The organism is Pseudomonas sp. RT6P73 (assembly GCF_054897715.1).
Genome location: NZ_JBUBUV010000002.1, coordinates 6,522,795 through 6,580,465, shown reverse-complemented (window position 1 = coordinate 6,580,465; position 57,671 = coordinate 6,522,795). Strand labels below are relative to the sequence as shown.

General features: G+C 59.5%; 49 protein-coding genes and 1 tRNA gene (2 of these 50 cut by a window edge). 28 read left to right on the top strand and 22 right to left on the bottom strand.

All coding sequences use genetic code 11. The features are described from left to right. The 4 genes from ACYZT6_RS30220 to ACYZT6_RS30205 form a co-directional block, all read right to left on the bottom strand. A protein-coding gene (locus ACYZT6_RS30220; protein ID WP_462029799.1) for a lipoate--protein ligase family protein crosses the window boundary here: on the bottom strand, positions 1–108 show its 5' end (the start). 594 nt of this gene lie to the left of the window's left edge; 108 of the gene's 702 nt are visible here — the first part of the coding sequence; its start codon is at positions 106–108; its stop codon lies off the left edge, out of view. A gap of 145 nt (positions 109–253) precedes the next feature. Beyond that, positions 254–1,090, bottom strand: a complete 837-nt coding sequence (gene trpC / locus ACYZT6_RS30215) for an indole-3-glycerol phosphate synthase TrpC (RefSeq protein ID WP_462029798.1) — start codon at positions 1,088–1,090, stop codon at positions 254–256. Then, complete coding sequence (gene trpD, locus ACYZT6_RS30210; RefSeq protein WP_462029797.1) at positions 1,087–2,136, bottom strand: anthranilate phosphoribosyltransferase; 1,050 nt, start codon at positions 2,134–2,136, stop codon at positions 1,087–1,089. The genes trpC and trpD overlap by 4 nt, the downstream gene beginning before the upstream one ends. A gap of 9 nt (positions 2,137–2,145) precedes the next feature. After that, positions 2,146–2,739, bottom strand: a complete 594-nt coding sequence (locus ACYZT6_RS30205) for an aminodeoxychorismate/anthranilate synthase component II (protein WP_462029796.1) — start codon at positions 2,737–2,739, stop codon at positions 2,146–2,148. Positions 2,740–3,144: 405 nt separating this feature from the next. Between ACYZT6_RS30205 and estP the strand changes: the two genes are divergently transcribed. Further along, complete coding sequence (estP, locus tag ACYZT6_RS30200; RefSeq protein WP_462029795.1) at positions 3,145–5,055, top strand: esterase EstP; 1,911 nt, start codon at positions 3,145–3,147, stop codon at positions 5,053–5,055. 179 nt (positions 5,056–5,234) lie between these two features. On the opposite strand, the gene trpE is transcribed toward estP, so the two are convergent. The 10 genes from trpE to ACYZT6_RS30150 form a co-directional block, all read right to left on the bottom strand. Further along, complete coding sequence (trpE, locus tag ACYZT6_RS30195) at positions 5,235–6,716, bottom strand: anthranilate synthase component I (protein ID WP_462029794.1); 1,482 nt, start codon at positions 6,714–6,716, stop codon at positions 5,235–5,237. Between the two features lie 71 nt (positions 6,717–6,787). Then, a complete protein-coding gene (locus tag ACYZT6_RS30190; RefSeq protein WP_438658473.1) occupies positions 6,788–7,606 on the bottom strand; it encodes a phosphoglycolate phosphatase in 819 nt (272 codons plus the stop codon). Beyond that, on the bottom strand, positions 7,603–8,277 hold the full coding sequence (gene rpe, locus ACYZT6_RS30185) for a ribulose-phosphate 3-epimerase (RefSeq protein ID WP_008035979.1): 675 nt from the start codon (positions 8,275–8,277) through the stop codon (positions 7,603–7,605). Before rpe ends, ACYZT6_RS30190 begins: the two co-directional genes overlap by 4 nt. A gap of 116 nt (positions 8,278–8,393) precedes the next feature. Beyond that, on the bottom strand, positions 8,394–9,542 hold the full coding sequence (locus tag ACYZT6_RS30180; RefSeq protein ID WP_462029793.1) for an iron-containing alcohol dehydrogenase: 1,149 nt from the start codon (positions 9,540–9,542) through the stop codon (positions 8,394–8,396). A 217-nt stretch (positions 9,543–9,759) separates the two neighbouring features. Then, positions 9,760–10,584 (bottom strand): ABC transporter permease, encoded by an 825-nt coding sequence (locus tag ACYZT6_RS30175; protein ID WP_064119279.1) that lies wholly within the window; start codon positions 10,582–10,584, stop codon positions 9,760–9,762. Positions 10,585–10,596: 12 nt separating this feature from the next. Then, a complete protein-coding gene (locus ACYZT6_RS30170) occupies positions 10,597–11,844 on the bottom strand; it encodes an ABC transporter permease (protein WP_462029792.1) in 1,248 nt (415 codons plus the stop codon). 206 nt (positions 11,845–12,050) lie between these two features. Then, positions 12,051–13,094 (bottom strand): ABC transporter substrate-binding protein, encoded by a 1,044-nt coding sequence (locus ACYZT6_RS30165; protein WP_462029791.1) that lies wholly within the window; start codon positions 13,092–13,094, stop codon positions 12,051–12,053. Between the two features lie 50 nt (positions 13,095–13,144). Next, positions 13,145–14,269, bottom strand: a complete 1,125-nt coding sequence (locus ACYZT6_RS30160; RefSeq protein WP_462029790.1) for an ABC transporter ATP-binding protein — start codon at positions 14,267–14,269, stop codon at positions 13,145–13,147. A 358-nt stretch (positions 14,270–14,627) separates the two neighbouring features. Next, positions 14,628–15,269, bottom strand: a complete 642-nt coding sequence (locus tag ACYZT6_RS30155) for a response regulator (protein ID WP_185753083.1) — start codon at positions 15,267–15,269, stop codon at positions 14,628–14,630. Between the two features lie 126 nt (positions 15,270–15,395). Next, positions 15,396–17,792, bottom strand: a complete 2,397-nt coding sequence (locus ACYZT6_RS30150; protein ID WP_462029789.1) for a PAS domain-containing sensor histidine kinase — start codon at positions 17,790–17,792, stop codon at positions 15,396–15,398. Between the two features lie 73 nt (positions 17,793–17,865). Between ACYZT6_RS30150 and ACYZT6_RS30145 the strand changes: the two genes are divergently transcribed. After that, positions 17,866–18,858: an alpha/beta hydrolase family protein gene (locus tag ACYZT6_RS30145; RefSeq protein WP_462029788.1), complete on the top strand. Its 993-nt coding sequence runs from the start codon at positions 17,866–17,868 to the stop codon at positions 18,856–18,858. 138 nt (positions 18,859–18,996) lie between these two features. Here ACYZT6_RS30145 and ACYZT6_RS30140 read toward each other — a convergent pair whose 3' ends face one another. From ACYZT6_RS30140 to ACYZT6_RS30130, 3 genes are read right to left on the bottom strand one after another with little or no spacing between them, the layout of a single operon-like run. Continuing rightward, the gene (locus ACYZT6_RS30140) at positions 18,997–19,764 is read right to left on the bottom strand and encodes a TerB family tellurite resistance protein (RefSeq protein ID WP_462029787.1); all 768 of its coding nucleotides are present in this window, start codon (positions 19,762–19,764) and stop codon (positions 18,997–18,999) included. Between the two features lies 1 nt (position 19,765). Beyond that, positions 19,766–20,437 carry an N-acetylmuramate alpha-1-phosphate uridylyltransferase MurU gene (gene murU, locus ACYZT6_RS30135; protein WP_462029786.1) on the bottom strand — a complete coding sequence of 224 codons (672 nt, stop codon included), beginning with the start codon at positions 20,435–20,437 and terminating at the stop codon, positions 19,766–19,768. Beyond that, complete coding sequence (locus tag ACYZT6_RS30130; protein ID WP_462029785.1) at positions 20,434–21,453, bottom strand: aminoglycoside phosphotransferase family protein; 1,020 nt, start codon at positions 21,451–21,453, stop codon at positions 20,434–20,436. The genes murU and ACYZT6_RS30130 overlap by 4 nt, the downstream gene beginning before the upstream one ends. Positions 21,454–21,583: 130 nt before the next feature. Here ACYZT6_RS30130 and ACYZT6_RS30125 point away from each other — a divergent pair, with 130 nt between their 5' ends. The 11 genes from ACYZT6_RS30125 to ACYZT6_RS30075 all read left to right on the top strand — a co-directional run bounded on the left by ACYZT6_RS30125 (position 21,584) and on the right by ACYZT6_RS30075 (position 35,717). After that, positions 21,584–24,406, top strand: coding sequence for an LPS-assembly protein LptD (locus tag ACYZT6_RS30125; protein WP_462029784.1), 2,823 nt, complete (start codon positions 21,584–21,586; stop codon positions 24,404–24,406). Next, positions 24,387–25,703 (top strand): peptidylprolyl isomerase SurA, encoded by a 1,317-nt coding sequence (gene surA / locus ACYZT6_RS30120; protein WP_462029783.1) that lies wholly within the window; start codon positions 24,387–24,389, stop codon positions 25,701–25,703. Before ACYZT6_RS30125 ends, surA begins: the two co-directional genes overlap by 20 nt. Continuing rightward, positions 25,700–26,689 (top strand): 4-hydroxythreonine-4-phosphate dehydrogenase PdxA, encoded by a 990-nt coding sequence (pdxA, locus tag ACYZT6_RS30115; protein ID WP_462029782.1) that lies wholly within the window; start codon positions 25,700–25,702, stop codon positions 26,687–26,689. Before surA ends, pdxA begins: the two co-directional genes overlap by 4 nt. Continuing rightward, a complete protein-coding gene (gene rsmA, locus ACYZT6_RS30110) occupies positions 26,686–27,504 on the top strand; it encodes a 16S rRNA (adenine(1518)-N(6)/adenine(1519)-N(6))-dimethyltransferase RsmA (RefSeq protein ID WP_462029781.1) in 819 nt (272 codons plus the stop codon). The genes pdxA and rsmA overlap by 4 nt, the downstream gene beginning before the upstream one ends. A gap of 123 nt (positions 27,505–27,627) precedes the next feature. Then, the gene (apaG, locus tag ACYZT6_RS30105; RefSeq protein WP_462029780.1) at positions 27,628–28,008 is read left to right on the top strand and encodes a Co2+/Mg2+ efflux protein ApaG; all 381 of its coding nucleotides are present in this window, start codon (positions 27,628–27,630) and stop codon (positions 28,006–28,008) included. Further along, the gene (locus tag ACYZT6_RS30100; protein ID WP_462029779.1) at positions 28,008–28,889 is read left to right on the top strand and encodes a symmetrical bis(5'-nucleosyl)-tetraphosphatase; all 882 of its coding nucleotides are present in this window, start codon (positions 28,008–28,010) and stop codon (positions 28,887–28,889) included. The genes apaG and ACYZT6_RS30100 overlap by 1 nt, the downstream gene beginning before the upstream one ends. 33 nt (positions 28,890–28,922) lie before the next feature. Further along, positions 28,923–29,252 (top strand): thiosulfate sulfurtransferase GlpE, encoded by a 330-nt coding sequence (gene glpE / locus ACYZT6_RS30095; protein ID WP_010467161.1) that lies wholly within the window; start codon positions 28,923–28,925, stop codon positions 29,250–29,252. Between the two features lie 296 nt (positions 29,253–29,548). Beyond that, positions 29,549–31,471 carry a PrkA family serine protein kinase gene (locus tag ACYZT6_RS30090; RefSeq protein ID WP_461955985.1) on the top strand — a complete coding sequence of 641 codons (1,923 nt, stop codon included), beginning with the start codon at positions 29,549–29,551 and terminating at the stop codon, positions 31,469–31,471. Positions 31,472–31,593: 122 nt separating this feature from the next. Beyond that, positions 31,594–32,865, top strand: a complete 1,272-nt coding sequence (locus ACYZT6_RS30085) for a YeaH/YhbH family protein (protein WP_149416529.1) — start codon at positions 31,594–31,596, stop codon at positions 32,863–32,865. Then, on the top strand, positions 32,862–34,424 hold the full coding sequence (locus tag ACYZT6_RS30080) for a SpoVR family protein (protein WP_462029778.1): 1,563 nt from the start codon (positions 32,862–32,864) through the stop codon (positions 34,422–34,424). The genes ACYZT6_RS30085 and ACYZT6_RS30080 overlap by 4 nt, the downstream gene beginning before the upstream one ends. A 63-nt stretch (positions 34,425–34,487) precedes the next feature. Further along, positions 34,488–35,717 (top strand): multifunctional CCA addition/repair protein, encoded by a 1,230-nt coding sequence (locus ACYZT6_RS30075; RefSeq protein WP_462029777.1) that lies wholly within the window; start codon positions 34,488–34,490, stop codon positions 35,715–35,717. Between the two features lie 85 nt (positions 35,718–35,802). Here ACYZT6_RS30075 and folK read toward each other — a convergent pair whose 3' ends face one another. Further along, a complete protein-coding gene (gene folK, locus ACYZT6_RS30070; protein WP_462029776.1) occupies positions 35,803–36,321 on the bottom strand; it encodes a 2-amino-4-hydroxy-6-hydroxymethyldihydropteridine diphosphokinase in 519 nt (172 codons plus the stop codon). Continuing rightward, the gene (folB, locus tag ACYZT6_RS30065; protein ID WP_008051601.1) at positions 36,312–36,668 is read right to left on the bottom strand and encodes a dihydroneopterin aldolase; all 357 of its coding nucleotides are present in this window, start codon (positions 36,666–36,668) and stop codon (positions 36,312–36,314) included. Before folB ends, folK begins: the two co-directional genes overlap by 10 nt. Positions 36,669–36,742: 74 nt before the next feature. Here folB and plsY point away from each other — a divergent pair, with 74 nt between their 5' ends. Beyond that, a complete protein-coding gene (gene plsY, locus ACYZT6_RS30060; RefSeq protein ID WP_462029775.1) occupies positions 36,743–37,312 on the top strand; it encodes a glycerol-3-phosphate 1-O-acyltransferase PlsY in 570 nt (189 codons plus the stop codon). A gap of 23 nt (positions 37,313–37,335) precedes the next feature. Here plsY and tsaD read toward each other — a convergent pair whose 3' ends face one another. Then, the gene (tsaD, locus tag ACYZT6_RS30055; protein WP_462029774.1) at positions 37,336–38,361 is read right to left on the bottom strand and encodes a tRNA (adenosine(37)-N6)-threonylcarbamoyltransferase complex transferase subunit TsaD; all 1,026 of its coding nucleotides are present in this window, start codon (positions 38,359–38,361) and stop codon (positions 37,336–37,338) included. Positions 38,362–38,560: 199 nt separating this feature from the next. On the opposite strand from tsaD, the gene rpsU reads away from it, so the two are divergent. The 5 genes from rpsU to ACYZT6_RS30030 all read left to right on the top strand — a co-directional run bounded on the left by rpsU (position 38,561) and on the right by ACYZT6_RS30030 (position 47,117). Beyond that, entirely contained in the window at positions 38,561–38,776 is a 216-nt protein-coding gene (gene rpsU, locus ACYZT6_RS30050) for a 30S ribosomal protein S21 (RefSeq protein WP_002551877.1), read from the top strand. 482 nt (positions 38,777–39,258) lie between these two features. Next, the gene (gene dnaG, locus ACYZT6_RS30045; RefSeq protein WP_462029773.1) at positions 39,259–41,238 is read left to right on the top strand and encodes a DNA primase; all 1,980 of its coding nucleotides are present in this window, start codon (positions 39,259–39,261) and stop codon (positions 41,236–41,238) included. Positions 41,239–41,305: 67 nt separating this feature from the next. After that, entirely contained in the window at positions 41,306–43,156 is a 1,851-nt protein-coding gene (gene rpoD / locus ACYZT6_RS30040) for an RNA polymerase sigma factor RpoD (RefSeq protein WP_462029772.1), read from the top strand. Positions 43,157–43,278: 122 nt separating this feature from the next. Then, on the top strand, positions 43,279–47,025 hold the full coding sequence (locus tag ACYZT6_RS30035) for an EAL domain-containing protein (RefSeq protein ID WP_462029771.1): 3,747 nt from the start codon (positions 43,279–43,281) through the stop codon (positions 47,023–47,025). 15 nt (positions 47,026–47,040) lie between these two features. Further along, positions 47,041–47,117, top strand: a tRNA-Ile gene (locus tag ACYZT6_RS30030). A 220-nt stretch (positions 47,118–47,337) separates the two neighbouring features. On the opposite strand, the gene ACYZT6_RS30025 is transcribed toward ACYZT6_RS30030, so the two are convergent. Further along, on the bottom strand, positions 47,338–47,883 hold the full coding sequence (locus ACYZT6_RS30025; RefSeq protein ID WP_462029770.1) for a hypothetical protein: 546 nt from the start codon (positions 47,881–47,883) through the stop codon (positions 47,338–47,340). A gap of 570 nt (positions 47,884–48,453) precedes the next feature. On the opposite strand from ACYZT6_RS30025, the gene ACYZT6_RS30020 reads away from it, so the two are divergent. Beyond that, the gene (locus ACYZT6_RS30020; protein ID WP_462029769.1) at positions 48,454–48,762 is read left to right on the top strand and encodes a DUF3077 domain-containing protein; all 309 of its coding nucleotides are present in this window, start codon (positions 48,454–48,456) and stop codon (positions 48,760–48,762) included. A gap of 85 nt (positions 48,763–48,847) precedes the next feature. Here ACYZT6_RS30020 and ACYZT6_RS30015 read toward each other — a convergent pair whose 3' ends face one another. Then, positions 48,848–49,525, bottom strand: coding sequence for a peptidase M41 (locus ACYZT6_RS30015; protein ID WP_462029768.1), 678 nt, complete (start codon positions 49,523–49,525; stop codon positions 48,848–48,850). 166 nt (positions 49,526–49,691) lie between these two features. Here ACYZT6_RS30015 and ACYZT6_RS30010 point away from each other — a divergent pair, with 166 nt between their 5' ends. From ACYZT6_RS30010 to pqqD, 8 genes are all read left to right on the top strand, one after another. Further along, entirely contained in the window at positions 49,692–50,153 is a 462-nt protein-coding gene (locus tag ACYZT6_RS30010; RefSeq protein WP_007980298.1) for an Lrp/AsnC family transcriptional regulator, read from the top strand. A 221-nt stretch (positions 50,154–50,374) separates the two neighbouring features. Beyond that, positions 50,375–52,057: a flavin monoamine oxidase family protein gene (locus ACYZT6_RS30005; RefSeq protein ID WP_461955998.1), complete on the top strand. Its 1,683-nt coding sequence runs from the start codon at positions 50,375–50,377 to the stop codon at positions 52,055–52,057. 12 nt (positions 52,058–52,069) lie between these two features. Continuing rightward, positions 52,070–52,864: a carbon-nitrogen hydrolase family protein gene (locus ACYZT6_RS30000; RefSeq protein ID WP_462029767.1), complete on the top strand. Its 795-nt coding sequence runs from the start codon at positions 52,070–52,072 to the stop codon at positions 52,862–52,864. 48 nt (positions 52,865–52,912) lie between these two features. Beyond that, positions 52,913–55,339 (top strand): pyrroloquinoline quinone biosynthesis protein PqqF, encoded by a 2,427-nt coding sequence (gene pqqF / locus ACYZT6_RS29995; RefSeq protein WP_462029766.1) that lies wholly within the window; start codon positions 52,913–52,915, stop codon positions 55,337–55,339. Between the two features lie 155 nt (positions 55,340–55,494). Then, positions 55,495–55,569, top strand: coding sequence for a pyrroloquinoline quinone precursor peptide PqqA (gene pqqA, locus ACYZT6_RS29990; RefSeq protein WP_009045898.1), 75 nt, complete (start codon positions 55,495–55,497; stop codon positions 55,567–55,569). 79 nt (positions 55,570–55,648) lie between these two features. Beyond that, the gene (gene pqqB / locus ACYZT6_RS29985) at positions 55,649–56,560 is read left to right on the top strand and encodes a pyrroloquinoline quinone biosynthesis protein PqqB (protein ID WP_462029765.1); all 912 of its coding nucleotides are present in this window, start codon (positions 55,649–55,651) and stop codon (positions 56,558–56,560) included. 139 nt (positions 56,561–56,699) lie between these two features. Further along, positions 56,700–57,452 carry a pyrroloquinoline-quinone synthase PqqC gene (pqqC, locus tag ACYZT6_RS29980; protein ID WP_462029764.1) on the top strand — a complete coding sequence of 251 codons (753 nt, stop codon included), beginning with the start codon at positions 56,700–56,702 and terminating at the stop codon, positions 57,450–57,452. Next, on the top strand, positions 57,449–57,671 hold the 5' portion of the coding sequence (pqqD, locus tag ACYZT6_RS29975; RefSeq protein WP_462029763.1) for a pyrroloquinoline quinone biosynthesis peptide chaperone PqqD. It continues 53 nt past the right edge of the window; 223 of the gene's 276 nt are visible here — the first part of the coding sequence; it begins with the start codon at positions 57,449–57,451; its stop codon lies off the right edge, out of view. Before pqqC ends, pqqD begins: the two co-directional genes overlap by 4 nt.

Genomic DNA, 57,671 nt, shown 5'->3' with positions numbered 1-57,671 from the left:
TTGCCAGAACAGCAGACCAAATTCAGCGTCGCCGGCACAGACCGATGCCAGCAGATTCTGTTCGGCCTGTAGGCCGGCTTCGACAGTCAAAGAGACGATTGAGGTCATAAGGTAATCCATGGGGCATAAAGTCTGTGGTGCTACTTATGCCGCCATCGCGAGCAGGCTCGCTCCCACACTGGATCTGCGGTGCTAGTAGATCTCTTGTGGGAGCGAGCCTGCTCGCGATGGGGTCAACTCGGTCTGCGTTGAATCAGTCGAGCGTAGAACCGCCGACCGGACCGCCGCGTTCAGGGAAGAACAGGCGCTGCAACTCGGTCCCCGGGCTCTCGGCGCGCATGAACGCCTCGCCCACCAGGAACGCGTACACGTCGCTGATTTCCATCAGTTCCACATCGGCCCGGTTGAGAATGCCGCTTTCAGTAATCACCAAACGATCACGCGGGATACGTGGCAACAGGTCAAGCGTGGTTTCCAGGCTGACGTCGAAGGTGTGCAGGTTGCGGTTGTTCACGCCGACCAGCGGCGTGTCGAGGGTTTTCAAGGCCCGCTCCAGCTCGTTGCCATCGTGGACTTCCACCAAAACATCGAGACCGACGCTTTTGGCCACGGCTGCAAGTTCGGCCATTTTCACGTCATCCAGTGCGGAGACGATCAGCAGCACGCAGTCAGCGCCCAAGGCACGGGCTTCGACGATCTGGTAAGGATCGATCATGAAGTCCTTGCGGATCACCGGCAGGTTGCACGCCGCCCGTGCCTGTTGCAGGTACGCGTCGGCGCCCTGGAAGTAATCGATATCGGTCAGCACCGACAAGCACGTCGCGCCGCCCTTCTCGTAGCTTTTAGCGATGTCGGCGGGAACGAAGTGCTCGCGGATCACGCCTTTGCTCGGTGAGGCTTTTTTGATTTCGGCAATGACTGCCGGCTGTTTCAGCTTGGCCTGAGCAATCAGTGCCTCGGCGAAACCACGGGGTGCATCGGCCGCCTTGGCCAGACTTTCCAGCTCCGCCAGACTCACACGGGCGCTACGCTCGGCAACTTCCTGGACTTTGCGCGCCAGAATGTTTTCCAGAACCGTCGGTACACTCATCCCTCATTCTCCACTTTGAATACCGCGGTAAATGCACCCAACTCCTCAAGTTTTTCCCGAGCGAGGCCTGTGTGCAGCGCGTCGTGCGCCAGGGCAACGCCTTCTTTCAAACTGGTTGCCAGATCGGCTGCGTACAGCGCGGCACCGGCATTGAGCACGATCATCTCGGCGGCTTTCTGACCGCTCTCGGTTTTGCGTTTGCCCAGGGCATCGCGAATCAGCTCAAGGGACGCCGCCGGACTTTCCACTGCCAGGCCGTGCAGGCTCTGGCTCTTCATGCCCAAGTCTTCTGGCTCGACCCAATATTCGGTGATCTGGTCATTCTTCATCTCTGCGACAAAGGTTGGCGCCGCCAGACTGAACTCGTCCAGGCCATCCTTCGAGTGCACCACCAACACGTGCTTGCTGCCCAGTCGTTGCAAGACCTCGGCCAATGGCCGGCACAACGCCTGACTGAACACACCAACCACCTGATGTTTCACACCGGCCGGATTCGTAAGCGGGCCGAGCATGTTGAACAGCGTTCGCAGGCCAAGATCCTTGCGCGGGCCGGCGGCGTACTTCATTGCACGGTGATGGGTCTGGGCGAACATGAACCCGATGCCGACGTTGTCGATGCAACGCGCCACCTGGACCGGAGTCAGGTTCAGGTAGATACCGGCCGCCTCCAGCAGATCGGCGCTGCCGCTTTTGCCCGACACCGCACGGTTACCGTGCTTGGCCACGGTGCAACCGGCTGCCGCCACCACGAAGGATGAAGCGGTCGAGACGTTGAAAATGTTCGCACCATCACCGCCGGTGCCGACGACATCGACGACGCCGTCGAGGGTCTTGAGTTCGACCTTGTCCGCCAGCTCGCGCATGACCGACACCGCGCCGACGATCTCGTCGATGCTTTCGCTCTTCATGCGCATGGCCATCATGAACGCGCCGATCTGCGCATCCGAGCATTGCCCGGTCATGATTTCGCGCATCACATCGCGCATCTCATCGGTGCTGAGGTCGAGGTGATCGACGATACGGCTCAGGGCTGTCTTGATATTCATGAAAAGTCCTTAGCGCGTGCCGCCGGTTTGTTTGAGGAAGTTAGCGAACAGCTCGTGGCCCTGCTCGGTGAGGATAGACTCGGGGTGGAACTGCACACCCTCGATGTTCAACGTCTTGTGGCGCAGGCCCATGATCTCGTCGACTGAACCGTCTTCGAGTTGGGTCCAGGCGGTCAGCTCCAGGCAATCGGGCAAGGTTTCGCGCTTGACGATCAGCGAGTGATAACGCGTCACCGTCAGCGGACGATTCAGGCCTGCGAATACGCCCTTGTCCTCGTGGAATACCGGACTAGTCTTACCGTGCATCACTTGCCGGGCGCGGACCACATCACCGCCAAAGGCCTGGCCGATGGACTGGTGGCCGAGGCAGACACCAAGAATCGGCAATTTGCCGGCGAAATGCTTGATCACGTCGATCGAGACACCGGCTTCGGTCGGGGTGCAAGGACCGGGGGACACGACGATTCGCTCTGGGTTGAGCGCTTCGATTTCAGCAACGGTAAGTTCATCGTTGCGCACGACTTTGACCTGGGAGCCGAGCTCACCGAGGTACTGCACAACGTTGTAGGTAAAAGAGTCGTAGTTATCGATCATCAGCAACATGGCGTTTGGAACCTCTTGAATTCACTGACTTTTAATACAGCCTTCGAATGAATACCCGCAGTGTCCTGCGCTTTGTCAGTCGCTGGGTGCGCCAGCAAAGCGGTATGTCATACGGGTGAAGAAGGCAAAGCGGTACAGGTCCGGCGGGGCCGGCAAAAGAATTCAGGCGCGCCAACGCCAGCGGGCGTGTGCCTTGATGACTTGATCCAGAAGTTTGCTGATGATCAACACGGGGAAGGTCTCATTCATACGTCTCGGCACAGTAACTTAGCTGGGCAGAGCGTGCAATATGGCCGGGGCTACTGGCCGCGAAACAATCGAGGGGTTCGCGACCGATGGCAAAAGGCCGGAAGTTTTTGGTACTGTCGTTTCGTTCACTACAACAATAAATAAACGGACTTGCTCATGATCAAACAGACGTTGTTTGTACCGCTCGCAGGATGCTTGCTCGCCATGGCCTGCGCCCAGGCGATCGCCGCGCCCAATCCTTACACCAATTTCGTCGTCTTCGGCGACAGTCTCAACGATGCCGGGACCTTTGCCGACACGGGCGGACCGGCCGGTTCGACCCAACGCTTTACCAACCGGACGGGGCCGGTTTACCTGGATGGCAGCGGCGAAGTCCGCTCGCTCAACTCCACGCAGATTCTCGGTGGAAAACTAGGGTTCTCGGCGGATCAGACAGCCTCGTCCTCTTCTGCGGTACGCGCCAACAATGGCCAGCCCGATGGCAACAATTGGGCAGTCGGCGGTTATCGCACCGACCAGATTCTCGATTCGATCACCAGCACCTCCGCCACGGGCGAGCGCACCCGGGCGGGATACCTGCCGTCGAACAACTTCCGCGCCGACCCTAACGCGCTGTACTACCTGTCGGGCGGTGGTAACGATTTCCTGCAAGGTCGTGTGACCAGCCTGCCCCAGGCCAGCGCCGCCGCCGATCGCCTGGTCAGCAGCGTACAAACCCTGCAACAGGCCGGCGCCCGCTACATCATGGTCTGGTTGCTGCCAGACATCGGCTTCACCCCGGCCTTCAACGGCACACCACTGCAAGCGTTCACCTCCCAACTCAGCACCCAGTTCAACACCGAACTGGTGAGCCAGCTGCAGAGCGTCAATGCCAACGTGATCCCGTTGAACATACCGGTGCTGCTCAAGGAGACGTTTGCCAACCCGGGGCAGTTCGGCCTGGCCACCGACCAGAACCTGAGCGCCACCTGCTTCAGCGGCAGCAGCTGTACCGAAAATGCCCGTTACGGCATCAACAGTGCGACGCCGGACCCGACCAAACTTATCTATAACGACTCGGTGCACCCGACCGAAGCCGGGCAACGACTGATTGCCGATTACGCTTACTCGCTGCTGGCCGCGCCATGGGAAGCAACCCTGTTGCCACAAATGGCCCAGGGTACTTTGCGCTCCCATCAGGATGAGTTGCGCAACCAGTGGCTGGCCGATTGGGAAAACTGGCAAGGCGTGGGTCAATGGCGGGCGATCGTCGCAGGCGGCGGCCAGCATCAGGATTTCGACAGCCAACGCAGCGGCGCCAGTGCTGACGGCAATGGCGCCAACCTGAACATCGGTGGCAGCTACCGGCTCAATGACGCGTGGCGCGTGGGTCTGGCGGCGGGCTTCTACAACCAGAAGCTCGAAGCAGGCGATCACGACTCGGATTACAAGCTCAACACTTACATGGGCACGGCGTTCGCCCAGTATCAGCAAAACCGCTGGTGGGGTGATGCGGCAGTGACCGCCGGGCATCTGGACTACGACAGCCTCAAGCGTAAATTCCAGTTGGGGGTCAACGAACGCGGGGAGAAAGGCGATACCGACGGTTACTTGGTGGCTATCAGTGGCCGCCTGGGTTACGACATTGCGCCAGAAGCGAGCAGCCCGTGGCACCTGTCGCCGTTCGTGAGCGCTGACTTCGCCAAGGTTGAAGTCGACGGTTACTCGGAAGATGGCGCCGACTCCACCGCGCTGACATTCGACGACCAATCGCGCATCTCCCGGCGTCTTGGCCTCGGCATCCAGGGCAAGTACCAGATCACTTCGCAAACTCAAGTGTTTGGCGAACTGGCCCACGAGCGCGAGTACAACGACGATACCCAGGATGTGACCATGCACCTCAACAGCCTGCCGAACAACAATTACTCCCTGGCCGGCTACACCCCGCAATCCCACCTGAACCGCTTGAATCTGGGCGTGAGCCACAACCTCACCAAGGATTTGGCATTGCGCGCCAGTTATGACATTCGCAAGGATGATGACTTTACCCAGCAAGGCATCAACGTTGGGGTTGCGCTGGACTTCTAAATCGCAAGTAAAAAAAACGCGGCGCCCTCACAGGCGCCGCGTTTTTTATGCTGAACACTTATTGTGGCGAGCGAGCTTGCTCGCGCTCGGCTGCGAAGCAGTCGCCGATTGGGCCTGCTTCGCAGGCCAGCGGGAGCAAGCTCCCTCGCCACAAAAACTCGCCCACATGGAGTGTGAACTCAAGCGTCCGGGGTTTGTTCAGCAAGGGCCACGGCGCGGAACATCGCGCGGCGCTTGTTCAGGGTTTCTTCCCATTCCAGTGCCGGCACCGAGTCGGCGACGATGCCGCCACCGGCCTGCACGTGCAGTTCGCCGTTCTTGATCACTGCGGTGCGGATCGCAATCGCGGTGTCCATGTTGCCGTTCCAGGCGAAGTAGCCCACCGCACCACCGTAGACGCCCCGCTTGACCGGCTCCAGTTCGTCGATGATTTCCATCGCACGAATCTTCGGTGCGCCCGACAACGTGCCCGCCGGCAGAATCGCCCGCAGTGCGTCCATTGCCGTCAGCCCGGCCTTCAATTGGCCAGTGACGTTGGAGACGATGTGCATCACGTTGGAATAACGTTCGATGACCATTTTCTCGGTGAGCTTCACCGAACCGATCTCCGACACCCGACCGGTGTCATTACGGCCCAGGTCGATCAGCATCAAGTGCTCGGCAATTTCCTTGTCATCCGACAGCAGATCTTTTTCCAGCGCCAGATCGGCTTCTTCGTTGGCTCCGCGTGGGCGAGTGCCGGCAATCGGGCGCACGGTGATCAGGTTGTCTTCGACCCGCACCAGCACTTCCGGCGAACTGCCGACGACATGGAAGTCGCCGAAGTTGAAGAAGTACATGTAAGGCGTCGGATTGAAGCAGCGCAGCGCCCGGTACAGATCGATCGGCGCCGCCTTGAAGTCGATCGACATGCGCTGGGACGGCACGACCTGCATGCAGTCACCGGCCAGGATGTATTCCTTGATGATGTCGACGGCTTTTTCGTAATCGTCCTGGGTGAAGCTCGAACGGAATACCGGATCAGCCGACTGTTGCTTGCTGAAATCCAGGCCGCGACGCGGGGTGATCGGCTGACGGAGTTTTTCCAGCAGCTCTTCCAGGCGTGCCTGACCTTGTTCGAAAGCATCTGCCTGCGATGGATCGGCCAGCACGATGGCGTGCATCTTGCCGGCCAAGTTGTCGAACACCACTACCGCATCGGACACCATCAGCAGAATGTCCGGCACGCCCAGCGGATCCGGGTTCGGGCACTTGCCCAGCCGTTTTTCCACATAGCGCACGCAGTCGTAACCGAAGTAACCCACCAAACCGCCATTGAAGCGTGGCAGGCCGGGAATGGTCGGCACGTTGTAGCGGGCCTTGAATTCTTCGACGAAGGCCAGCGGATCTTCAGCCTCATGGCTTTCGATCTCGACGCCGTCGTGGGTCACGCTGACGTGATGATCGTGAACCCGCAGCACGGTGCGGCACGGCAGGCCGATGATCGAATAACGGCCCCACTTCTCCCCGCCCTGCACCGATTCCAGCAGGTAGGAGTTCGGCTCATCGGCCAGTTTCAGGTAGATCGACAGCGGCGTGTCGAAGTCGGCCAGGGTTTCGCAGGCCAACGGGATACGGTTGTAGCCGGTAGCGGCCAAACGCAGGAATTCTTCGCGGATCATGGGGTAGCCTCGTGGCTTGAGGTGCTAACAGTCAGGTATGCAAACGCGCCGGAAAGCCGGCCAGAATCGAGTCAGGCGCGCCAACGCCAGCGGGCCAGGGCCTTAATGACTTTCATCCAGAGTTTGCGAGTGACCACCACGATGGCGTTTCCAGAAGGGGATTGAGCAACGTCGGGCAACGTTATCTCAGCGGCTGGATCCAGGCAACCGGGAATTAGCTTGCGCAGATCGTCGATCACCAGCGCCGGCGACTCTTCCGAAATCGGCCGGCCATGGTTATAGCCGTAACTGAGGGCCACGCACTTGACCCCCGCCGCTTTCGCCGCCAGCACATCGCTGCGCGAATCGCCGACAAACAACGATTGCGAAGCCGGGATGTTGGCCATTTTCATCACGAAAAACAACGCGGCCGGATCAGGCTTCTTCTGCGGCAAGGTGTCGCCGCCGATGATCCACTTGAAGTAACGACCGATTTTCATTTGATCCAGCAGCGGCGCGACGAAGCGCTCCGGCTTGTTGGTGATCAGCGCCATCTCGACACCCTGCTTGTGCAGCCATTTCAGGGTGTCACGCACGCCGGGATAGACCACGGTCAGGTCATGGCTCTCGCTGTAAGCCTCCATGAAAATCTCAAGGGCGCCCTCGGCTTCACCGTCGTCGACCGTCGAATGGTCGATGCCACCGGCCAACGCACGGCGAACCAGCACTGGCGCGCCGTTGCCGACCCACTCACGCACCGACTCGAGGCCGGCAGGTTGACGCCCCAGTTTGAGCAGCATGTTATCCACAGCCAGGGCAAGGTCGGGGACCGAATCGATCAGCGTGCCATCCAGATCGAACATCACCAGCCGTGGCAGGCGCCCCGGAAACAGCTGCTCAAAGCCACTCATGGACGGGCCAACGCCAGTTCTGAACGCATCTTTTCAATCACCTCTTGGTAGTTCGGTGCATTGAAGATTGCCGAGCCGGCGACGAAGGTGTCCGCACCCGCCGCAGCGATTTCACGGATGTTGTTCACGTTGACGCCACCGTCGATTTCCAGGCGGATGTCACGACCGGACGCATCGATCAGCGCGCGCGCTTCACGCAGCTTGTCGAGGGTGCCAGGGATGAACTTCTGCCCGCCGAAGCCCGGGTTGACGCTCATCAGCAAGATCATATCGACCTTGTCCATCACGTACTTGAGCACGTCCAGCGGCGTCGCCGGGTTGAACACCAGGCCCGACTTGCAACCGCCCTCGCGGATCAGTTGCAGGGAACGGTCGACGTGCTGGGTGGCTTCCGGGTGGAACGTAATGTAAGTCGCGCCGGCCTCGATGAAGTCACCGACGATGCGATCTACCGGGCTGACCATCAGGTGAGCGTCAATCGGCGCGGTCACGCCGTACTTGCGTAGTGCGGCGCAGACCATCGGGCCGATGGTCAGGTTCGGCACGTAGTGGTTGTCCATGACATCGAAGTGCACGAAGTCGGCGCCGGCGGCCAGGACGTTGTCCACTTCTTCACCCAGGCGGGCGAAGTCGGCGGAGAGAATCGACGGAGCAATGACGAAGGGCTGCATGACGCACCTTTTTTGAGCAGAATCACGATGGCGCGCATTGTATACCTCATGCTTTGACGCGCGCACTGTGACCGCGATGATTGGGCCTGCCTTCGATCAATAAGTGGCCGCAGGCTCTAGAACGCCGCTCGGTAGATCTTCTCGATATCGATGGCGCTCAATTTGCGTGGATTGTTGCGCATCAGGCGCTCGATCCCCGCGGCTTCCACGGCCATGGCCGGGATCGCGTCCTCCGGGACACCGAAGCTGCGCAGGCCCGCCGGGATTTCTACTGCGGCGCACAACTCGGTCATCGCCTCCACGGCTTTGTCCGCCGCTTCGTTGGCGCTCAGGTGAGCGGTTTTCACGCCCATGGCCTCGGCAATATCCTGCATGCGCTCGACGCAGGCCATTTTGTTCCAGGTCATGACATACGGCAGCAGCAGGGCGTTGCTGACGCCGTGGGCGATGTTGAAACGCCCGCCCAGCGGATACGCCAGCGCATGCACCGCGCCGACCCCGGCATTACCGAAGGCCATGCCGGCCATCAGGCTGGCGGTGGCCATGTCTTCCCGGGCTTGCAGGTTGGACGGGTTGGCGTAGGCCTTGGGCAATGCATTGGCGATCAGTTTGATGGCGCCGATGGCCAAGGCGTCGGTAATCGGTGAGGCATTCAGCGACAGGTAGGATTCGATGGCATGCACCAGCGCGTCGACGCCACTGGCGGCGGTGACACTGCGCGGACAGGTCAGGGTCATTTGTGGACTGACCAGCGCCACGTCCGGCAATAGATAGTCGCTGACAATGCCCTTCTTCAGCTGCGCGACCTTGTCGGAGAGGATCGCCACGTTGGTCACCTCCGAACCGGTGCCGGCCGTGGTCGGGATGGCGATCAGCGGCGGGCCTTTGCGTGGGACCTGATCGACGCCGAACAAATCCTCCAGCGCACCGTGGTAACCGGCGTAGGCCGCGACGCTTTTGGCGATGTCGATTGCACTGCCGCCGCCAAGACCAATCAGACCGTCGTGCCCGCCCTCGCGGTAAACCCGCATGCAGTCTTCGACGATGGCGATTTCCGGGTCTGGCAGCACACGGTCGAAAATCTCGTAGGTCCGATCACCCAACTGCGCCAGCGCCAGCTCGACCGTGCCGGACTTGACCAGGGCAGCGTCGGTGACGATCAGCGGGTTGTCGACATCCAGGCGGGTGAGTTCGGCGGCCAGTTGCTCGATGGCACCTGCGCCGGTGATCAGTTTGTGAGCGATTTTGAAAGAGGAAAGACTCATCGTGCGCAGCCTCTTATAAGTAGGGGAGCTGGGCACAATAGTAGCTGGGGATTGGGGTTTGTCTGCTATTCAGGCTGTGAATGACCAAACATGGGAATATCACAAATCTGATGTAGGAGCGAAGCTTGCTCGCGAAGGGGCCATGTCAGTCAACATTGATGCTGAATGTTATGGCCTCTTCGCGAGCAAGCTTCGCTCCTACAAAATCAAAAGCTAATCAGACCTGGGCGGTGCGCAGTTTTTCGCTGCGGCCACGCAACCATTCCAGGGTCAGCAACAGGATCACCGAGAAAGCGATCAGCAGCGTCGCGGCGGCAGCAATGGTCGGGCTGAGGTTTTCGCGGATACCGCTGAACATCTGCCGAGGCAAGGTCGCTTGCTCGGGACCGGCAAGGAACAGCGTCACCACCACTTCATCGAACGACGTCGCGAAGGCAAACAGCGCACCGGAGATCACACCCGGCGCAATCAGTGGCAACGTCACCCGGCGGAACGCAGTCAGCGGCGAAGCCCCCAGACTGGCAGCGGCGCGCACCAGGTTGTGGTTAAACCCCTGCAAGGTGGCCGACACGGTAATGATCACAAACGGCACACCCAATACCGCATGCACCACGATCAGCGAGAAGAAGCTGTTGCCCAGCCCTAGCGGCGCAAAAAACAGATAACTCGCCACACCGATGATCACCACCGGCACCACCATCGGCGAAATCACCAGGGCCATCACCAGTGCCTTGCCCGGGAAATCGCCCCGCGTCAGGCCGATCGCCGCCAGCGTCCCGAAGATCATTGCCAGCACCGTCGCCGCCGGGGCAACGATGATGCTGTTCTTCAGGGCGCGCATCCATTCCGCCGAGGCGAAGAAGTCCTGATACCAGTGCAGCGAGAAGCCTTGCAGCGGATACACCAGGAAGCTGCCCGAGTTGAACGACAGCGGAATGATCACCAGCACCGGCAGAATCAGGAACAACAGAATCAGGCCGCAGAGAATCCGCAAGCTGTAGAACCACACCCGTTCGATGGGCGACATATAAGGACTCAGCATTTCATTCTCCCCTTAGCTCAGGCGCAGGCGACTGGCGCCCACCAGCCAGCTGTAAATCAGATAAAGCACCACGGTCGCCAACAGCAGCAGCCCACCGAGTGCGGTCGCCATGCCCCAGTTGATACTGGTGTTGGTGTAGAAGGCGACGAAGTAGCTGACCATCTGATCGTTCGGGCTGCCCAGCAATGCCGGGGTGATGTAGTAGCCGATGGCGAGGATGAACACCAACAGGCAACCGGCGCCGACACCGGCATAGGTCTGCGGGAAGTACACCCGCCAGAAACTGGCGAACGGGTGGCAGCCGAGGGAAATCGCGGCGCGCATGTAGGTGGGCGAGATGCCTTTCATCACGCTGTAGATCGGCAGAATCATGAACGGCAGCAGGATGTGCACCATCGAGATGTAAACCCCAGTGCGGTTGAACACCAGCTCCAGCGGTTTATCGATGATGCCCATGGCCATCAGGCCACTGTTTATAAGCCCGCCGGATTGCAGCAACACGATCCACGCGGCAACCCGCACCAGGATCGAGGTCCAGAACGGCAGCAGCACCAGAATCATCAGCAAGTTGCTTTGGCGTGACGGCAGGTTCGCCAGCAAGTAAGCCAACGGATACGCCAGCAACAGGCAGATCACGGTGATGATCAGGCCCATCCAGAACGTGCGGGCGAAGATGTCGAGATAGATCGCCTGGTCAGGGGTGGCCGGGGCGACTTCGCCAAGGTCGTCGATGCGGTGATCGACCGCCGCCAGCAGGTAGTACGGCGTGATGCTGCTGGTGTTGCGGCGCACCGCTTGCCAATAGGCCGGGTCGCCCCAGCGTTCGTCGAGGCCTTCCAGTGCTTCTTTATAGGAGGTCGGTTCGGTGGCGAACGGCAAGGCGCGGGCGGTTTTGGTCAGCAGGCTGCGGTAGCCGGCCAACTCCATGTTCAAGCGCTTGGACAGATCGCCCAGGGTCTGATTCTTGCGGGCTTCAGCGAGGTCTTCGCTGGCTGCCTTGTAAACCGGTTCAGCGGGCAGGCCTCGGCCGTCCCAACTGGCGATGGCCGCCACGGTGCGCGGCATGCCGCCGACCACTTCCGGGTTACCAACGCTTTTGTAGAGCAGCGCCACGATCGGCACCAGGAACACCAGCAACAGAAACAGCACCAGGGGCGCGATCAAGGCCTGAGCCTTCCAGCGGTTGATCCGCTCGGCGTGCTTGAGCCGCTGCTTCAAGGTGGGGTCAGTGCCCGCGTTCAGGGGAATGGCGGTGGCCATGGCGTACTCCGGAAATCTTTGATCGTTACAGAGGCGGCATTCCGTGACCGCAAGGCCACCTCTGTTCTTGATAACTACACATCACCCCCGTAGGAGCGAAGCTTGCTCGCGAAGGCGGCGCGTCAGTCAACATTGATGTTGAATGTGCTGACGTCTTCGCGGGCAAGCCTCGCTCCTACAAGAGTGGATAAGCCCACGGGGTGGTCTTATTTGGCAGCCCAGGAATTGAAGCGCTGCTCCAGTTGCTCGCCGTTGTCAGCCCAGAAGCTGACGTCGATCTGCACCTGGTTGGCGATGTTTTCCGGGGTGGTCGGCATGTCTTTCAGGACGTCCTTGGACAGCAACGGTACGGCCTGGATGTTGGCCGGGCCGTAAGCGATGTTTTCCGAGTAGGTTTTCTGCTGCTGCGGAGCCACCGAGAACGCGATGAATTTCTTCGCTGCTTCGGCGCGCTTGGCGTCCAGACCTTTCGGAATAGCCCATGCGTCGAAGTCGTAGATGCCGCCGTTCCACACGACTTTCAGGTTGCTTTCTTTCTGCACGGCGGCGATTCGGCCGTTGTAGGCCGAGCTCATGACCACGTCACCGGACGCGAGGTATTGCGGCGGTTGTGCGCCGGCTTCCCACCACTGAATGCTTGGTTTGAGTTCATCAAGCTTCTTGAACGCACGGTCCTGACCGTCCTTGCCGGCCAGCACTTTGTAGACGTCTTTCGGCGCAACGCCGTCGGCCATCAGTGCGAACTCCAGGGTGTACTTGGCGCCTTTACGCAGGCCGCGCTTGCCCGGGAATTTCTTGGTGTCCCAGAAATCCACCCAACTGGTCGGTGCGGAGGCCAGCTTGTCGGCGTTGTAGGCCAACACGGTCGACCACACGAAGAAACCTACGCCGCAGGGCTGGATCGCGCCTTTGACGTAATCTTCGGATTTGCCGAACAGCGCAGGATCGAGTTGCTCGAACATGTCTTCGTCGCAACCGCGAGACAGTTCCGGGGATTCAACTTCCACCAGGTCCCAAGACACGCTCTTGGTGTCGACCATGGCTTTGACCTTGGCCATCTCACCGTTGTATTCGCCCGCCACGATCTTGCCGTTGCCTGCCGCTTCCCACGGTGCGTAGAAGGCTTTGACCTGCGCCGCCTTGTTCGCCCCGCCAAAGGACACCACGGTCAAATCCGGGCCCGCCGCCATCGCGTGTGCCGCACCGATCATGCCGATGACCAGGGCGCTGAATTTCAGGGATCTCAACATTTATTGTTCTCTCCACGTGCAGGGTTGGTGTTGTTGAAGCAGGGGGGCGATCAATGCGCCTCTAGAAGTGGATCGAGCGCGCGAACGTGTTCGACCTGCCAGCCAAGCGGTACCACGTCGCCAACCGCCAGCTCAGGATCGAGCTCGGCAATCGGTTGTTTCACAAAGAAATCGGTCTTGCCGCAGACTTCCAGGCGAACCCGGACGTGGTCGCCCAGGTAGATGAATTCCGCTACCCGCCCTGAGAAGCGGTTGACGCAGGACTCGCTTGAACCATTGAGGCTCACGCGTTCCGGGCGAATCGACAGCGTGACGGGCTCGCCGGTCTTGCCGACATTGACCGCCAGGGCTTCAACCTTTTCACCGCGACCGAGTTCGACGATGCAGCGGTCGCCGGTCTGGCTGTGCAAGCGGCCATTGAGGCGGTTGTTCTCGCCGATGAAATTGGCGACGAAGGTGTTTTTCGGCTCTTCATAGAGGGTGCGCGGCGCAGCGATCTGCTGGATCTCGCCCTGGTGGAACACCGCCACACGGTCGGACATGGTCAGGGCTTCACCCTGGTCGTGGGTCACGTAGACCACAGTCACGCCAAGGCGTTGGTGCAGGTGTTTGATTTCCATCTGCATGTGTTCGCGCAGTTGTTTGTCCAGTGCACCGAGGGGTTCGTCCATCAGCACCAGTTGCGGTTCGAACACCAACGCCCGGGCCAGGGCCACACGCTGTTGCTGACCGCCGGACAGTTGCGCCGGGTAGCGCTGGGCGAAGGCGTCGAGCTGAACCATGCTCAGGACTTTTTTGACCTTGTCGCTGACGTCGCTCTTGTTCAAGCCGCGCACGGTCAGCGGGAACGCCAAGTTCTCTGCGACGGTCATGTGCGGGAACAGTGCGTAGTTCTGGAACACCATGCCGATGTCACGCTTGTGCGGCGGCACGTTGTTGATGGAGCGTCCGTTCAGCTGGATTTCGCCAGCGGTGGGCGTTTCGAAACCGGCGAGCATCATCAGACTGGTGGTCTTGCCGGAACCCGACGGCCCGAGCAAGGTGAGGAATTCGCCTTTGCGAATCTCCAGGTTGAGGTCTTTGACGATCAGGTTCTCGCCGTCGTAGCTTTTTTGCACTCCACGAAAGCTGACCAGAATATCGCTGGCCCCTGCGTTTGAATCGACCTGGCTCATACCCACACCTTTTTTGTTGATGACTGCTGTGGAGTAAGCCTAGTGGACGCTGCCGACCACGCAAATCGGGGCGCAGGAGAGAATCGCCTCAGTCGGATGGAAGGTTGGGGGTAGGGATTGCCCTACACGGATGGCGCGTTTTGGCAAACGCAGCGACAAGCTGTCAGCTACAAGCCACAAGAACAGACAAAAGCAGCTTGTCGGGCATGTCGCAAATGGACATGGCGACACGGTCCCTGCAGGAGCGAGCGGTGCGGCGATCCGACTTGCCCGCGAAGGCGATCTCACTGGCGCTAAAAGCTTCGCGGGCAAGTCGGATCGCCGCACCGCTCGCTCCTACAGGGGATCGCGTTCAGATTCAGAGAAGTTTGTGTTCCATGGCGTACTTCACCAGTTCAGCCAGGGAGGTGATGTTGAGTTTCTGCATCAGCCGCGCCTTGTGGGTGCTGATGGTTTTGCTGCTCAAGGCGAGTTGCTGGGCGATGTCGTTGACGTTGGCGCCCTGGGCCAGGCGTTCGAACACCGAGAACTCGCGCTCCGAGAGCAATGAATGCAAAGGCCGCGAATCGGTCAGGCCGACTTCGAAGACCATACGGTCGGCCAGGTCCGGATCGATGTAACGACCGCCCGCCGCGACCTTGCGGATCGCCGTCAGCAGCAGTGCCGGATCGCTGTCCTTGGTCGCGTAACCCGCAGCGCCGACCTTCAGCGCCCGGGCGGCCATTTGCGCTTCGTCGTGCATCGACAGCACCAGGATGGCCGGCGGATTGTTCAGCGCGCGAATCCGCGGGATCGCTTCCAGGCCATTGACGCCCGGCATGGAGATATCCAGCAACACCACTTCGCAGGGTACATGCCGCAGGGTTTCGAGCAACTGCTCGCCATTGCTCGCCTCCCCTACTACCAGCAAGTCCTTGGCTAGGCCAATCAATTGCTTGATGCCTTCACGGACGATGGTGTGGTCTTCAGCTACCAGTACACGGATCACAGACTTCTCCATTCTTTTTATGTAAGAGCCAAGATCTATCGCGGGCAAGCCCGCTCCCACAGGTTTTTGTGTTGTTCACACTATCCCTGTGGGAGCGAGCCTGCTCGCGATGGCGTCAGTACAGACAACACACATGTTTCAGGCTTCACTCACCGGCACTCGCACACTCAACGTCGTGCCCTCCCCCGGCTCACTCTCAAGCGACAACCGCCCACCCATGATCAACACCCGCTCACGCATGCCCACCACGCCAAACGACGTCGGCCGACCCGTGGCGGGGACAAATCCTACGCCATCATCGCTGACCGTCAGACACAACTCGTCGCCTTCCAGCGCCAATGTCAGTTCGACAGTATGCGCCTGGGCATGCCGCATGACATTGGTCAGGGCTTCTTGAAGGATTCGGAACAGCCCAATGGCCTTGGCATCACTGAGCACCGGCAGATTCTCCGGCACCTGCACCAGACACGGAATCTGCGTGCGCGCCTCGAAGCGCCGGGCCTGCCACTCGATGGCCGAGGCGATCCCGGCATCGAGAATCGGTGGCCGCAACGCGGTCGCCACATCGCGCACCAACTGGAACAGCTGCGCAATCAGGCGTTTCATGCTGTTCAAGCGCTCATTCAGACCGGGGTCGAGGTGCGCGTAGGCCAATTCGCACATGGAGGTTTCCAGCTTGAGCACGGTCAACATCTGACCCAACTCGTCGTGAACTTCCCGGGCGATGCGCGCTTTTTCCTCTTCCCGCACGCTCTCCAGGTGAGCGGACAACTCTCGCAGTTGCTCGCGAGAACTGGCCAGTTCCAGTTCGATGCGCTTGCTCTCGCTGATGTCCCAGACAATCCCGTCCCAGACATAGGCGCCGTCTTCGAGCCGTCGGGTGATGGCCTTGATCTCGGCCCAGCGCTGTTCGCCCGAACGGGTGAGAATCCGTCCCTGCCACGACCAGTCACTGTCGGTATCCAGCGCATGGTCCTGGGTTTGGTGATAACTGGCCTTGTCGTCCGGATGCACCAGGCTGCGCAGGCCTTTGTCACGATGGGCCAGGGTCGCCGGCGAGTAACCCACCAGACTCTCGCTGCCTTCACTGATGTAGGCAAAGTCGATCTGCCCTGTCACCGGCGCCCGTTCCAGGCGAAAGACCAATCCCGGAACGTTGGCGGCAATTCCCTGCAACCGCGCTTCACTTTCCTGCAACGCCGCCAGGGCGCGACGACGTTCAGTGACGTCGTTGAGGTAGACCACCAGGTATTCGCCACCGCGAAAGCGCATAAAGCTCAACGAAACATCGGTCGGCAGGATGCTGTCATCCGCTCGTACACAGTTGGTTTCGAAACTTTGCGGTCCCTCTTCGCTGGCCCGGGCGCGCTTCCACAGGTTCAGCCAGCGGTCCATGTGCAGGCCCGGCTCGAAGTCGATCAACGGCCGATCCATGATTCCACCGGCCGGATAACCAAGCATGGTTTCAGCCGCGCGGTTGGCGTAGCGCACGTGGCTGTCCCAGTTGACCCAGAGGATGCCGACAGTGCTCTGATCGATGGAAAACTGCGTCAGACGCAACGCCTCTTCACTGGCCTCGCGCAGGGCAATGTCCTCGCGCGCCGCCAATAGACGCTGCTCCAGACTGTGCTGCTGGCGGCGTTGCCAGAACACGATGGCCATGCTGCTCAGCATCAACACCGCCATCAGCAGGCAGAGGTTTTGCCAGAAGCCCGGGGACTCGGTCAGGCGCGGGTACTTGGGTTGCAGCCATTGGTTGTGCAGTTGCTCCAGGTCCTTGGCCGGGATCGCCCGCAGCGCGCTTTCGACGATGCGAGCCAGTTCCGGCTGGTCCCGCCGCGTGGCCACACGCAGCAATTGCGGCAGGCCGATGTCGCCGACCACGACCAGCCCGGCGAACTCCGGCTCCACGGATAAACGTCCCAACTGCGCTTCATCGACCACGGCGTAACCGGCCTGCTGACTCAGCAACAGCTGCAATGCCTGACGCTCGATCGGCACGCCTTGGAGGTTCAGATGGGGATAGTTGCCGCGCAGATAGTCGGCCGTCGCACTGGGCATGCGCACAGCGACGCGGGTTTGGCTGTCGAGTTTTTCCAGCTCCACGACACCGGTGCTTTTCTGGTCGCTGACCACCAGTTGCGGCACCCGCATGTAGGGGTCGGAGAATTGCCAAAGCCGCAGGCCGGCGGGGGTTTGGGTCAGCCCGGGGGCGATGTCGATTTCACCCTCGCGCGCGGCGGCTTCCAGTTGCGCAAGGTCAGGGAAATTACGCCAGTTCAGCTCGACCTTGAGGGCCTTGGCCAGCCATTTCATCAACTCGACATTAACCCCCGACAGGCGCTGCAAGCGGCGATCGTATTGTGCGTACGGCGCCTGCAACACCAGCCCCACGCGCAATTCGCCGTGCGCTGCCAGCCACTGTTGTTGCTTGGGCGACAATTGCGCGACGTGCGCCGTTGGCGCGGACGCCGCCCAACTCATCAAGGGAAACCACAAACAGCCGATAACCCACAGGCAGCGAAAACGCATCATCGAAGTCTCACACACTGACAAACACTGACCAACCCATTAGGCTGCCGGAATAACTTCTGGCCTGGAATATCCGATGCCCCCTGTCTACCGCCTGGCACTGCCAGCATTGTGCCTGTCGCTGATCCTGCCTTGCGCCTTTTCCGTCGAGGCGGCCGACCCGGCACCTGCCGCTGCGGAAAAACCCGCAGAAGAGAAACCGGTCGAACGCCAGCCACTGCTTGAGCGTAGTCAGGAAGAAGCGACAGCACTTGAGCGACAAATCCCTGCGCAGGAACAGCAACAACTGCAAGCCGGTGCCGACACCTTTCTGGCTTTGTGGAAACCTGCCAATACCGCCGAGCCCAAAGGCGCGGTGATTATCATCCCGGGCGCCGGCGAAACCGTTGACTGGCCGCAAGCAATCGGCCCGTTGCGCAATAAATTGCCCGACGCGAAGTGGAGCAGCCTGAGTATCACCTTGCCGGACGTGCAAAGCGATGCCATCGCGCCACGCGTCATGGAAATGCCGCCAACGCTCAAGGCGCCGGAAACCGGCAGCAAGGACTCGACCACGGCAGCCCCCATCGAGCAAGCGGCCGGTGGTGAAGCGGAAGTTGCCGACAAGGCCATCGCCGAAACTACCGAGGAGCAAGCCAAGGCCAACGCCGAGCGCATCTTTGCTCGCATTGATGCGGCCATTGCCTATGCCGAACAGCAAAGCGCTCGCAGCATTGTGGTATTGGGGCATGGCACCGGTGCTTATTGGGCCGCGCGTTATCTGAGCGAGAAGCAGCCGTCGCAAGTGGAGAAGTTTGTGATGGTGGCGGTGCAGACGCCCGTCGCGGCGAAACCCGAGCTGGCGCAATTGACGCCAACGTTGAAGCTGCCGACCGTCGATATTTTCTATAAAGATAAGCCGCTGGATCGCAACGCAGCACTTGAGCGGATGCAGGCCAGCAAGCGGTTGAAGACTTCGGCGTTCAGCCAGGTTTCGCTCAAGGCGTTGCTCGGTAATGCCAAGGCTGAGCAAGAGCAGTTGGTGCGCAGGGTGCGCGGGTGGTTGAACCCGCAGAGTGCGGCGGACTGATAGACCGCGTCGCGCCATTCGCGGGCAAGCCACGCTCCCACAGGATTCGAGTCGTACGCAATTTTTGCTACCGACACGAAATCTGTGGGAGCGGGCTTGCCCGCGATAAGGGACTTACAGGCAACACATCACTGCTTGCTACCGAAAATCCCGCCGCTCACGAATCAACGTGTAGGCCGTATGCAGTTCGCGAGTCTTGTCAGTCGCCTCACGCACCTGCAACGCCGTCGCCCCGCTGCCGGCAATCTTGTCCGGGTGATGGCGACTCAGCAGGCGTCGATAGGCACGCTTGATCTGCGCCGGCTCGCTGGTCGCCGACACCCCCAAAAGCCGCAAGGCCTCCTGATAAGTCAACGCACTGCTGACGGGCGGCCGCAGATGCGGCTCATAGTCCGCCGCCAGCGCTTGAACCTGATGTCGCGTCCAGCCCAGCCACTTGCCCCATTGCGCAATCAGTTCACGCTCGGCATTGCCCGCGCGGCCATCGGCCCAGACCATCCGCCAACAGGCGCGCAGCACACCTTCCGCTGCATGTGGCTGAGCGCTCAGGCGTCGCAGATAGCCGCGCAGCCGGTCGTTGCCTGACTTGCCGCGATTGAATGCAGAAATCGCCCGACGCTTTGCCGGCTCGGTCATTTCCAGCGCGTGCATTTCCTGACGCGCCTGCTGGATATGACCCTCCCCCACTCGCCCATCGCTCTTGGCCAGCCGTCCCAGCAACACAAACAAAAGCTCATCGTTGCGCAGCATCGGACGACCGCCGAGCCTTTCACGCAAATGCCCCCAGCTTTGCAGGTGCAAGCGCCGATCCAGCGCCTGGCCCAACAAAGCGCCGAGCATGGCCCCCGGAATGCTGGCTATGGCAAAGCCCGCTCCGGCTCCAATCAGAGTCCCTGGCCACAACATGTCAGCGTCTCGCTTCTATCAGAGTTTCAACTTCAGCCAGGCGTTCGTGCGTGCCGACATCCACCCAGTGCCCGTTCAGACGTTCGCCGGTGACCTGTCCATCGGCCATGGCTTTACGCAGCAACGGTGCCAGTTTGAAGGCGCCGGCCGAGCAACCGTCGAACAATTGCGGATGCAACACGGCAATGCCGCTGTAGGTCAGGGTGACGGTGTCCGGCTGACCGTCGCGCACTTGCCCGTCGACCAGCGTGAAATCGCCGGTCGGGTGATGGGCCGGGTTATCCGCCAGCACCAGATGCGCCAACCCGGCAATGGGTTGATGCAGCACGCTGAAGTCGTAGTCAGTCCAGATGTCACCATTGACCACCAGGAAAGCCTCATCGCCCAGCAACGGCAACGCACGGAAGATCCCGCCACCGGTTTCCAGTGGCTCACCTTCTGGCGAGTACTGAATACGCACGCCGTATTGCGAACCGTCACCCAGGTAACTTTCGATCTGCTGACCGAGCCAGGCGTGATTGATCACGATCTCGGTAAACCCGGCGATCGCCAGGGCTTTCAAGTGGTACTCGATCAGAGGTACACCGCCGGCACGAACCAGCGGTTTTGGTGTGGTCAGGGTCAGCGGACGCATGCGCTCGCCTTTGCCAGCGGCCAGAATCATCGCCTTCATGCATTGGCTCCAGCACGCAGACTCAGCAGCAACACGTCCAGCTCAGCCAGTTCAGGACGGCGGGCGACCACCGCTTCTATATAAGCGAAGAAACGCGGCACATCGGCCAGGTAACGCGGTTTGCCGTCGCGATGGCAGATACGGGCGAAAATGCCGATCACTTTCAGGTGACGCTGCACGCCCATCAGGTCGCTGGCCCGCAGGAAGTCTTCAAAATCTGGCTGCACGGGAATATCGAGCGCACCCGCTTGCTGCCAGTAATCCTCCAGCCAGGCACGCACACGTTCCTCGGGCCAACTGAGGAAGGCGTCCTTGAACAGGCAGGTCACGTCATAGGTCACTGGGCCATAGACCGCGTCCTGGAAATCCAGCACGCCGGGGTTCGGTTCGCTGAGCATCAGGTTGCGTGGCATGTAGTCGCGATGCACCAGCACTTTTGGCTGGGCCAAGGCGCTGTCGATCAGCAGTTCGGTCACGTTCTGCCAGAGCGTTTGCTGCGCCGAGTCGAACTCGATGCCCAGCTCGCGTTTCACGTACCACTCAGGGAACAGCTCCAGCTCGCGACGCAGCAATGCCACGTCATAACTCGGCAACGGCGCGACCATCGGCAATTGCTGAAAAGCCAGCAAGGCTTGCAGGGCATCCTTGAACAAATCGTCGGCATTTTTGCTGTCGATCACGTCCAGATAAGTCTTGTTGCCCAGGTCATTGAGCAAAAGAAAACCGCGTTCGAGGTCTTCGGCATAAATTTTCGGCACATTTATTCCGGATTTCGCCAGCAAAAAAGCGATATCCACGAAGGGTTTGCAGTTTTCCTGGGGCGGTGGCGCGTCCATCACGACGAAGCTACGGCCCTCGCCTTCCCATCGGAAATAGCGTCGAAAACTCGCATCACTACTGGCCGCAGTCAACGTGGCCGGGGGTACAGCGCCCCAGCCTTGTTCTGCAAAGAGGGTTGCCAACTGCTCATCGAGCCAAACTTTCAGGTGTTGCAAACGTACATCTTGGTCAGGCATTGCAAGGGTCTCCGACGGCGCTAGCCGTCAAGCGGGGCATGCTTTATTATCCAGCATCTTTTTCAGACCATCGAGAGGCGTGCGGCCCACACCGCGGGCAGATGGCACGCAGGAAGCCCGGACTAATAAGATGGCATTGAAATCCCCCGCGTTTCGTAAAAAATTTCCGTTGTTGGTTACCGGCAGTCTGCTGGCCCTGCAACCTCTAGCCACTTCATTCGTGGTCGCCGCGGAACAGTATGACTGCTCAGTCTCTGCTTCGGGTGCCTGGGACTGTGCGCCAAAAGCGCCAGCGGCGGCATTGCCACCGCGTCCCGTCCATGACGGCAGCGCAGTTTCCGCCACCGGCGAACCTGCGACCGAGAATGGCACCACTGAAGACACCGGCGCCAAGCCTGTGCTGGTTACCGAGTCCAAAGGCCGCGGCCTGAAGTCGCGTAGTGCAGACTACAGTCACCTCGACTGGGTTCCGCGCGAGAACCTCACGGCGGCGCAACTGGCCGAGACCGGTCCTTACTGCTCTGGTTCCTATATCGAACCAATTCGTCCTGGCATGAATGACAAGACGGATAAAAGTGACGCACCGACCTTTATCGGCGCGAAAGCCTCCCGCTATAAGCAGGAAGAGCAAGTCGCGACCCTGGCCGGTGACGTCGTCATGCGTCAGGGCAGCATGCAGGTCGAAGCCGACGAAGCGAACCTTTACCAGGCCGAGAGCCGTGGCGAACTGAGCGGTAACGTGCGCATTCGTGACAACGGCGCGCTGATCGTGGGCGACCACGCCGACGTGCAGCTCGATACCGGTGAAGCCAAGGTCGATAACGCTGAATACGTGATGCACAAATCCCGTATCCGCGGTAACGCGCTGTACGCCAAACGTGCCGAAAACGCGATCATCCGCCTCAAGGATGGTACGTACACCACGTGCGAACCGAACAGCAACGCCTGGCAGCTCAAGGGCAACAACATCACCTTGAACCCGGCGACCGGCTTCGGTACCGCGACCAACGTGACACTGCGAGTCAAGGACATTCCTGTCCTGTACACGCCGTACATCTATTTCCCGATCGATGACCGTCGCCAGTCCGGCTTCCTGCCGCCGACTATTGGCACGGGCAGCGATACCGGCTTCATGCTGGTGACCCCGTACTACTTCAACCTGGCGCCGAATTACGATGCCACGTTGTATCCGCGTTACATGGCCAAGCATGGCTTGCTGATGGAAGGCGAATTCCGCTACCTGACCAAGTCCAGTGAAGGTCAGTTCGGCGCCGCGTACCTCAACGACGAGGACACCGATCGCAGCAAGCAGAGCGACTACCAGAAAAACCGCTACATGTATAACTGGCAGCACAAGGGCGGGCTGGATTCAAGAGTCTTCACGAAGGTCGATTACACCAAGATCAGCGATCCGTTTTACTTCCAGGATCTGGAGACAGATCAGATCGGTGTGAAAAGCGCTGACTACGTGAACCAGCAGGGCTCCGTCACCTATCGTGGCGACAGCTATACCGCAATGATCAATGCCCAGTCCTATCAGTTGGCGACCATTTCCAACATCACGCCATATGATCGTTTGCCGCAGATCACCTTTAATGGGGCCTTGCCTTATCATCCGGGCGGGCTGGATCTCGATTACACCACCGAAATCGTGCGGTTCGACCGGGATCTCAGAGACGGCAGATCTCTCGACGAAGACGGCGGACCGATCAATGCCGACGGTACTGTCGGGACGGCTCGACTTGATACCAACGTATTTGGCCTCGCCCGTGCCAACGGTACTCGCCTGAATGTCGCTCCTGTCGTCAGCTATCCAATGAATGCGAGCTGGGGCTTCCTGAAGCCTTCGCTGAAGTATCAATACACTCAGTACGACCTGGAGCTCGACGGCAAGGGCAAATCTGACATTGCCCTTCAGGGACCGGAAGGTGACCGCCTCAACGGTACCTTCGGCAGCAACCAGAATCGCGGTGTGCCAATCGCCAGCATCGACAGCGGCCTGTACTTCGACCGCAATACGACATGGTTTGGCAAAAACTATCGGCAGACCCTGGAACCTCGTCTGTACTACCTCTACGTACCAGAGAAAGACCAGACCGACATTCCGGTGTTTGATACCGGCGAATACACCTTTAACTACTCGTCGCTGTTCCGCGACAACCGATTCTCCGGGTCCGACCGTGTCGGCGACGAGAACAAGCTGTCTCTGGGCATCACCAGTCGCTGGATTGAAGACAACGGTTTCGAGCGTCAAACCCTCAGCGTCGGTCAGGCCTTGTATTTGAAGGACCGTGAAGTCCAGCTGCCAGGCATCGATGCAAAGACCCGCGACGATGCGCACTCCAATGTGTCGCCATATGCTCTGGAATACGCCTACCGTTTCAACCGCGACTGGCGAGCCACCGCTGACTACAACTGGGACCCGGACAGCCGTAGCCCGCGTTCGGGTAGCGCGATGTTCCACTACCAGCCTGAAGATAATCCGAACAAGATCATCAACGCCGGCTATCGCTATCGCAACGACCAGGTCCGTTACGACCAGACCACCGGCAAATGGTCGGTGGGCGGTGGTGACTACGGCGCCCCGGGCGACCCTAACTATGTGAAGGACTACTACAAAATCCAACAGCACGACTTCTCGGTAATGTGGCCGATCGTGCCGCAATGGAACCTCATCAGCCGCTGGCAGTATGACTACAACCGTAACCGTACCCTGGAAGCCTTCGGTGGTTTCGAGTACGACAACTGCTGCTGGAAACTGCGCTTGATCAACCGCTACTTCGTCGATTACGACGAATTCAGCCAAGACGCTCCGCAAAACGAAAAAGGCGACCATGGCGTCTTCCTACAAATCGTTCTGAAGGGACTCGGCGGCCTTACCGGCGCCAAAGTAGAGAGTTTCCTCGACAAAGGCATTCAAGGTTATCGTGCACGTGAAGACCAAGCTTTCTGATTGTCTGCGCCCGCTAGTGCTGGGCGTGCTGTTCCTGGGTACTGCGGCGAACGCCGCGGTACAGTCCATCGATAAAGTGGTGGCCATTGTCGACAACGACGTGGTCATGCAGAGCCAACTGGACCAGCGCGTTCATGAAGTTCAGCAAACCATCGCCAAGCGCGGCTCAGCGGTACCGCCGGCTGGCGTGCTGGATCAGCAGGTGCTTGAGCGCTTGATCGTCGAAAACCTGCAACTGCAGATCGGCGAGCGTTCAGGCATCCGCATTACCGATGAAGAACTGAACCAGGCTGTCGGCACCATTGCCCAGCGCAATAACATGTCGATTGAACAATTCCGTGCCGCCCTGACTCGCGACGGCCTCTCTTACGAGGATGCCCGGGAGCAGATCCGCCGCGAAATGATCATCAGCCGTGTGCGTCAGCGTCGTGTGGCCGAACGCATCCAAGTGTCCGAACAGGAAGTGAAGAACTTCCTGGCTTCCGACCTCGGGAAAATGCAACTGTCCGAAGAGTTCCGTCTGGCCAACATCCTGATTCCTACGCCGGAAAGCGCCAACTCCGACGCGATTCAGAATGCTGCCAGACAAGCGGACGCGGTCTACCAGCAGCTCAAGCAAGGCGCTGACTTCGGTCAGTTGGCAATCGCCAAATCCGCCAGCGAAACCGCACTGGAAGGCGGCGACATGGGCTGGCGTAAAGCCGCTCAATTGCCACCTCCGTTCGATCGCATGCTGAGCACCATGACCGTTGGCGACATTACCCAGCCAATGCGCACGCCGGGCGGCTTCATTATCCTGAAGATCCTCGACAAGCGTGGCGGCGAGACCCAGACGCGTGACGAAGTGCACGTGCGTCATATCCTGGTCAAACCGAGCCCGATCCGCGACGAAGCAAAAACCAAAGCCCTGGCTGAATCGCTCTACACCCGAATCGAAGCGGGCGAAGATTTCAGCGAACTGGCGAAAAGCTTCTCCGAAGATCCGGGTTCCGCCCTCAACGGTGGCGACCTGAACTGGATCGACCCGAACGCATTGGTACCCGAGTTCCGCGAAGTGATGGCCAAGACCCCGCAAGGTCAGCTGTCCAAGCCATTCCAGACCCAATACGGCTGGCACGTTCTGGAAGTCCTTGGCCGTCGCGCCACCGACAGCACCAACCAGGCCCGTGAGCAGCAAGCGATGACCGTACTGCGTAACCGCAAATACGACGAAGAGCTGCAAACCTGGCTGCGTCAGATCCGTGACGAAGCGTACGTAGAGATCAAACTCCCTGGTGCAGACCAGGCAACACAGTGAAACCCAAGCGTTTCGCGCTGACACCCGGCGAACCAGCCGGCATAGGTCCTGACCTGTGCCTGCTGCTCGCCTCGCAAGCCCAGCCACACCCCCTGATTGCCATTACCAGCCGCGACCTGCTCCTTGAGCGGGCCGCGCAATTGGGCGTGGTCGTCGATTTGCTCCCGGTTGCGCCGGACAGCTGGCCGGATGTTTCGGCACCCGCCAACAGCCTGTATGTCTGGGATACCCCGCTGAATGCACCGGTCACCGCCGGGCAACTGGACAAGGCCAATGCGGCGTTCGTCCTGGAAACCCTGACCCGTGCGGGCCAAGGCTGCCTCGACGGGCATTTCGCCGGCATGATCACCGCCCCTGTGCACAAGGGCGTGATCAATGAATCCGGAATTGCCTTCTCCGGGCACACCGAATTTCTCGCTGACCTGACCCATACCGCGCAAGTGGTGATGATGCTTGCCACCCGCGGCTTGCGCGTGGCGCTGGTCACTACCCACCTGCCACTTCGGGAGATTGCCGACGCGATCACGCCGGAGCGTCTGGAACGGGTCACACGCATTCTGCACGCAGACCTGCAACAAAAGTTCGGCATCGCCCAGCCACGCATCCTGGTTTGCGGACTAAACCCGCACGCCGGTGAAGGCGGACACCTGGGCCATGAAGAAATCGACATCATCGAACCTACATTAGAGCGCCTGCGCGGTGAGGGCATGGACCTTCGTGGCCCCCTGCCCGCCGACACTCTGTTTACCCCCAAATATCTGGAGCACTGCGACGCGGTGCTGGCGATGTACCACGACCAGGGCCTGCCTGTACTGAAATACAAAGGCTTCGGCGCGGCAGTCAACGTGACCCTGGGCTTGCCGATCATCCGCACGTCGGTCGACCATGGCACTGCCCTGGATCTGGCCGGCAGCGGCAGAATCGACACCGGCAGCCTGCAAGTCGCCCTGGAAACCGCCTACCAGATGGCCGAGACCCGTTTATGACCGAGCATTACCAACACCGGGCGCGCAAGCGCTTCGGCCAGAACTTTCTGCACGATGCTGGCGTTATCGACCGCATCCTGCGCTCCATCCACGCCAAGCCCGAAGACCGCCTGCTGGAAATCGGCCCGGGCCAGGGTGCATTGACCCAAGGCCTGCTGGGCAGCGGCGCGCAACTGGACGTGGTGGAGTTGGACAAAGACCTGATACCGATCCTCAATCAGCAGTTTGCCGGCAAGAGCAACTTCAACTTGCATCAGGGTGACGCGCTGAAGTTCGACTTCAACAGCCTGAACGCAGCACCGGGCACCCTTCGGGTCGTCGGTAACCTGCCGTACAACATCTCTACGCCGCTGATTTTTCACTTGCTGCATAACGCCAGCCTGATTCGCGACATGCACTTCATGCTGCAAAAGGAAGTGGTCGAGCGCATGGCGGCCGGTCCTGGCGGCGGTGACTGGGGTCGCCTGTCGATCATGGTTCAGTATCACTGCCGGGTTGAGCATCTGTTCAACGTTGGCCCGGGCGCGTTCAATCCGCCTCCGAAAGTCGATTCGGCCATCGTGCGCCTGGTGCCACACGCGGTGCTGCCGCACCCGGCCAAGGATCACAAGTTGCTGGAACGTGTCGTGCGCGAAGCCTTCAACCAGCGCCGCAAGACTCTGCGCAACACCCTCAAATTGCTGCTGAGCAATGACGAAATAACCGCCGCCGGTGTCGACGGCAGCCTTCGTCCAGAGCAGCTCGACCTCGCCGCTTTCGTGCGCCTGGCCGACAAGCTCAGCGAACAAGTCCCGCACACACCCGCCGTCGACTGACAGGCGACGAGCGTGATCGGGTAGGACACCAGCGCCCATGTCTGGTTTACTACCCGATACTTGGCCTAGACTGAGTTCAATCAGCTACGCCCCGCGTCCCGCTTCGTTTCTAAGGCCTCTTGCATGTCCGATCCTCGTTATCAGGTCGACGTCAGCGTCGTCACCCGCTATCTGGCAGAACAATCGCAACCCGAGCACAACCGCTTTGCCTTCGCCTACACCATTACCGTGCACAACAATGGCGAGCTACCAGCCAAACTGCTGTCGCGGCACTGGGTGATCACCGATGGCGACGGGCATGTCGAGGAGGTTCGTGGCGCAGGCGTCGTGGGTTTGCAGCCGTTGATCCAGGTCGGCGACATCCACACCTACAGCAGTGGCACGGTCATGACGACCAAGGTCGGCACCATGCAGGGCACTTATGAGATGGTTGCCGACGACGGCAAACACTTCGACGCCATCATCGCTCCATTCCGCCTTGCGGTGCCCGGAGCCCTGCACTGATGGCGACTTACGCCGTCGGCGACCTTCAAGGCTGCCTTGAGCCGCTGCAATGCCTGCTCAAACAAGTCGCCTTCGACCCCGCAAGGGATCGTCTGTGGCTGGTGGGCGATCTGGTCAACCGTGGCCCGCAGTCGCTCGCAACCTTGCGCTTCCTCTATAGCGTTCGCGAATCGCTGGTGTGCGTGCTCGGCAACCATGACCTGCACTTGCTGGCGGCCGGGCAGAACATCGAACGCCTGAAGAAAGCCGACACCCTGCGCGAGATTCTTGACGCACCCGATCGCCCGGAACTGCTGGAGTGGATGCGTCAGCAAAAGCTCATGCACTACGACGAACAGCGCAACGTTGCCCTGGTCCACGCCGGCATCCCGCCACAGTGGTCGCTGCGCAAAGCCTTGAAATGCGCAGCAGAAGTCGAAGAAGCCTTGCGCGACGACAACCGCTTCCCGGCCTACCTTGACGGCATGTACGGCAACGAACCAGTGAAATGGGACAACGACCTCAAAGGCGTGACCCGCCTGCGCGTGATCACCAACTACTTCACCCGCATGCGTTTCTGTACCAGCGAGGGCAAACTCGACCTCAAGGGCAAGGAAGGCATCGATACTGCCCCGCCAGGCTATGCGCCGTGGTTCAAGCACAAGGATCGCAAGACCAAGGGCCTGAAGATCATCTTCGGCCACTGGGCGGCGCTCGAAGGCCAGTGTGACGAGCCAGACGTCTTCGCACTCGACACCGGGTGTGTCTGGGGCGGCTCCATGACCCTGATGAATGTCGACACCGGTGAACGCCTGCTGTGCAAATGCGACGAACATGGCAACGCCTTACCGCCAGTCGCCCCCGCCATCCCCGAACAAACGTCAGCCAGCGCCCAGCGCTAGACTGCGCTTTCAGCCGAGCCACAGGAGCCCGCCATGAGCGAATTCAAACGCATCCCCCCAGAACAGGCACAGGCCCTGCGCGAACAAGGCGCAGTGGTGGTCGATGTCCGCGATCCTGCTACCTATGCCGCGCTGCACATCAGCGGCTCGAAGCATCTGGACAATCATTCTCTGCATGCCTTCATTCAGGCTGCCGATCTGGATGCACCCACCGTGGTGGTCTGCTATCACGGCAATTCCAGCCAGGGCGCCGCCGCTTACCTGATCAGCCAAGGCTTCTCCGACGTGTACAGCATGGATGGCGGTTTTGAGCTGTGGCGTACGACTTATCCTGCGGAAACGGCGCAAGGCACGTCCGAATAATTTTTTTGTAACGTGCAAGCCCCGGCCCCCGCGGGCTCGCGCGGTGGCAGACGAACGGTCTGCCACAACTAATTACGTATCTCGCCTTTACCTCCCGAATTCCCAACTATCCTTAAGCGCAGGCCATCCAAAACAGGGGAGAGCCGGTACACCGGCGCGCGGGTCATCGGGAGTAGCTTTCGGGGTAGTCAGCTCCGAAAGAGTTCTGGGGGGTAAACAGCAACTGCATATCCGGTTGCTGCCAGCATCGACTGAATGATCCGGCGTCGGCTCCACGTATCGAGCGAGGTGACGTCATGAGTATCTTTAGCCACTTCCAACAACGCTTCGAGTCCACACGCCAGGAAGAACTCTCGCTGCAAGAGTATCTTGAGCTGTGCAAAAGTGACCGAAGCGCCTACGCCTCCGCCGCCGAGCGTCTATTGCTGGCCATCGGAGAACCGGAGCTGCTCGACACCTCGACCAATTCGAGACTGTCGCGAATCTTCTCCAACAAGGTGATCCGCCGTTATCCGGCCTTTGAAGACTTCCACGGGATGGAAGAATGCATTGACCAGATCGTGTCGTATTTCCGCCATGCCGCTCAGGGCCTGGAAGAGAAGAAACAAATCCTCTATCTGCTCGGCCCCGTCGGTGGCGGTAAGTCGTCCCTGGCCGAGAAGCTGAAACAGCTGATCGAGAAAGTGCCCTTCTACGCCATCAAGGGCTCGCCGGTATTCGAGTCGCCGCTGGGTCTGTTCAACGCCACCGAAGATGGCGCGATCCTCGAAGAAGACTTCGGTATTCCGCGGCGCTACCTCAATACCATCATGTCGCCATGGGCCACCAAGCGCCTGGCCGAGTTCGGCGGCGACATCAGCCAGTTCCGCGTGGTGAAACTCTATCCGTCGATCCTCAATCAGATCGCGGTGGCCAAGACCGAACCAGGCGATGAAAACAACCAGGACATCTCGGCGCTGGTGGGTAAGGTTGATATTCGCAAACTGGAGGAGTACCCACAGAACGACGCCGATGCCTACAGCTATTCGGGCGCGCTGTGCCGGGCCAACCAGGGCCTGATGGAATTCGTCGAAATGTTCAAGGCGCCGATCAAGGTGCTGCACCCATTGCTGACCGCTACTCAAGAAGGTAACTACAACAGTACCGAAGGCCTGGGGGCGATTCCGTTTACCGGGATTCTGCTGGCTCACTCCAACGAATCGGAATGGCACACCTTCCGCAACAACAAGAACAACGAAGCTTTCATCGACCGGATCTACATCGTCAAAGTGCCGTACTGCCTGCGGGTCAGCGACGAAGTGAAGATCTACGACAAGCTTCTGTTCAACAGCTCCCTGGCCAAGGCCCACTGCGCACCCGACACCCTGAAAATGCTTGCCCAGTTCACCGTGCTCTCTCGCCTCAAGGAGCCGGAAAACTCTAACATCTACTCCAAGATGCGTGTGTATGACGGCGAGAACCTCAAGGACACCGACCCGAAAGCCAAGTCGATCCAGGAATACCGCGACAACGCCGGTGTAGACGAAGGCATGAACGGTCTGTCGACCCGGTTTGCGTTCAAGATCCTGTCGAAGGTCTTCAACTTTGATCCGCACGAGATCGCCGCCAACCCGGTGCACTTGCTCTATGTGCTGGAACAACAGATCGAACAGGAACAATTCCAGGCCGAGACCCGCGAACGGTATCTGCGCTTCCTCAAGGAGTACCTGGCACCGCGTTATATCGAATTCATCGGCAAGGAGATCCAGACTGCCTACCTCGAGTCTTACAGCGAGTACGGCCAGAACATCTTCGATCGATACGTGCTGTACGCCGACTTCTGGATTCAGGATCAGGAGTACCGCGATCCGGAAACCGGCGAAATCCTCAACCGCGTCGCGCTGAACGAAGAGCTTGAGAAAATCGAGAAACCGGCCGGCATCAGCAATCCGAAGGATTTCCGCAACGAAATCGTCAACTTCGTCTTGCGCGCCCGGGCCAACAACAATGGCAAGAACCCGACCTGGCTCAGCTACGAAAAACTGCGGGTGGTTATCGAGAAGAAAATGTTCTCCAACACCGAGGACCTCCTGCCGGTCATCAGCTTCAATGCCAAGGCCAGCAAAGAGGACCAGCAGAAGCACAACGACTTCGTCACACGGATGGTCGAGCGGGGCTACACCGACAAACAGGTACGGCTTCTTTCCGAATGGTACCTACGGGTCCGGAAATCGCAGTGAAGCAGCTGCAAGCTTCTAGCTACAAGCTGCAAGGGAAAAGCGGTTGAATCCCGGCTACGGGAGTTAATGGCGCTTTCGCTTGCAGCTTGAAGCTTACGACTTGAAGCTCCCCGGAGGGGCCTATGAGCTATGTGATCGACCGACGTCTCAATGGCAAGAACAAGAGCACGGTGAACCGTCAGCGGTTTCTGCGGCGTTATCGTGATCACATCAAGAAAGCCGTCGAAGAGGCGGTCAGTCGGCGTTCCATTACCGATATGGAACACGGCGAACAGATCAGTATCCCCGGCCGCGACATCGACGAGCCGGTGCTTCACCACGGTCGAGGTGGCAAGCAGACGGTCGTGCACCCTGGCAACAAGGAATTCACCAGCGGCGAGCACATCGCACGCCCACCTGGAGGTGGCGGCGGAAGAGGCCCGGGCAAGGCCGGCAACTCGGGCGAAGGGATGGACGAATTCGTCTTCCAGATCACCCAGGAAGAATTTCTCGAATTCATGTTCGAGGACCTTGAGTTGCCGAACCTGGTCAAGCGCAACCTGACCGGGACCGACACCTTCAAGACCGTGCGCGCGGGAATCAGCAACGAAGGCAACCCCTCGCGAATCAACATCATCCGAACCCTGCGCTCGGCCCATGCCCGGCGGATCGCCCTGTCCGGCAGCAGCCGGGCAAAATTGCGCGAAGCCAAAGACGAACTGCTACGACTCAAGCGGGATGAACCGGACAACTTCGGCGACATTCAGGAAATCGAAGCAGAAATCGAAAAACTCAGTGCGCGCATCCATCGCGTACCTTTTCTCGACACCTTTGACCTCAAGTACAACCTGCTCATCAAGCAGCCGAACCCAAGCTCCAAAGCGGTGATGTTCTGCCTGATGGACGTGTCCGGCTCCATGACCCAGGCGACCAAGGACATCGCCAAACGCTTCTTCATCCTGCTGTACCTGTTTCTCAAGCGTAACTACGACAAGATCGACGTCGTGTTCATCCGCCACCACACCAGCGCCCGTGAAGTGGACGAGGAAGAGTTCTTCTACTCCCGGGAAACCGGCGGCACCATCGTCTCCAGCGCCTTGAAACTGATGCAGGAGATCATGGCCGAGCGTTATCCGAGCAATGAGTGGAACATCTATGCCGCCCAGGCGTCCGACGGCGACAACTGGAACGATGACTCGCCGATCTGCCGCGACATACTGATCAACCAGATCATGCCGTTCGTGCAGTACTACACTTACGTTGAGATTACCCCGCGCGAACATCAGGCCCTGTGGTTCGAGTACGAGCGCATTGCCGAAGCCTTCTCTGACACTTTTGCCCAGCAGCAACTGGTCTCGGCCGGGGATATCTATCCGGTCTTCCGTGAACTCTTCCAGCGCAGGTTAGTGACATGACCGCCAAAGAGCAGAAGCGCCAACCCATCTCCACCGGCTCCGAATGGACGTTCGAGCTGATCCAGGCCTACGACAAAGAAATCAGTCGTCTGGCGGCTCGTTATGCCCTGGATACCTATCCCAACCAGATTGAAGTGATCACCGCCGAGCAAATGATGGACGCCTACGCCTCCGTCGGCATGCCGCTGGGTTATCACCATTGGTCCTACGGCAAACACTTCCTCAGCACCGAGAAGTCTTACAGCCGTGGGCAGATGGGGCTGGCCTACGAGATCGTGATCAACTCCGATCCTTGCATCGCGTACCTGATGGAAGAAAACACCATCTGCATGCAGGCCCTTGTGGTCGCTCATGCCTGCTATGGCCACAACAGTTTCTTCAAGGGCAATTACCTGTTCCGTACCTGGACCGACGCCAGTTCGATCATCGATTACCTGGTTTTCGCCAAGCAGTACATCATGCAATGCGAAGAACGCCATGGCATCGACGCGGTCGAGGACCTGCTGGATTCCTGCCACGCATTGATGAACTACGGGGTCGATCGCTACAAACGTCCGTATCCGATATCGGCTGAAGAAGAACGCCGTCGGCAGAAGGATCGGGAAGAGCATTTGCAGAAGCAAATTAACGATCTGTGGCGGACCATTCCCAAAGGAGCAGACAAGTACAGCGACAAGGACAACGCACGCTTCCCCGCCGAACCTCAGGAAAACATCCTGTATTTCATCGAAAAACACGCCCCGCTGCTGGAACCGTGGCAGCGGGAAATCGTGCGGATCGTGCGCAAGATCGCCCAGTATTTCTACCCGCAACGCCAGACCCAGGTGATGAACGAAGGCTGGGCCACGTTCTGGCACTACACGCTGATGAACGACCTGTATGACGAAGGGCTCGTCACTGACGGCTTCATGATGGAGTTTCTGACGTCCCACACCAGCGTGGTCTATCAACCCGGCTTCGACAGCCCCTACTACAACGGCATCAACCCCTACACCCTGGGGTTTGCCATGTACCGGGACATCCGGCGCATGTGTGAACACCCTACCGAAGAGGACTACCGCTGGTTCCCTGAGATTGCCGGCACCGACTGGTTATCGAGCATCAAATTCGCCATGAGCAGCTTCAAGGATGAGAGTTTCATCCTCCAATACTTGTCACCCCAAGTGATCCGCGACCTGAAACTGTTCAGCATTCTCGATGACGACCAGAAGGACGATCTGCTGGTGCCGGCGATTCACGATGAGCCGGGCTACCGGATCATCCGTGAAACCCTGGCGGCCCAGTACAACCTCGGCAATCGCGAACCCAACGTACAGATCTACAGTATCGATCGGCGCGGCGACCGCTCCCTGACCTTGCGTCACCAGCAGCACGACCGCAAACCGCTGGGCGAGTCCACCGAGGAAGTGCTCAAACACCTGCATCGCCTCTGGGGCTTCGACATTCACTTGGAAACCCTGCAAGGCGACCAGGTGATGAAAGTCCAACACGTTCCCCCCAGAGGTGAACATGCCGAGGGGGATTACGGCCGGTTGGACCTGGCCGTCATCCATCTTTGATCCTGTTTCTGCCTCCGGAAGTTCGACGCAAAGGTTATTCTGTCGGGCTAACGGAGGTTTTTTATGCGGATTTATAAAGTTGGCGGTGCGGTACGCGATCGCCTGCTGGGCAAGCCTGTCACCGATATCGACTGGGTCGTGGTCGGCGCCACCACCGAAGAAATGCTCGCCAAGGGCTATCGCCCCGTGGGCGCTGACTTCCCGGTATTCCTTCATCCCAAGAGCGGTGAGGAATACGCCCTCGCCCGCACCGAACGCAAAAGTGGACGCGGTTACGGCGGCTTCACCTTTCACGCCAGCCCCGAAGTCACCCTCGAAGAAGACCTGATCCGTCGCGACCTGACGATCAACGCCATGGCCGAGGACGACCAGCAGAACCTGACCGATCCTTACCACGGCCAGCGCGATCTTGAAGCTCGCCTGCTTCGCCACGTTTCCCCCGCGTTCGCCGAAGATCCGCTCCGTGTCCTGCGCGTTGCCCGCTTCGCCGCCCGTTATGCCGGGCTGGGTTTCACCGTCGCATCTGAAACACTGGAGCTCATGCGTCAACTCAGCGAGTCAGGCGAGTTGGAGGCTTTAACTGCAGAGCGCAGCTGGAAAGAGATTTCTCGTGCGCTGATGGAAGATCAGCCACAGGTATTCATCGAGGTGCTGCGTGAATGCGGCGCGCTCAAGGTGCTGATCCCGGAAGTCGACGCCCTGTTTGGCGTGCCACAACCGGAAGTCCATCACCCGGAAATCGACACTGGCGTGCACACCCTGAGCGTGCTCGAACAAGCAGCGCTGCACAAACAACCGCTGACCGTGCGCTGGGCGTGCCTGCTGCATGATCTGGGCAAAGGGCTGACGCCCAAAGAAGAGTGGCCACGCCACATTGCTCACGAACACACAGGCCTGAAGCTGATCAAAGCGGTCAATGAACGCTTCAAGGCACCGAAGGATTGTCAGGAACTGGCATTGCTGGTGGGCCAATATCACACGCATGGCCACCGTGCCATGGAGTTGAAACCCTCGACATTGCTGGAGTTACTGCAGAGTTTTGACGTTTACCGTCGGCCTCAGCGATTTGAAGAGTTCATTGCGGCGTGTGAGATGGACGCCCGTGGGCGCAAAGGCCTGGAACAGCGAAGTTATCCACAGGCGGAATATTTGCGTGGGGCGGCGAATGCCGCTCGGACCGTGGCGGCTCAGCCGTTGCTGGAGAAGGGATTCAAAGGGCTGGAGCTGGGTGAGGCGATCAAGCGCGAACGGCTCAAGGCGCTGAAGGCCTACAAAGAGGCGGCGTCGGCCTGAAAAGCTTCGCGGGCAAGCCTCGCTCCTACAGGATATACGGCAACCTGTGTAGGAGCGAGGCTTGCCCGCGAAGGCGTCAGCAGATTCACAGCAGATATGAAGGTGTCAGCTGCACTCCGCGCCATTCGAACGCCACCGGCGCCAACACCTGATCAATCTGCGCCTCGCTCCACAACGTCGCAAAGGTTTTGCCTACGCCTGGATGCACTCTGTCCGGCGCAATCAACGACAACGGCCACAACACAAAGGCATTTTTCAGAATCTCTGCCCGCGGCAGGATCAATCCGTCGAAATTGCCCACCAGATCGCCGAACAGCAGCACGTCGATATCCAGCGGCAAGCCCTTGCGGTCAGGCGCATAACGGCCATTGTCCGCCTCGATGAATTTCAATCGACGGTCCAACTCCATCAGCGGCAGATCGGTATAAGCCGAGACCACGAAATTGAAGAACGGGCCGCTCTTGATCCCCACTGGCTGGCTTTCGAACACCGCCGAGCAACGAATATCCACCAGAAACCCTGCCAGGGCTTCGAGGCCAGCCTGCAAATGGGTTTCGCGCTCGATATTGCTACCGAGCCCGAGATACACCTGAGTCAGCGACATCCGCGCTCGATCTCCACGCCCACACCACCGGTGGCCGCCGGGACGGCGCCAGGCTTGGTCAGCTTGAGGCGCATCCAGGTAATCTTGAATTCGCTCATCAACACTTCGACCAGACGCTCGGCGAATGTCTCGACCAGCTGGAACTGCGCCTGCTCGGCAAACGCCTGGATGCGTGACGAAACGCTCGCGTAGTCGAGCGCCAGGGTCAGGTCATCCCCTGCTGCTGCCGGGCGATTGTCCCAGGCGAAGCTCAGATCAAGTCGCAGGCACTGTCGGATGCCTCGCTCCCAGTCGTAGGCACCAATCACGGTGTCGACTTCCAGGCCCTCGATAAACACTCTGTCCAAGCACTTTTCTCCGCTGCACGACAAGGGCGCAATGCGCCGTTAGAATCAGGGCGTCCTCGCCCGGAATAGTTAGCATGTTTTGGTTACTGGCGACCCTCGCCTACCTGCTCGGCTCTCTGTCCTTCGCCATTTTGCTCAGCCGCCTGACCGGTAACCCCGATCCGCGAATGAGTGGCTCGGGCAATGCCGGCGCCACCAACATGTTGCGCCTGGCCGGCAAGAAGCTCGCCATCCTGACCTTGATCGGCGACCTCTGCAAAGGCCTGCTGCCGGTGCTGATCGCCGGTGTTGCAGGTCTTTCGCTGCAGCAACAGGCCTGGATCGGCGTCTGCGCCGTCATCGGCCACCTGTTCCCGCTGTACTTCCGCTTTCGCGGTGGCAAGGGTGTCGCCACCGCTGCCGGAATGCTGCTGGGCCTGTACCCGCCCGCGGCTTTGCTGGCGGTCTGCGCCTGGCTGCTGACGTTCTACCTGACCCGCACCAGCTCACTCGCCGCGCTGATCGCCACGCCGTTGACCCTGCCACTGCTGGCTTGGCAGGAACCGGCGGCACTGCTGCCCATGAGCGCACTCACGGGGCTGATCGTCTGGCGTCATCGCGGCAATCTACGCGACCTGTTTGCCGGGCGCGAACGGCATTTTTAAATACCGGACATGAGCACCGCTCATCACAGCGCCGACAACTGCTCCATCGGCCAGCGCGCTTGTACGCTGATCGCCAGGCTTTCGTGCTGACCGGCCTGCAAGCGCTGGCATCCGGCAAACGCAATCATCGCGCCGTTGTCGGTGCAGAACTCCGGACGGGCATAAAACACATCGCCCTTCATGTCGCCGAGCATTTTTTCCAGGGACGTGCGCAACGCCTTGTTGGCGCTGACGCCCCCAGCGATCACCAGACGCTTCATGCCCGCCTGTTTCAATGCCCGCTTGCACTTGATGGTCAAAGTCTCCACCACGGCCTGCTGGAACGCCAGCGAGATGTCGCAACGGGCTTGCTCGCTGTCGTCCCCGGCGCTGACGCTCTGTTGCCAGGTGTTCAGGGCGAATGTTTTCAAGCCACTGAAGCTGAAAGCCAGCCCTGGGCGGTCGCACATCGGACGCGGAAAGGTGAAACGTCCCGCAACGCCCCGCTCTGCCAGTTTTGCGATTTCCGGACCGCCCGGATAATTGAGGCCCATCATCTTCGCGGTTTTGTCGAACGCTTCACCGGCGGCATCGTCGAGGGTCTCGCCCAAGAGCGTGTATTGACCGATCCCGTCGACCTGAACCAGCTGCGTATGACCGCCCGACACCAACAAAGCGACGAACGGGAATTGCGGTGGTTGCGCCTCCAGCATGGGCGCCAGCAAGTGACCTTCCATGTGGTGCACACCCAGCGCCGGAATGCCCCAGGCAAAGGCCAGCGCCTGAGCGCAGGAGGCGCCCACCAGCAAGGCACCGACCAGGCCAGGACCCGCGGTATAAGCGATGGCGTCGATCTCGGTCGGCACACAGTCAGCTTCGGCCAAGACCTGACGGATCAAGGGCAGCATGCGTTTGACATGGTCGCGCGAAGCCAGCTCCGGCACCACGCCGCCATAGGCGCGATGCAGGTCTATCTGGCTGAACAGCGCGTCGGCGAGCAGACCGCGTTCGCTGTCATATAATGCGACACCGGTTTCGTCGCAGGAGGTTTCTAATCCCAGTACTAGCATGGGTTTGCGCCTTGTTTAGGCTGAATTCGAAGGCGCGCATAATAGTCGTCATGGGATGCCCCGACTAGCGGTTTTCGATCAGAGGCTTTGCATTCCGGTCGATGAGGAGTTAACATCCGCAACCCTTAAAAACCGACGTCTTCAAGTGCTCTTTTGCCACGAGGATGTTGACCCCGGTAATGAATGAAGGTAGCTCTGGATGCCAGCCGTCAAAGTAAAAGAGAACGAACCCTTCGACGTAGCTCTGCGTCGTTTCAAGCGCTCCTGCGAAAAAGCCGGTGTACTGGCTGAAGTTCGTAGCCGCGAATTCTACGAGAAGCCTACTTCTGAGCGTAAACGTAAAGCAGCAGCCGCTGTTAAGCGTCACGCCAAGAAAGTACAGCGCGAACAGCGCCGCGCCGTTCGTCTGTACTAATACACAGACGTTCGTAGCAAGCTTCTGCCAAGCCCGGCCCTCAGCCGGGCTAATGGCATTTGCGGAAAACGCTTGATGCTTCACCGTCAAAGCCGCAGACGCGACCAAGACAAACCTGCTTCACAGCGTCAGACCTGGCTCTTTTGCCAGCGGTGCACGTCTTTTCTGACGAGCCTTCCAAGGCTACTGACGAGCACACCCACTGATTCCTCTCACGACGATCAGCCCAAGGCACCTTCTTGCGTGCCCGCTTATGAGCTATCCGAGGCCCTCGACTGGCCGCAGCCGGATTCAGCGAAACACTTTCATATAGTCGAATACTGATTGGTACTAACGTCAGTGGATTTTCGGCAGATACACTTCCCGACAGCGATTACGCAGACGACATCGGTCGAGCCGCACATTTTGCGCGCCTCAAACAATGACCCGCGTACGGCCGCTCTTCGTTTTGGGTCCATTTAAGCGCAGATGACGAGAACGCCATGGCCGGGCTAATTCCCCAGAGCTTCATTGACGACCTTCTGAACCGCACCGACATCGTCGATGTGGTCAGCTCGCGCCTGCAAATGAAAAAGGCCGGCAAGAACTACACCGCCTGCTGCCCTTTTCACAAAGAGAAAACCCCGTCCTTCAGCGTCAGCCCCGACAAGCAGTTCTATTACTGCTTCGGCTGCGGCGCTGGCGGCAACGCCCTCGGCTTCATGATGGACCACGACAACCTGGATTTCGTCCAGGCTGTCGAAGAACTGGCCAAAGCCGCCGGCATGGAAATCCCCCGCGAAGAAAGCGGCCGACCGCACAAACCGCGGCAACCGACCGATTCGCCGCTGTACCCGCTGCTGACTGCGGCCGCCGACTTTTACCGCCAAGCCCTTAAAAGTCATCCATCGCGCAAAGCGGCTGTGGATTACTTGAAAGGTCGCGGGCTGACCGGCGAAATCGCCCGGGACTTCGGCCTCGGCTTCGCCCCACCCGGCTGGGACAATCTGTTCAAGCACTTGAGCAGCGACACCCTGCAACAGAAAGCCATGGTCGATGCCGGCCTGCTGATCGAGAACGCCGAAACCGGCAAACGCTATGACCGCTTTCGCGATCGCGTGATGTTCCCGATCCGCGACAGCCGCGGGCGCATCATTGCTTTCGGCGGCCGGGTATTGGGCGACGACAAGCCGAAATACTTGAACTCACCGGAAACCCCGGTATTCCATAAAGGCCAAGAGCTTTACGGCCTTTATGAAGCACGCAAGAACAACCGCAATCTTGACGAAATCATCGTCGTCGAAGGCTACATGGACGTCATCGCCCTCGCCCAGCAAGGCTTGCGCAATGCCGTCGCGACCCTGGGCACCGCCACCAGCGAAGAGCACTTGAAGCGGCTGTTTCGCGTCGTGCCCAACGTGCTGTTCTGCTTCGACGGCGACCAGGCCGGCCGCAACGCGGCGTGGCGCGCACTGGAAGCGGCACTGCCATGCCTGCAGGACGGGCGGCGCGCGCGCTTTCTGTTCCTGCCTGAAGGCGAAGACCCGGATACGCTGGTCCGCTCCGAAGGCACTGACGCGTTCCGCGCGCGAATCAACCAGCACGCCCAGCCATTGGCGGATTATTTCTTTCAGCAACTGACCGAGGAATCGGACCCGCGCTCGCTCGAAGGCAAGGCCCACATGGCCACGCTCGCCGCGCCGCTGATCGACAAGGTCCCGGGCGCGAACCTGCGCATCCTGATGCGTCAACGCTTGACCGAAATTACCGGACTTAGCGGCGAAGCCGTGAGCCAGTTGGTGCAAAGCGCTCCTCAGGATGCGCCACCCACCTACGACCCGGGCATCGATTACGACGCCATGCCGGATTACAGCGACTACCATCAGCCGCAGGCACAAGAGATGTATGTGCCGCAGCAGGAATGGACGCCGAAGAAACCCGGGGCCGGCGGCAAGAAATGGGACAAGAAGCCGTGGGACAAGAACAGCAAACGCGGTGGTGATCGCGACCAACATAGCGCACCACGCACACCGATCGCTGTCGAAGCGCCAACGCTGATAGCGCTGCGCACTCTCATTCATCACCCGGAACTGGCGGGCAAGGTAGAAACCGCCGATCACTTCGCGAATGAGAGCAACACGTACGCGCAACTGCTGGTAGCCCTCATCGGGGCGGTGCAGAAAAATCCTAAGCTAAACTCTATTCAGTTAATGGCCCGATGGCACGGGACGGAACAGGGCCGATTGCTCAGGGCTTTGGCGGAAAAGGAATGGCTGATTGATGGCGACAACCTTGAACAACAGTTTTTAGACACCATTACTAGGTTATCGGCAAGTCAACACACGGATAGCCTGGAAGTACTTATCAGGAAAGCAAGGCAGCCAGGATTGACCGCGGAGGAAGCAAATCAGATAGCAAATCAGATGCGCGACCTATTAAAACGCAATATGGCTGTATCAACCCCGACCTCAACTGGCGCGTGAGGTCATAGCTCAGGTATAATCCTCGGCTTGTTTTTTGCCCGCCAAGACCTTCAGTGGATAGGGTGTTATGTCCGGAAAAGCGCAACAGCAGTCTCGTATCAAAGAGTTGATCACACTTGGTCGTGAGCAGGGTTACCTGACTTACGCGGAGGTCAACGACCACCTGCCGGAGGATATTTCAGATCCGGAACAGGTGGAAGACATCATCCGCATGATCAATGACATGGGGATCAACGTATTCGAGGTTGCGCCAGATAAGGATTCCCTTATGCTGGCCGACGCCGATACCGACGAAGCCGCGGCCGAAGAGGCAGCAGCAGCGTTGGCAGCGGTCGAGACCGACATTGGTCGCACCACCGACCCAGTGCGCATGTACATGCGTGAAATGGGTACGGTAGAGCTCCTCACACGTGAAGGCGAAATCGAAATCGCCAAACGTATTGAAGAGGGTATCCGTGAAGTGATGGGCGCAATTGCGCACTTCCCTGGCACGGTTGACCACATTCTCTCCGAGTACACTCGCGTCACCACCGAAGGTGGCCGCCTGTCCGACGTCCTGAGCGGTTATATCGACCCGGACGACGGCATTGCGCCTCCTGCTGCAGAAGTGCCACCGCCTGTCGATCCGAAAGCCGTGAAAGCGGACGACGATACCGACGACGATGACGCCGAAGCGTCGACTGATGACGAAGAAGAAGCCGAAAGCGGTCCGGATCCGGTCATCGCAGCTCAGCGCTTTGGCGCTGTCTCCGATCAGATGGAAATCACCCGCAAGGCGCTGAAAAAGCACGGTCGTGGCAACAAGCTGGCAATTGCCGAGCTGGTGCTTCTGGCTGAGCTGTTCATGCCGATCAAACTGGTTCCGAAGCAATTCGAAGGCCTGGTTGAGCGTGTTCGCAGTGCCCTGGATCGTCTGCGTCAGCAAGAGCGCGCGATCATGCAACTTTGCGTTCGTGATGCCCGCATGCCGCGTGCCGACTTCCTGCGCCAGTTCCCGGGCAACGAAGTTGACGAAAGCTGGACCGATGCACTGGCCAAAGGTAAAAGCAAATACGCTGAAGCCATTGGTCGCCTGCAACCGGACATCGTTCGTTGCCAGCAAAAGCTGACCGCGCTGGAAACCGAAACCGGTTTGACGATCGCCGAGATCAAGGACATCAACCGTCGCATGTCGATCGGTGAGGCCAAGGCCCGCCGCGCAAAGAAAGAGATGGTTGAAGCGAACTTGCGTCTGGTGATCTCCATCGCCAAGAAGTACACCAACCGTGGCTTGCAATTCCTCGATCTGATCCAGGAAGGCAACATCGGTTTGATGAAAGCGGTAGACAAGTTCGAATACCGCCGCGGCTACAAATTCTCGACTTATGCCACCTGGTGGATCCGTCAGGCGATCACTCGCTCGATCGCCGACCAGGCCCGCACCATCCGTATTCCGGTGCACATGATCGAGACGATCAACAAGCTCAACCGTATTTCCCGGCAGATGTTGCAGGAAATGGGTCGCGAACCGACCCCGGAAGAGCTGGGCGAACGCATGGAAATGCCTGAGGACAAGATCCGCAAGGTATTGAAGATCGCTAAAGAGCCGATCTCCATGGAAACCCCGATCGGTGATGACGAAGACTCCCATCTGGGTGACTTCATCGAAGACTCGACCATGCAGTCGCCAATCGATGTCGCCACTGTTGAGAGCCTTAAAGAAGCGACCCGCGAAGTTCTGTCCGGCCTCACTGCCCGTGAAGCCAAGGTTCTGCGCATGCGCTTCGGTATCGACATGAATACCGACCACACCCTCGAGGAGGTTGGTAAGCAGTTCGACGTGACCCGTGAACGGATTCGTCAGATCGAAGCCAAGGCGCTGCGCAAGCTGCGCCACCCGACGAGAAGCGAGCATTTGCGCTCTTTCCTCGACGAGTGATCACAAAACCCCCGGCCCAGGCCGGGGGTTTTGCTTTATGCAGATTAAATCCCCCACACTTCCCCCCCGCCGAATTGCCCGTCTACACTCGAAACATTCCCCCGAGCCATAACGAGACCGTTATGCCCAGAATGCCGACCGTGCTTTTTTTGCTGTCGCTGATGACCTGGACCGCAACGGCTGGCGCGCTGACTCTGACCGACGAAGAACGTAGCTGGCTGGCGGCTCACCCGGACTTGCGCCTGGGTGTCGACGCGTCCTGGCCGCCGTTCGAATTTCGTGATGAACAGGGCCGTTATCAGGGCCTGGCGGCGGACTACATCAACGTGATCCGTCAACGGCTGGGCACCAAACTGACGCCTATCGAGCCGGTCAGTTGGACCGAAGTCCTGCAGCAGGCCAAGCAAGGAAAACTCGACATCCTGCCGGGCATCATGTCGACCCCGGAGCGTCAGTCGTACCTGTCGTTCACTCGCCCCTACCTGGACTTTCCGATCGTCATCCTCGCCCATGTCGGAGGCCCCCAGCCGCACAAACTCGAAGAGCTCTACGGGCTGAAGATCGCCGTGGTGGAAAACTATGCGCCCCACGAACTGCTGCGCACGCACCACCCTGATCTGAACCTGGTGGCGATGCCCAATGTTAGCTCGGCCTTGCAGGCACTGGCCACCGATGAAGTGGACGCGGTCGTGGGCGATCTCGCCTCCAGCGTCTGGAGCCTGCGTCAGCTCAAGCTCGACGGCCTGTATGTCAGCGGTGAAACGCCCTATCGCTATCAATTGGCGATGGCCGTGCCCCCCAACAACAAGATGCTGGTCGGTATCCTGGACAAAGTCCTAGCGGACATGACCACAAGTGAAATCAACGCCATTCAGGAACACTGGGTCGGTAATGTCCTGGATCACCGAACCTTCTGGTCGGATTTGCTGGTTTACGGTCTGCCCGGCCTGCTGTTTCTGATGATCATGCTGGCAGTGGTCATCCGCATTAACCGCCGTTTGAGTTCGGAAATTGCCCGGCGGGTCGATCTGGAACAAGAGCTACGCAGCAGCGAATACCATTACCGCGGGCTGGTGGAGAGCCTTTCCGCAATTGCCTGGGAAGCGCGGATCAGCGACTTCACCTACAGCTATGTGTCACCGCACGCCGAAGAACTCCTGGGCTATCCCCTGTCCCACTGGCTGATTCCGGGGTTCTGGCGCAACATCATCCACCCTGCGGACCTGACCCGGGCCCAGACATTCTGCGACCACGAAGTACTGGCCGGGCGAGATCACAGTATCGATTACCGGGTTATTACCGCCGATGGCCGCTGTTTGTGGGTGCGAGATATTGTCAGCCTGATCGAGCATGGTCATGAGCCGGTGATGCGCGGATTGATGATCGACATCAGCGATGCCAAGCGCACTGAAGAGGCGCTGAGCCTCTCCGAGCAAAAATTCGCCTCCGTGTTTCAGCAATGCCCGGACATCCTGGTGATCGCGCGGCTTTCCGATGGCTGCCTGATGGAAGTCAACAAGGCGTTCGAAGAACAAATTGGTCTCAAGGCCGAAGACGTCATTGGCCAGACCGCCACCGACCTGAACATCTGGGGCATCCCCGGTGTTGGTCCGGGTTTGCTGCAGCGCCTGCAGGCCGGCAGCATCCGTAACCTGGAGATGCCCTTTCGCCGCAACAATGGCCAAGTGTTTACCGGCCTGATTTCCGCCGAGCCCTTCGACCTCGATACGACCCCTGCCCTGGTTGTCGTCGTGCGCGATATCAGCCAGCTCAAGGAAACCCAGCAACAACTGCAAACCTCCGAAGAAAAATTCGCCAAGGCCTTCCACGCGTCCCCGGACGGCTTGCTGCTGTCCCGGCAGAGCGACGGGTTGCTGATGGAAGTCAACGAGGGTTTCAGCCGCATCACGGGCTTCAACAGTGCGATGTCCGTGGATCGTTCCGCCCTGGAACTGGGGATATGGGTCAACCTCAACGAACGCAAGCAAATGCTCGATTTGCTGCACCGGGACGGGTTCGTTCGCGACTTCAGCTGCCACATCCGCCGCAGTGACGGGCAGATCCGTCTCTGCGAGGTTTCAAGTCGTCCGCTGCCCATCGGCGATGAGGACTGCATGCTGACCATTGCTCGGGACATTACCGAGCGGCATCTGATGCAGGAGAAACTGCAACAGGCCGCCACGGTGTTCGAGAGCACCGCCGAGGGCGTGTTGATCACCGATACCCAGCAGCACATCAGCGCAGTCAACCGAGCGTTCACCGAGATCACCGGCTACAGCGAGAGCGAAGCACTGGGCCACACCCCTCGCCTGCTCGCCTCGGGCCTCCACGACAGCGCGTTCTATGCAGCGATGTGGCACCAACTGACGGACGAAGGTCACTGGCAAGGCGAGATTTCCAACCGACGCAAGAATGGCGAGCTCTACCCGAGCTGGCTGACCATCAGCGCCGTGCGTAACCGGGAGAAGTTCATCACTCACTTCGTGGCCGTGTTCGCGGACATTTCCAGTCTCAAACACGCTCAAGCCAAACTCGACTATCAGGCGCATCACGATCCGCTGACCGGCCTGCCAAACCGCACGCTGTTCGAGAGCCGACTGCAGACCGCGCTCAACACCCAACAGGAAAACGGTGGCCAAGGCGCGGTGCTGTTCCTCGACCTGGACCGCTTCAAACACATCAACGACAGCCTTGGCCACCCGGTGGGCGACCTGCTGCTCAAAGGCATCGCCGTGCGCCTCAAAGAACAGCTTCGCGATATCGATACCGTTGCGCGCCTGGGTGGTGACGAATTCATTATCCTGCTGCCCGGCCTGCAACAATCCAGCGATGCCGACAACATTGCCACCAAGCTGCTCAATTGCTTCGCCGCCCCCTTCCAGGCTGGCGAGCACGAGTTTTTCATCAGCGCCAGCATCGGCACCAGCCTGTATCCCAAGGACGGCTGCGACGTCGCCACTTTGGTCAAGAACGCCGATGCCGCGATGTATCGCTCCAAGGCCAAGGGCCGTAACCGGGTGGAAAGCTACACCCGCGATCTCACCGCCCAGGCCAGCGAGCGCGTTGCGCTGGAACATGAATTGCGGCGCGCCATCGAGCGCAATGAGTTGTTCCTCTACTACCAACCGAAAATCAGCCTCGCCGACCATCGACTGGTCGGCGCCGAAGCGCTCATTCGCTGGCATCACCCGACCTTCGGTGCGGTGCCGCCGGAACACTTCATTCCCCTGGCAGAAGAAAACGGCATGATCCTGCAGATCGGCGACTGGGTGCTGGAGACAGCCTGCCGGCAGATGTATGAGTGGAATCAGGTCTACGAGTGCCTCGGCCCACTGTCGGTCAACCTCGCGGGCGCTCAACTGCGCCAGCCGAACCTGCTCGGGCGGATCGAACAACTGCTCAAGGACAACGGCCTTGCGCCGGGTTTTCTGCAACTGGAGATTACCGAAAACTTCATCATGAGCCAGGCCGAAGAAGCCTTGGCGGTGCTGCACCAACTCAAACACCTCGGTGTGCAATTGGCGATCGACGACTTCGGTACGGGCTACTCGTCCCTGAGTTACCTCAAGCGTCTGCCGCTGGACATCCTCAAGATCGACCAGTCCTTCGTCCGCGGCCTGCCTGACGATCCCCACGATGCGGCCATTGTTCGCGCCATCATCGCGCTGGGGAGCAGCATGCAATTCACCATTATTGCAGAGGGCGTCGAGACCCTGGCGCAGCAGCAATTCCTTGCCGAAGAAGGCTGTGAACAGATCCAGGGCTACATCGTCAGCCTGCCTCTTCCCCCCGACGAATTCGCCGCGACGTTTCTTCGTATAGCCGTATCGGATTTTTCGGATAGCACAGCCGAGAAACCATCGCTATAATCCGCGGCCTACTGAGGGCCTATAGCTCAGTTGGTTAGAGCAGAGGACTCATAATCCTTTGGTCCACGGTTCAAATCCGTGTGGGCCCACCAAACAGCAAAGCCGCGCTTATGCGCGGTTTTCTTCAGACCTAATGATTGACGTGAATATCGCCTTTCATTAGATTTGAGCTGTCGAAGCGACTGACCGGATGAGATTGAGCGCTTCCCAGCGGCGAAAGCCGTAACCGCGCAAGGCGGTTCGTAAGTGGTGTCCGGATCTGCTTTACCAAATCGAAGAAGACGCCTATGGCGTCTTTTTTCGTTTCTGCCCCTAGCGTTTGGTAGAACTCGGTTGCCGCATGTAGACCTTACTGCACAACAGCATAAACCCCATCTTGCCCAGCAACCTGGGCGGCTGACCGGTTTGGTGATACGCACTCTCGACGACGAGATTAAGATCCTGCGGCTTTTCCTTGGCGGCTCGACGTATTTCAAAGAACACGTGATAAGGCCCGGCCGGGTCCTGAACTGTCATCGAGTAGGCCCAATTGCGCCGCGTCGCAGTCTCACGGACCTTGGACTGGGGCTGGTTCAACCCCTGGATGACCGCTGGCAACCGCAATGACAGTCGATAACGGATTGCACAGAAGGTGCGCGGGCGTCCAGCACTGTCAAGAATGATCGGCTCCCCATCCGGGTGCGTCGACGTGTCATAGCCCTGGCTGAAACAGTGGCTCGAAAAAGTGACATGTACGCGCAAATCACGCTTGGCCATCTGACTCGTGATCGTGAATTTAAATGGTTCAAGGTGAGCAAAATCGTAGGTCTGACTGCTAATGGTCAGAGTTGGAAAATAGGCGGTCACTTCGGTCTCCATTCCGCCAACCTCGAACCAAGGCCCGACGTCACGAGAAAGTGTCAATGATCAACAAGAGACCGCTGGCGTGTATGTCAGACGCTTCCGAAAATGATGCTCTTCACTCATCCTGAAATAGATCTACATCTGACTTCAGGATGAGGCAAGCCAAGTGTGAAAGCCGTGCGATGCACCGTTTTTTTTTCATACCTGACGCCCAGGCTTCATTTGCTGAGAATGTCGCAATATCAGATGACGCCCGCCTACCTTGTAGGCAAACTCCGAGAATTGCGTAATGGGTGCGTTTGGGCACTTTGCCGCCTTGTTGGCGTTCTCTTCGACGGGATAATCTCCGGACGTCGCTACAGATGCAGCGATCGGGTGTGGTAACCCGGCTAGGCAAAGTGCAACAGTGCTCCCATCACGATTTCATGCGTTTTTTCGCCTGTAATCCTGCGTTATGGCGGCTGTGCGTGGGAGACCTTCGGGTCTGCCGGTTCCTTTGCTCTCCCGGTTTACCACCCTGCGTACAGCTGCCACCCATTCGTGTGGTAACGAATGCGGCAGCTCCTCGTTTTAAGGAGCGAAACAATGAGCAAAACAAATCCGTCCGCAACGTCCGACCTGAAAACAATCGGTTTCACCCCACTCATCTACTGCTCGGATCAGGCGTTGTTTAACGTCCGTGCCGGCGTCCCCATAGTCGAAGCATTGGCACAGGCCTCCGATATGCTGTTCCTCGCCAAATCATTTGCCGAGGACGCAGCCTACGCAAGAGACACCGACCGCCATGCTTGGGCCGCGCACTATCTGACGGCGATGGGTAAGGCTGTGATTGATGATGTGGTGAAGGTGCTGACGCCGAGACCGGCTCGGACTGCGACGGAATCTGAGGAATAGCGCCAGCTCATCCCCCTGATATACGCCCCGATTATTCGGGGCTTCCAAATCGTGATCGGGCGCGCAATGCGCGCCGGGCATGTCGTTATTTACTGTGCGGATCGGCATCACCACTACCAGACCAGACACCCAACGCCGGAATCGCCTGCACTACCCCCATCCGCTCAAGCACCGCCCCCGTCAACACCCCCTCATACGTATCCGCCGCCCTGCCCCATTGCTCGACGATACCCATGGCATCTACCAACGCCTCGCCCAACCCGGTAATCGTATCGGCCAATGCCTCCACGATTGTTTGAGTCCGGCCCCACAGGCAATCCGTAATCTCTTTCAGCTCGGCCGTTATGCGATCAGGCGAAGCAGGATCCGTATCGGGGAAGGTAATGTTGCGCAGCAAGTGCCGTAATTCCCTTATTTTTGCGTAGTCCTGTTCCGCCCCAAGTTCTCCCCTCAGGATGGCGGCCGCTTTCGGCTTGTCGACGCGTTTGCCGGGCGAATGTCTTGAAGTTAACGACTGCCCCATAGCGCCGGCAAAGAGCACCATCATCCGGGCTTCCAGATGCTCCTTCATTGCCTCAATCGACGAAATGGAACGCGCCAAGGTAATGGAAGCGCCCGCTTGATGCCGCAAGTCCATGGTCACTGTCAGACTCACATCACCCGTTTCAAACCCCAAGGCTCGGGCAACGACGTAATGCCCCATTTCGTGATGGGCAATCTGCACTGCGTGATCCCGTACAGCGGGTGGCATCTTCTGCGTCATGTTTATCACCTCGCATCCCTCGATTTCTCATTCGACTATGACTGAGTGCTGGTGTCCATCCTGTCTTCCGCGCGCCATCTGACGTTCTGAAAACAGATCAGACATCCGCTGTGCGAGCCGTGCTGTAACATGCCGACTCACTGATTTGTGTTGCCGGAGACGACCCTTGCCTGACACCCGCCCGCCCGTTCTTGACGAAATCGACCGCCAACTGATCGCGGCCTTGCAGATCAACGCCCGTGAAAGCGTGGCCATGCTCGCTCGCCAATTGGGCATCGCCCGGACCACGGTGACTTCACGTCTGGCGCGGCTGGAGAAGGCCAAGGTCATCACCGGTTACGGCGTGCGTCTGGGGCAACGGGTGGTGGACGGCGGATTGCAGGCGTATGTCGGGATCACGGTGCAACCGCGCTCGGGCAAGGAAGTGCTGCGTCGGCTCAGTGCCATGGCCCAGGTGCAGCAGTTGTGTGCGGTGAGTGGCGAATTTGATTATGTGGCGTGGTTGCGCACGGACTCGCCGGAGCAGCTGGATCAGTTGCTGGATCAGATTGGCAGTGTGGATGGGGTGGAGAAGACGACGACTTCGATCATCTTGAGCAGCAAGATTGATCGGGGGCAGCCGGTTTGAGTTTTGGCAGTGAGTTATGCGGTGTCTGGGTGAGCCTCTTCGCGGGCAAGCCTCGCTCCTACACTGACGGTGTGTAGCGTTAGATCGTCATATTGATCTATTAATTAGCAAAACGACGACACATTGCGTCTTATTAACGTGTTCTACGCTCTCTAGAATGGCTGCCATCTTTTCCTATACTCAGATGCGCATTCCGCGTCGGGTCGCCAGTAAGGTCAGTCATGAACAAGAACAATCGCCATCCTGCAGACGGTAAGAAACCAGTCACCATTTTCGGCCCGGACTTTCCTTTCGGCTTTGACGACTGGATCGAACACCCGGCTGGCCTGGGCAGCATTCCTGCGCACAATCATGGTGCTGAAGTGGCGATTGTCGGCGCGGGTATCGCCGGTCTGGTGGCGGCTTACGAGTTGATGAAACTGGGCCTCAAACCCGTCGTCTACGAAGCCTCGAAAATGGGTGGTCGCCTGCGCTCCCAGGCGTTCAACGGAACCGATGGCATCGTCGCCGAACTGGGCGGTATGCGCTTCCCGGTGTCGTCCACAGCGTTTTACCACTACGTCGACAAGCTCGGTCTCGAGACCAAACCTTTTCCCAATCCGCTGACGCCGGCCTCTGGCAGCACCGTGATCGACCTGGAAGGCAAAACCCATTACGCACAGAAACTGGCGGATCTTCCTGCACTGTTCCAGGAAGTGGCTGACGCGTGGGCGGATGCGCTGGAGGCAGGCTCGCAGTTCTCCGATATCCAGCAAGCGATCCGCGACCGCGATGTGCCACGCCTCAAAGAGCTGTGGAACACCCTGGTTCCGCTGTGGGACGACCGCACCTTCTACGACTTTGTCGCCACCTCCGAAGCCTTCGCCAAGCTCTCGTTCCATCACCGCGAAGTGTTCGGCCAGGTCGGCTTCGGCACCGGCGGCTGGGACTCGGACTTCCCGAACTCGATGCTGGAAATCTTCCGTGTCGTGATGACCAACTGCGACGATCACCAGCACCTGGTGGTCGGCGGCGTCGAACAAGTACCGCAAGGCATCTGGCGCCACGTGCCGGAACGTTGCGTGCACTGGCCCGAAGGCACCAGCCTCAAGTCGCTTCACAGAGGCGCGCCACGCTCCGGGGTCAAGAAAATCGCTCACGCCCCGGACGGCCGTTTTGCGGTCACCGATAACAACGGCGACACCCGCGAGTACGCAGCAGTACTGACCACTTGCCAGAGCTGGCTGCTGACCACCCAGATCGAATGCGACGAAACCCTGTTCTCGCAAAAGATGTGGATGGCCCTGGACCGCACGCGCTACATGCAGTCGTCGAAAACCTTCGTGATGGTCGACCGGCCGTTCTGGAAGGACAAGGATCCGGAAACCGGCCGCGACCTGATGAGCATGACCCTCACCGATCGCCTGACCCGCGGCACTTATCTGTTCGACAACGGCGACGATAAGCCGGGGGTGATTTGCCTGTCGTACTCGTGGATGAGCGACGCGTTGAAAATGCTTCCTCACCCCGTGGAAAAACGCGTAGAACTAGCGTTGAACGCGTTGAAAAAGATCTACCCGAAAGTCGACATCGCCGCACGGATCATCGGCGATCCGATCACCGTGTCGTGGGAAGCCGACCCGCACTTCCTCGGCGCCTTCAAAGGCGCCCTGCCCGGCCACTATCGCTACAACCAGCGCATGTACGCGCACTTCATGCAGGACGACATGCCGGCCGAGCAACGCGGGATCTTCATCGCAGGCGACGACGTTTCCTGGACGCCGGCGTGGGTCGAAGGCGCGGTGCAGACCTCGCTCAACGCGGTGTGGGGCATCATGAAACACTTCGGCGGTGAAACTCACGCCGAGAACCCGGGTCCAGGGGATGTGTTCAACGAGATCGGTCCGATCGCCCTGCCCGAGTAAGAGGAATCCCCAATGCGCGTAGCCCTTTACCAATGCCCACCGCTGCCCCTGGATGTCGCAGGTAACCTGCAACGCCTGCATCAATTGGCGCTGGAGGCCAAAGGCGCAGATTTGCTGGTGCTGCCGGAGATGTTCCTGACCGGCTACAACATCGGCCTCGATGCCGTCAGCGTGCTGGCGGAGGTGCACAACGGTGAATCGGCGCAGCAGATCGCGCGCATTGCCAAGACGACGGGGATCGCCATTTTGTATGGCTATCCCGAGCGTACCGAGGACGGGCAGATTTACAACGCCGTGCAGTTGATCGACGCCAACGGTGAGCGTCTGTGCAACTACCGCAAGACTCACCTGTTCGGCGACCTCGATCACTCGATGTTCAGCGCCGGGCAAGATGATTTCCCGTTGGTGGAGCTGAATGGCTGGAAACTCGGCTTTTTGATCTGCTACGACCTGGAGTTCCCGGAAAACGCCCGACGCCTGGCCCTGGCCGGCGTCGAGTTGATCCTGGTGCCGACGGCGAACATGATTCCCTTCGACTTCGTCGCCGACGTCACCGTCCGCGCCCGTGCCTTCGAAAACCAGTGTTACGTGGCTTACGCCAACTACTGCGGGCAGGAAGGCGAGATCAATTACTGCGGCCAGAGCAGCATCGCCGCGCCGGATGGCAGCCGCATCGCCCAGGCTGGCCTGGACGAAGCACTGATTGTCGGCGAGCTGGATCGTCAGTTGATGGTCGACTCACGCGCCGCCAATCGTTACTTGATCGATCGTCGCCCAGAGCTTTACGGCGACCTTAACAAGCGCTGATCCACCGTTATCCGCTAGCATTAGCGCTTCTCTGTTCTGGAAGTGCTCATGCCTGCGCTGAATCACCCTCGCCCCCACACGGAAACCCTGGCCAACGGCCTGCGGGTGACGCTGCGTCACGCTCCCGATTTGAAACGCTGCGCTGCTGCGTTGCGGGTTTTCGCGGGCAGTCACGACGTGCCGCTGGCGTGGCCCGGCCTCGCGCATTTTCTTGAGCATTTGCTGTTTCTGGGTACGGAGCGTTTTCCCGCAGGGCAAGGGCTGATGGCCTACGTGCAAGGTCACGGCGGCCAGGTCAACGCGCGTACCAGTGAACGCACGACCGACTTCTTTTTCGAGCTGCCGCCGCAAGCATTCACCGGTGGGCTGGAGCGTCTGTCAGACATGCTCGCTCATCCACGTATGAATCCGGAAGATCAGCGGCGGGAACGGGAAGTGCTGCACGCTGAATTTGTCGCCTGGTCCCGGGATGCCACGGCTCAGCAGCAGTTCGCGTTGTTCGATGGGCTTTCGGCCGCTCACCCGCTTCGGGCGTTTCATGCTGGCAACCGGTACAGCCTGCCGGTGCCGCAGCCGGAGTTTCAGCAAGCGTTGCAGGATTTTTATCGGCAGTTTTATCAGGCCGGGCAGATGACGTTGAGCCTGGCCGGCCCGCAAAGTCTCGATGAGTTGAGGGCAATGGCTCAGCACTTTGGCGCGGCTATTGCGGTCGGGGAAAAGGTCGCGCAACAAGCGCCTGCACCGCTGATGGATTCTTCCGACAAAAGTTATCAACAGGCTGGCGAGCGTCGGCTCGATCTTCTGTTCGCGTTCGAAGCGTTGCCCGACTCTTCGCGCGAAGCATTAGCGTTTCTGTGCCATTGGCTGAACGCCGCGAAACCTGGCGGTCTGTTGGCTGAATTGCGCACACGCGGGCTGGCAGAAAGCCTGAAAGCTGCGCCGTTGTATCAGTTCGCCGGGCAAGCCTTGCTACACATTGAATTCACCACGGCCCAACCGGCGCACGCGATCCGCGAGCGACTGGTGGATTGGCTGGGCTTTTTTGCTTCTCAGCAAAACTGGACCGAATTGCACAAAGAGTACGCCGCCCTGCTCGACCGTCAGCAACAAGTCAGCGGCGCCCTGCAATTGGCCCGCCTGGACAGCGAGCAGCTTGAAGCCGGCTTATCCGAACAGGGCGTCGTAGCGCTCAAGGACATCCTCAAGAAAATCGGCGCTGTGGATAACTTCAGCGGCGAATGGAAGTTGCCGACGCCCAACCCGTTTTTACGCGCTGAAGCCCCTACGGCCAATGCCGGATTGATTCGCGGCCAGACCAGCAAACACCGCGGCCTGCGGACGTTTGCCCAGGATCGCTCGCGCAGCCGTCGCGAAAACTCGCCGATGCAGTTCAGCCAGGCGTTGCCGGACAACACGGATGAAGGTGCGATTTATCTGCGCTGGCGACTGCTGGCCAAACCTCATCCCCGCCTTCAGTCGAGCCTGGAAAATCGCCTGCAGCCTCTGCGTGAGGATGCCCGTCAGGCGGGCGTCGACTTTTCCTTCAGTGCATTAGGCAATGAATGGTTGCTGAAGATGACAGGACTGCAGGAGCCGATGCCGACCGTCCTCGAGCATGCGCTGAAAGAGCTGACAAAACCTGATGACGGTTTCTCACAGGAAAAAACGACCAGCGTGCCGTTGATGCCGATCAGACAACTGCTGAAGGCGCTGCCCGAGCATTGCCTTGAGCGCACCGCCGATACCGATGACGTGCAGCAGCTGTGGGCGAGCGCACGCTGGCAAGGTCTGGCGACGGGTTTGTCAGCGCAGACTCAAGCGGCGATGGGCCTGGCACTGAGCCGCGTGCCCGGTGTTGCGGACGATCAGCCGTCGCCGCCCGCCTCGATAAACTCGCTACGCCTCTGGAGCACGCTCGATACCGGCTCCAGCGAACACGCATTGTTGCTGTTTTGTCCGACTGCCACGCGGGAGATCGCAGACGAAGCCGCCTGGCGCTTACTCGCCCACTGGAGCCAGACGCCGTTTTATCAGCGCCTGCGGGTCGAGCTGCAATTGGGATATGCCGTGTTCAGCGGCCTGCGTCAGATCCATGGGCAGACCGGGCTGCTGTTCGGCGTTCAATCGCCGAGCGTTGTTCCGCAGGATCTGCTGGAACACATAGAGCGCTTCTTGAGCGAACTGCCCGCCATGATTGAAGGCATCGATGACGCGACCTTAATCGCCCAGCGCCAGGCCTTGGCCGACCAATTCCACAGCACCGCACTGCCCCACGCACAGGCCGCCGAACTGCTTTGGCAAAGCAAACTGGCCGGCCACTCGTCGGATTATCTGGAGCGTCTGCCTGAAGCGATCCTGATGGTTGATCGCGAGGCGTTGAAAACCGCAGCCCGCCAACTGATTCAAGCGGAAAGCGGCTGGCGCTGCCTGGCCAGCGGTGCTTGCGCCAAGGCGCCTTGGCAAGCGGCAAAATGATCATTACCGACGCTGCAATTAGCTTTCTCAAAGATTCGCGGCCAATCGCTCGGAAATTTTGAGTAACATAGCCACCTAACTATCTGAACATCTCCGGCTGGAGGTGGACTATATGTATAGATCTCAACTGTCTTATCACCTGAAGGAGCGCTCCCATGTCCTGGTCCAAACCCGCTTACACCGACCTGCGTATCGGCTTTGAAGTCACCATGTACTTCGCAAGCCGCTAAGGTCTGACGTTGTAATGATGTGCAACGCCTCGGTTTACCGGGGCGTTTTTATTTTCAGCGTTGAAATGATGGAGCGCCCATGTTTGTCCAGATTCTAGGTTCCGCCGCCGGCGGCGGTTTCCCCCAGTGGAACTGCAACTGCGTGAACTGCGCAGGTTTTCGCAATGGCAGCCTGAACGCCAAGGCGCGGACCCAGTCGTCCATCGCCATTTCCGATGACGGCGTGAACTGGATTCTGTGCAACGCATCGCCCGACATCCGTGCCCAGCTCCAGAGCTACGCCCCGATGCAACCGGGCCGCGCCCTGCGCGATACCGGTATCAGCGCGATCATCCTGATGGACAGCCAGATCGATCACACCACCGGCCTGCTCAGCCTGCGCGAAGGTTGCCCGCATCAGGTCTGGTGCACCGACATGGTCCACGAAGACCTGAGCACCGGTTTTCCGCTGTTCAAAATGCTGACCCACTGGAACGGCGGGCTGACCTGGAACCGCATCGAACTCGACCGCAGCTTCACCATCCCGGCCTGCCCGAGTCTGCGCTTCACTCCCCTGCCCCTGCGCAGCGCGGCGCCGCCGTACTCGCCGCACCGCTTCGACCCGCACCCGGGCGACAACATCGGCCTGATCGTCGAAGACCTGAACACCGGCGGCAAACTGTTCTATGCGCCGGGCCTGGGCAAAGTCGATGAGCCGCTGCTGGAAATCATGGCCGGCAGCGATTGTTTGCTGGTGGACGGCACGATGTGGGATGACGACGAAATGCAGCGCCGTGGTGTGGGCACGCGTACCGGACGGGAAATGGGCCATCTGGCGCAAAACGGCCCCGGCGGCATGCTCGAAGTGCTGGAGCAGTTGCCCAAGCAGCGCAAGGTGCTTATCCACATCAACAACACCAACCCGATTCTTGATGAGGATTCGCCGGAGCGGGCTGAGTTGGCTCGGCGCAATGTTGAAGTGGCTTATGACGGCATGAGTATTGTGTTGTAGGGCATCGAGACCGCTGCGCGGCCTATCGCCAGCAGGCTGGCTCCCACAGGGGAATGCGATCAACTGTGGGAGCCAGCCTGCTGGCGATGAGGCCGGTCCAGACACCACAAAATCCACCGGTCGTCCCCGGAGAACCGCAATGACTGACACCCCAATGTCCCCCACAGAATTCGAAGCGGCCCTGCGCGCCAAGGGCGCCTATTACCACATCTATCACCCGTACCACGTGGCGATGTATGAAGGCCGGGCGACCCGCGAGCAGATCCAGGGTTGGGTCGCTAATCGTTTCTACTATCAGGTGAACATTCCCCTGAAGGACGCCGCCATCCTCGCCAATTGCCCGGACCGCGAGATCCGTCGCGAGTGGATTCAGCGCCTGCTGGATCACGACGGCGCCCCCGGCGAAGACGGCGGCATCGAAGCTTGGCTGCGTCTGGGCCAAGCGGTCGGCCTCGACCCGGATCAGTTGCGCTCGCAGGAATTGGTATTGCCCGGCGTACGTTTCGCCGTGGACGCCTACGTCAACTTTGCCCGTCGGGCCAGTTGGCAGGAAGCCGCCAGCAGCTCGCTGACCGAGTTGTTCGCGCCGCAGATCCACCAATCGCGCCTGGACAGCTGGCCGCAGCATTATCCGTGGATCGACCCGACCGGTTACGAGTATTTCCGTACGCGCCTCGGCCAGGCACGCCGGGATGTGGAGCACGGCCTGGCGATCACGTTGCAGCACTACACGACGCGGGTCGGCCAGGAGCGCATGCTGGAAATTCTCCAGTTCAAACTGGACATCCTTTGGAGCATGCTCGATGCCATGAGCATGGCCTACGAATTGAACCGCCCGCCGTATCACAGCGTGACCGAGCAACGGGTCTGGCATAAAGGAATCACCTTATGAGTTTTGATCGCAGCAAGACCCCGACCTGGCGTCAGGGCTACCGCTACCAATACGAACCGGCGCAGAAAGGCCATGTGCTGCTCTACCCGGAAGGCATGATCAAACTCAATGAAAGCGCCGCGCTGATCGGCGGTCTGATCGACGGAGAACGCGATGTCGCGGCGATCATCGCCGAACTGGACGCGCAGTTCCCCGGCGTTCCCGAGCTTGCTGACGACA

Coding starts and splice junctions, on each gene's coding strand:
- trpC (WP_462029798.1), bottom strand. CDS start 1,090: ATGAGTGTACCGACGGTTCTGGAAAACATTCTGGCGCGCAAAGTCCAG.
- trpD (WP_462029797.1), bottom strand. CDS start 2,136: ATGAATATCAAGACAGCCCTGAGCCGTATCGTCGATCACCTCGACCTC.
- ACYZT6_RS30205 (WP_462029796.1), bottom strand. CDS start 2,739: ATGTTGCTGATGATCGATAACTACGACTCTTTTACCTACAACGTTGTG.
- estP (WP_462029795.1), top strand. CDS start 3,145: ATGATCAAACAGACGTTGTTTGTACCGCTCGCAGGATGCTTGCTCGCC.
- trpE (WP_462029794.1), bottom strand. CDS start 6,716: ATGATCCGCGAAGAATTCCTGCGTTTGGCCGCTACCGGCTACAACCGT.
- ACYZT6_RS30190 (WP_438658473.1), bottom strand. CDS start 7,606: ATGAGTGGCTTTGAGCAGCTGTTTCCGGGGCGCCTGCCACGGCTGGTG.
- rpe (WP_008035979.1), bottom strand. CDS start 8,277: ATGCAGCCCTTCGTCATTGCTCCGTCGATTCTCTCCGCCGACTTCGCC.
- ACYZT6_RS30180 (WP_462029793.1), bottom strand. CDS start 9,542: ATGAGTCTTTCCTCTTTCAAAATCGCTCACAAACTGATCACCGGCGCA.
- ACYZT6_RS30175 (WP_064119279.1), bottom strand. CDS start 10,584: ATGCTGAGTCCTTATATGTCGCCCATCGAACGGGTGTGGTTCTACAGC.
- ACYZT6_RS30170 (WP_462029792.1), bottom strand. CDS start 11,844: ATGGCCACCGCCATTCCCCTGAACGCGGGCACTGACCCCACCTTGAAG.
- ACYZT6_RS30165 (WP_462029791.1), bottom strand. CDS start 13,094: ATGTTGAGATCCCTGAAATTCAGCGCCCTGGTCATCGGCATGATCGGT.
- ACYZT6_RS30160 (WP_462029790.1), bottom strand. CDS start 14,269: ATGAGCCAGGTCGATTCAAACGCAGGGGCCAGCGATATTCTGGTCAGC.
- ACYZT6_RS30155 (WP_185753083.1), bottom strand. CDS start 15,269: ATGGAGAAGTCTGTGATCCGTGTACTGGTAGCTGAAGACCACACCATC.
- ACYZT6_RS30150 (WP_462029789.1), bottom strand. CDS start 17,792: ATGATGCGTTTTCGCTGCCTGTGGGTTATCGGCTGTTTGTGGTTTCCC.
- ACYZT6_RS30145 (WP_462029788.1), top strand. CDS start 17,866: ATGCCCCCTGTCTACCGCCTGGCACTGCCAGCATTGTGCCTGTCGCTG.
- ACYZT6_RS30140 (WP_462029787.1), bottom strand. CDS start 19,764: ATGTTGTGGCCAGGGACTCTGATTGGAGCCGGAGCGGGCTTTGCCATA.
- murU (WP_462029786.1), bottom strand. CDS start 20,437: ATGAAGGCGATGATTCTGGCCGCTGGCAAAGGCGAGCGCATGCGTCCG.
- ACYZT6_RS30130 (WP_462029785.1), bottom strand. CDS start 21,453: ATGCCTGACCAAGATGTACGTTTGCAACACCTGAAAGTTTGGCTCGAT.
- ACYZT6_RS30125 (WP_462029784.1), top strand. CDS start 21,584: ATGGCATTGAAATCCCCCGCGTTTCGTAAAAAATTTCCGTTGTTGGTT.
- rsmA (WP_462029781.1), top strand. CDS start 26,686: ATGACCGAGCATTACCAACACCGGGCGCGCAAGCGCTTCGGCCAGAAC.
- apaG (WP_462029780.1), top strand. CDS start 27,628: ATGTCCGATCCTCGTTATCAGGTCGACGTCAGCGTCGTCACCCGCTAT.
- ACYZT6_RS30100 (WP_462029779.1), top strand. CDS start 28,008: ATGGCGACTTACGCCGTCGGCGACCTTCAAGGCTGCCTTGAGCCGCTG.
- glpE (WP_010467161.1), top strand. CDS start 28,923: ATGAGCGAATTCAAACGCATCCCCCCAGAACAGGCACAGGCCCTGCGC.
- ACYZT6_RS30090 (WP_461955985.1), top strand. CDS start 29,549: ATGAGTATCTTTAGCCACTTCCAACAACGCTTCGAGTCCACACGCCAG.
- ACYZT6_RS30085 (WP_149416529.1), top strand. CDS start 31,594: ATGAGCTATGTGATCGACCGACGTCTCAATGGCAAGAACAAGAGCACG.
- ACYZT6_RS30080 (WP_462029778.1), top strand. CDS start 32,862: ATGACCGCCAAAGAGCAGAAGCGCCAACCCATCTCCACCGGCTCCGAA.
- ACYZT6_RS30075 (WP_462029777.1), top strand. CDS start 34,488: ATGCGGATTTATAAAGTTGGCGGTGCGGTACGCGATCGCCTGCTGGGC.
- folK (WP_462029776.1), bottom strand. CDS start 36,321: ATGTCGCTGACTCAGGTGTATCTCGGGCTCGGTAGCAATATCGAGCGC.
- plsY (WP_462029775.1), top strand. CDS start 36,743: ATGTTTTGGTTACTGGCGACCCTCGCCTACCTGCTCGGCTCTCTGTCC.
- tsaD (WP_462029774.1), bottom strand. CDS start 38,361: ATGCTAGTACTGGGATTAGAAACCTCCTGCGACGAAACCGGTGTCGCA.
- rpsU (WP_002551877.1), top strand. CDS start 38,561: ATGCCAGCCGTCAAAGTAAAAGAGAACGAACCCTTCGACGTAGCTCTG.
- dnaG (WP_462029773.1), top strand. CDS start 39,259: ATGGCCGGGCTAATTCCCCAGAGCTTCATTGACGACCTTCTGAACCGC.
- rpoD (WP_462029772.1), top strand. CDS start 41,306: ATGTCCGGAAAAGCGCAACAGCAGTCTCGTATCAAAGAGTTGATCACA.
- ACYZT6_RS30035 (WP_462029771.1), top strand. CDS start 43,279: ATGCCCAGAATGCCGACCGTGCTTTTTTTGCTGTCGCTGATGACCTGG.
- ACYZT6_RS30025 (WP_462029770.1), bottom strand. CDS start 47,883: ATGGAGACCGAAGTGACCGCCTATTTTCCAACTCTGACCATTAGCAGT.
- ACYZT6_RS30020 (WP_462029769.1), top strand. CDS start 48,454: ATGAGCAAAACAAATCCGTCCGCAACGTCCGACCTGAAAACAATCGGT.
- ACYZT6_RS30015 (WP_462029768.1), bottom strand. CDS start 49,525: ATGACGCAGAAGATGCCACCCGCTGTACGGGATCACGCAGTGCAGATT.
- ACYZT6_RS30005 (WP_461955998.1), top strand. CDS start 50,375: ATGAACAAGAACAATCGCCATCCTGCAGACGGTAAGAAACCAGTCACC.
- ACYZT6_RS30000 (WP_462029767.1), top strand. CDS start 52,070: ATGCGCGTAGCCCTTTACCAATGCCCACCGCTGCCCCTGGATGTCGCA.
- pqqF (WP_462029766.1), top strand. CDS start 52,913: ATGCCTGCGCTGAATCACCCTCGCCCCCACACGGAAACCCTGGCCAAC.
- pqqB (WP_462029765.1), top strand. CDS start 55,649: ATGTTTGTCCAGATTCTAGGTTCCGCCGCCGGCGGCGGTTTCCCCCAG.
- pqqC (WP_462029764.1), top strand. CDS start 56,700: ATGACTGACACCCCAATGTCCCCCACAGAATTCGAAGCGGCCCTGCGC.